The organism is Microbacterium sp. S1037, assembly GCF_048381605.1.
Lineage (GTDB): Bacteria > Actinomycetota > Actinomycetes > Actinomycetales > Microbacteriaceae > Microbacterium > Microbacterium testaceum_B.
On sequence record NZ_JBLWIG010000003.1, the window covers coordinates 500,466 to 557,750 of the forward strand.

Genomic DNA, 57,285 nt, shown 5'->3' on the forward strand with positions numbered 1-57,285 from the left:
GTCTCGCGGGTCGCGATCGGAACGCTCGACGAGGTCGGCGTCTTCGGGGACGACTACGACACCCCCGACGGCACCGGTCTGCGCGACTATATCCACGTCGTCGACCTGGCCGAGGGACACGTCGCCGCGCTCGAGCAGGCGCAGCCGGGGCACCAGGTCTTCAACCTCGGCACGGGGCGACCGGTGAGCGTGCTCGAGCTCGTCGCCTCGTTCGAGAAGGCCGTCGGGCATGAGCTCCCGAAGCGGATCCTCGCCCGTCGACCCGGCGACGTCGCCGCCACGTACTGCGACCCCACCAAGGCGGCCGAGGTGCTCGGGTGGCGCACGCGCCTCACCATCGACGACGCCTGCCGCGACTACTGGAACTGGCAGACGACGAATCCGGCCGGTTACGCCACGCCCGCCGAGGCCTGACCACCGCGCGTAGGCTGATGTGGTCCGGCCACATCGGCCCGGCCGGACGGGACAGGGGATGCCATGCCGGACACCGCACCGCGCGCGTGGCAGGTCGTTCTCGAGCGCATCGAGGCGGACCTGCGCGAGGGGCGCCTGTCTCCCGGTGATCGGCTGACGCCCGAGAGAGAACTGGCGTCGGTACTCGGAGTAGGTCGTTCGAGCGTGCGCGAGGCCATTCGTGTTCTCGAGGTCCTCGGGGTCGTGCGGACCGCGACCGGATCGGGCCCGAGCGCGGGAGCGATGATCGTCACCACCCCGCGCGGCGGACTCGCCGCTTTCCTGCGGTTGCAGGTCGCCGCGAACGGGTTCCCGATCGCCGACGTCGTGCGCACCCGCGTCGTGCTCGAGGGCGATGTCGTGGAGCGCCTCGCGTCGGATGCCGCGGCCGACCTCGGCGAGGTCCACGAGATCCTGGATGCCATGGACGCGGGCGAGCTCTCTCCCGAGGAGTTCCTCGCGCTCGACGCGCGGCTGCACCAAGCGCTCGCCGAGGCCTCCGGCAACGCGGTCATCGCGGCGATGATGGCGGGACTGCGCAGCTCGATCGAGTCCTACACCCAGCTCGGAGCGGCCCGCATGAGCGACTGGACGACGACCGCGCAGCGATTGCGGAGCGAGCACCGCGACATCGTCGCAGCCGTGGGTCGCGGGGACGGCAGCGCCGCACGAGACGCCGTCCGTGGGCACATCGCCGGATACTTCCGGCAGGTCGCCGAGGAGCTCGGGGCGCCCGTCGACGACGAGAGCGTCCGCGCGGCGATCATCGACACAGCGCCCGTGGGCGCCCGCCCGGAGAGAGGACTCCCATGACCGACCGCCCCGTTCGACCGCCCCGCCCGCAGCACGTGCTCGAGGTCGTCGCCACCGAGCGACTCACACCGCATCTGGTCCGCATCCGGGCGCGGGGAGCCGACCTCTCGGTGTTCCGCGAGAATCCCTACACCGACCGATACGTCAAGATCACCTTCGTGAAACCGGAGCTCGGTCTGGAGCCGCCCTACGATCTCGCGGCACTGCGGGACAGCCTGGCCCCGGAGGACCTTCCCGTCACGCGGACCTACACGGTGCGAGAGGTCGTCGGCGACGAGCTCGCGATCGACTTCGTCGTGCACGGCGACGAGGGTCTGGCGGGTCCCTGGGCGGCTCGGGCGCAGCCGGGGGAGCGTCTGGTCGTCTCGTCGCCGGGAGGCGGTTACGCGCCCGATCCTGAGGCGGACTGGCACCTTCTGGCCGGAGACGAGTCCGCCATCCCGGCGATCGCCGCCGCTCTCGAGGCTCTCTCCGCGGACGCCGTGGGAGTCGCCTTCCTCGAGGTGCAGGGGCCCGACGAACACGTGCCGCTCGCAGCCCCGGAAGGGGTCCGCGTCGAGTGGGTCCTCCGGGGTACCGCGCCGGCGGGCACGACCCGCGCGCTCGTCGACGCGGTTGCCGGATGGACCCCTCCGGCGGGACGCGGTCACGTGTTCGCGCACGGTGAGCGTGAGGCCATGAAGGGCTTGCGGGACGTGGTCTTCGGGCGATGGGGTCTGCCTCGCGCGCAGGTCTCGTTGTCGGGCTACTGGGCGTACGGGCGCACGGAGGATCGGTTCCAGGCGGAGAAGCGCGAACCGATCGGCCAGATCCTCTAGCCCCACCGCGGGTCCCGACGACGAAGAACGCCGCCTCGTGATCGAGGCGGCGTTCGTCGAATGATGCGGGCGTCAGACCTGGGCGCGGACCGGCAGCGTCGGAATGAGCTCGTCGAGGTAGTCGGCCGTGTCTTCCCAGCCGTGGACCGCGTGGCACGCGACGCCCATGGCGAGCACGGGGTAGTCGTTGCCGTCCGGGTCGAGGCGGTCGCCGACGAAGAGCATGTCGTCGAGGGGGATGCCGGTGGCATCGGCCAACTGGCGCATGCCGTAGGCCTTGTCGATGCCCCGGTGGGTGATGTCGACCGAGGTCGAGCCGCCGGAGCGGACCTCGAGGTCGGGGATGCGGGCTGCGACGGCCTCGCGAAGGCTGTTCTTCTTCTCCCCGGTCGGGTCCCACGCCATCTTCGCGTCGAGCGGCGCGCTTTGACCGAGCGCCGAGAAGGTGATCTGAGAGCCGCGGTCCTCGAGGATCTCGCCCCACGGTTCGGCTTCCCAGAGGCCGAGACGCTCGGCCTCCTCGCGGACGGCGGACAGCGCCCGCGTCTTCTCATCTTCGGTGAGGGAGTGGGCGTAGACGGTCAGGATGCCGTCGGCGCCGAGACGGTAGTACTGCGTGCCGCACGTCGGCATGAGGTGCAGATGGTCGAGGAGCGCCGGATCGGTCTGCGGCAGTCTCTCGACCACCTGCGACCGGAACTGCTGCAGCTGGCCGCCGGAGATGATCGCGACCTCTACGCGCTCCGCGAGAGCGAGCAGGAGGTCGCCGATACGAGGATCGATCGCGGTCTTGGACGGGGCGAGCGTGTCGTCGAGATCGAAGGCGACGAGACGGGGCGTGGTGTCGGGCACGGTGCTCCTGAGCGGTAGTGGCCGCATCGCGGGTGGCGGCACGGTCTGCGTTCGCCGGACGCGGGTGACCGCGCGGCTTCAGCCGATTCTAGGCGTGTCGGCACATCGACGACGGTGGGCGGGCCGAGCTTCAGGCCTGCGCGGTCAGGCCTTGCGCGTGAGGGTACCGATCGTGGCTCCGTCGCCGTCGAGGACGGTCATGGTGTCGCCATCGATGATGGCGCTCGACAAGCTGCGCAGCCACGTGTCGACGTCCGGGCACGCGCGGAGGGTCGACGCGCCGCGCGTGACCTCCACTCTGCCGTCCGTGACCGTGTACGAACCCAGGATGCCGTTGCATCCGTCGCTTCCTCGCAGGTCGCCGTTCTCGAGGATGAGGAATGCAGGCCCCTCGGCCTCCCAGCGGCCGTCTTCCGACGCGCTCTCCGTCGCCCCCGCTGCCGCGGCGCAGCCTGCCAGGCCGATACCGACGGCGGAGAAGGCGGCTGCGGTGAGAAGACTTCTGAACATGAGATTCTCCTCATTTTCGACCGAATACGAAAATACTTTCATAACAAACGTTCAGCTTGTCGTAGGGTAGGCGTCGACGCTGTGAGGTGGGTGGGGGCCCGAACGCGATCCCCGACCGTTTCGCGCGTCGTTCCACCGACACACACGAGATGAGACGATGACAAGAAACATGAAGCGCACGGGGTGGGTCGCTGCGTCCGCCGCTCTCGCGCTCACTGCGACCGGCCTTCTGGCCCCCGCGGTGGCCTTCGCCGGTGACAATCAGTCGATCGCACCCACGGCAGGTCCTGAGTTCGACTCGACCGCTCGCGAGCTGCTCAGCAGCGGCGACCAGGTCCAGGCGGTCGCCAAGGACGGCGAAGGCAACGTGGTCGTGTTCACCACCGCCGAGGAGTCGAACCTGGAGGGCGAGGCCAAGTCCTTCGTCCAGACCAAGTCGAACGTCAAGGTCCAGCACATCGACAGCGAGTTCTCGGCTCTGGCCGAGAACGACGTCGTGGGTGGCGCCGGGTACCTGGGCTACGAGTCGGCCGACCCGTCCAACGGCGGATACTGCTCGGTCGGATTCAGCGGCTGGACCCCGAAGGGCGACCCCGCGGTCATCTCCGCCGGTCACTGCGCCGTCGACGGCGTCATCGACCGCAGCATCCTGACCGTCCCCAGCAGCGACCCCGCCGGCGGCGGAAGCCAGTCGGAGCCGATGGCGGCGCTCGGCTCGCTGTCGTTCTGGCAGTTCGGTGGCCCCGACAACTCGCAGGGTTCGGAAGGCGACGTCAACTCGGTCGACATCTCGACCATCGACGTGACCAACGAAGACCTCGACCTTCTTCCGAAGGTCACCGACTGGAAGACGGCTTCGTCGGAAGACCTCGCCGCGTCGACCATCGACGTGCGCGCCGTGGGCTCGGCCCAGGTCGGCCAGGCCGCCTCGAAGTCGGGTCGCACCACCGGCTTCACCACCGGAACCGTCGACGCCGTCGAGGGCTGGTCCCGCATCGGCAAGCCCGACGGGACGTTCCGCTGGGTCTACGGCTTCGCCGTCGTCAGTGACCAGCGCGTCGGTGCCCCCGGCGACTCGGGTGGCGCTGTCATCCAGGGCAACACCGCCGTCGGTCTCGTCTCCGGTGGTACGGAGTCGGGCACCTGGATGTGGGCCGCTGACCTGCAGCAGGGTCTCGCCCAGACGGGTGGCTACACCGTCGCCATCAAGATCGACGACCCCGCACTGACCTCGCCCGCCAACGGCGGCACGGTCGGCGTCGGCGCTCCCATCACGGGTACCGCCCCGGCCGGCACCACGCTGAAGGTCACGCCCGCTTCGGGTGACACGTTCGACGTGCCCGTCGACGGCAACGGCAACTGGACGTTCAACGCGCCCGACAAGCTCGGCACGTTCGCCTTCTCGATGACCGCGGTCAACGGCTACAACAAGTCGTCGAAGGTCGACGCTTCCGTCGAGGTCAAGGCTGAGGCGCCGGTCATCACGACGCCCGCCAACGGCTCCACCGTCGAGACCGAGGTCACGGCGATCTCGGGCACCGGCCTCGCCGGCGCCACGGTCACGGTCGAGGGCGATGTCGACGGCACCGCCAAGGTCGCCGCTGACGGCACCTGGTCGGTCAAGGCCGACCTCGGCTACGGCAACTACACCGTTACCGCCTCGCAGGCGCGTGACGGCGAGACCTCGGCTGAGGCGACCTCGTCGTTCACCGTTGCTCCCACGGCTCCCACGATCACGGGTATCCAGGACGGTGCCACCTACAGCGGTGACGCCATCCCGACCTCGGTCTCGGGTACCGGTGTGAACGGCGCCGTCGTGTCGGTCACCGTGAACGACGCCAAGGTGGGTCAGGCCACGGTCAAGGACGGCAAGTGGTCCGTCGCGCTGAAGGACGCGCTCGGTGAGGGCGCCTACACGGTCGTCGCCACGCAGACGATCGACAGCGTTTCGAGCTCCGCCTCGGTGAGCTTCGCGGTCGCGGCCGCCCCGGCGCCGAGCCCGTCGCCCACCGCGACCCCCGGCCCCGCCGGTGGTGGTAACGGTGGCGGCAAGCTGCCCGTCACCGGTATGGGTGACCCGGCCCCGCTGGCCTGGGGTGCCGTTGCGCTCCTGCTCGGTGGAGTCGGTGCTCTCGGCTACCGTCGCCTGCGTCGCGTCGAGCGCTAAGCACGACTGACTGAAAGCACCCCGGTGCTCCTTTGCGGAGCACCGGGGTGCTTTTCTATGTGCAGGGGTTCGCTCGACCCACGCGAAGATTTGGGCACGCGTCCCCCCGCCCGCCGTCCGCGGTCGCGTGCAACCGAGATGAAGGGCGCCGACGTGGCCGTTCGCCGGCGGCCGGGGGGAGCGATGTGTCCGGGGCGAGGCAGCCGGACCTCACGCGGGATGCCCGCTGCTCTCGTCGGTCCCGGGCAGCGATCGCTCGTGGGGCGCATGCGGGCGAGGGGGGCGCGTGTGCGCCAGGGTGGGGCGTGCGCGCCTCGCTGTGGCTGCGTCTCGTGCTGGGAGCCGAGCGGGGCCGGGGTGGAAAGAGAGAAGCGCTCGGACCCGTGAAGGGTTCGAGCGCTTCTCTCGTCCGGATGAGGACAGTGGTCGGGGTGACAGGATTTGAACCTGCGGCCTCGTCGTCCCGAACGACGCGCGCTACCAAGCTGCGCCACACCCCGTGGCCAACCCTGAAAGTCTACCCCGTCCGCGGACGTGCGCCCAATCGGCGTGCACAACGGGAGTGTCGGTTGCGGGGCGTGTCCTCGCGGAAGCTCCGCCCGCGGCGTACGGACGGGCTCCCGCGAGGACATCGGCCCCGGACATCGGCCGCGGATATTGGCCCCGCACATCGGGCGGGACGTTGCCCGCCGGATGTCAGCGACGCGCGTCAGGGGTGACGTGTCGGGCGGCGCCTCGCGACGATGGCTGCCCCGGTGCCGAGCACGATCGCGATGATTCCTCCGACGGCGGCTCCGCCCGCGGAGGCGCTCGAGACGCCCGTGGCGGCGAGGGCCGTGGGAGCGGGTGACGCCGACGGAGCCGGCGATGTCGTCGGAGCGACCGTCGGCGTCGGCGTGTGCGACGGTGGCGTGGGGGCGAGCTGCTCCGTCTGCGACGGGGAGGCGAAGCGTTCGGCCCAGGCGTATCCCCGAGGCAGGTGCGGCGCGACAGCCGGGTCCTGCTCATCGCGGGAGATCCGCCAGACGGCGGTGTACACGCCCGGACCCGGAAGACGGTCGGCGAGCTCAACCCGGTAGGTGCCCGGTCCTCGGGCGGGATCCGTCGCCAGCGTGAGTCGGGCCACGGGGGAGAGGTTCGAGGGCACCTCGTCCGACTCCGCGGGGAATGCCCCGGTCCGGTAGAGATCGGCCGTCGCGCTGAGCGGGACGAAGGAGCCGTCCGCGAGGCGCGGCCACACGCCGTCGTCGACGGAGACGGTCACGTCATCGATGAACCGATCATTCTCGATGCGAGCCGAGGTCTCGATCCGAGGGCGGAACTGCACGGGGCGCGCGGAGGTGTCCTCCGTGGCGAGGACGAAGGTCTGCGGATCCGCGGGACCCGCGGACTCCTGCTGACCGGGCGTGCTGTACAGGCGCACCGCAGCCGCGCGCACGGTGAACGTCCCGGACGCGCGAACGGTGTACGGACGCCCGTCGCTGCCCTCCGGGCGGGGAGCAGAGATCGAGTAGACGACGCCGGCTCGGACGTCGTTCCGTTCCGCGGAGCCGGTGTCGGCGAATACGGCGTTCTCGAGGCGCAGGACGCCACTCGCGTCGGGGTCGACGTCGGCGACGATTGTGCCCTCGGTCGGCTCGTCGGCGGCAGTCGTCAGGGTGAGGGAGCCGCCGACGCGCGGCACGCGAACCGCGGCGGCCTCGGTGAGGTACTGCTCGACCCGTGTCTGGATCGCCGCGCTGTTCTCCGGGCTGGCGCGGCGCATGATGTAGTCGATCGCTTCGCTGAGCGAGTCTCCGCTGTACCCCCAGGAGTGAAGCGTGGTGTCGCGGTCGACGATCGCCTTGACGGCCCACCCCACGCTCGCGGCCTGGACGGGATCGTCGGTCTGGCCGTACGTGGAAACGAGATGGTTGATCGAGACGAGCTGCTGGGCGCTGAGCCCCCGTACGTCGGAGCTGACGCCGAGGTCGGTCGTCGTTCCCGTCGCGACGGGCAGTCCGGGATGGATGCAGTACGTGTGAACGGCGCCGACGCGCATGGACCCGTGCCATCCCGTGGAGGACAGGGGTGCCCACGTGCCGAATCCCGTTCCGCGATCAGCAGCCGTCGCCGGCGCGGCGAAGAGGGCTGTGGCGGTAGCGACCAGAGCGAGCACGGCGAGCAGCGCGCGTCGACGTCGGGGAGGTCGGGAGGAGCGGGGGTGATGCATGGAGAGTCCCTTCGATTGAGAGACTCGATCTTCGCTTCGTGACGAGTCCGCGAAACGGGCGAAGGGGCCGTTCCGTGGACGGAACGGCCCCTTCGGACGGTGTGCAGAAGCGGTCAGCGGGGCAGCAGCGTGAGCAGCGTCGCCTCCGGTCGACACCCGAAACGAACGGGTGCGTAGATGGAGTGGCCGAGGCCCGCGCTCACGTTCAAGGGCACCGAGCGGCCGCTGTGGGACCACTCGCTGAGGCCGCGCGCCTGGTCGAGCGGGAGGTCGCAGTTGGACACGAGTGCTTTGCGGCTGAAGGGCACTCGCACCTGACCGCCGTGGGTGTGTCCCGCGAGAAGGATGTCCGCCCCCAGGTCGGTGAACGTGTCGAGCGTTCGACGGTACGGGGCGTGCATCACTCCGAGCGTGAGGTCGGCGGCATCCAGAGTCGCCAGGACCGGCGGAATCTGGTCGGGGCGGTCCCACTTGCGGTGGGCGTCGTTCACTCCGAACGCCGTGATGCGCACACCCTTCACCTCGAGCGATACGGCGGTGTCGTCGAGGATGTTCCAGCCGAGGTCGTCGGAGAAGAATCGGTCGAGAGCTTCGACGTCGAGGTGCTTGTGGGCGGGGACGTTCCCGGAGGGGCCGAGGAAGTACCGCAGGGGATTGCGCGGCGACGGCTCTTGGAAGTCGTTCGATCCGTGCACCACGAGCCCGGGGATGCCGCGCAGGGGTGCGAAAGCGGTACGGATGCCGGTGAGCCCGTCGCGGTGGCCGAGATTGTCGCCCGTGTTCACGACGAGGTCGGGCGACAGGTCAGCGAGCCGGGCCATCCATTCCTGCTTACGGTGTTGCCACGGAGCCATGTGCGCGTCCGACACGTGGAGGACGCGAATCGGTTCCGCGCCCTTCGGAAGGACACGGAGGGCGTGGTAGCGGACCGTGAAGAGGTAGCGCTCGATGCCGACGCCCCAGACCGCGGCGCCTACAGCGGCCGCCCCCGCAACCCCGAGGGGTGCGAGGGCGGCCGTTACTGCGGGACGGGTCACGGGCAGTCCTTCGCGGCGATGCTCAGCGACACCGGGGTGTTCTTGTTCGTCGCGGTCCCTGCGGCGGGGTTCGTCCCCGTCACGCGGCCCTCGGCGGGTGCGCTCGCGTCCTTCTCGCAGCTGCCGATCGAAACGGTCCCGAAGCCTGCGGCGAGCAGAGCGGCCCGGGCGGAGCTGACGGGGTTCCCGGACACGTCCGGCACCGTGGCGCCCTGGCCGTTGCCGGGGCTGATCGTGATCGTCGATCCCGCGGGCGCCGTTCCCCCACCGGGGTTCTGTGCCGCGACGCGATCGCCGCCCATGTCGGAATCGACGGGGGAGCCCACGGTCACGCTGAAGCCTGCGGACTCGAGCGTCGATCGGGCGTCGTCGATGCTCTTGCCCACCACGTTCGGCAGGTCGCGCTGGATCGTGCGCGTCAGGTTCGACGGCGGCTGGGGGAAGGCGTCCCCTCCGTAGAACTCGTCCGCGGCGCTCTGAGCGCCCTCGGCGATCGTGTACCTCATGTTCGAGAGCTGTTGCCCGTTCCAATACTTGCCGAACAGGGTCTCGGTGCCCTCCCAGTTGCCGACCCACACCGCGGTGGTGACGTTGGTCGAAGACTCGATCATCCACGTGTTCCAGCCCTCGTGGGTACCGGTCTTGCCGATCAGGGCGGTTCCGTCGAACGGGTTGGCCGACTGTCCGGTTCCGCCGCCGGTCATGACCCCCTGCAGAGCGTAAGCGGCCGCGGCGGACACCTCGGGCGTCAGGGTACCGGGCGTGCACTGGCGGTCGGGGATCGGACGCTCGGCACCGTCGCTGTCCGTCACCTTGTCGATGACCTTCGGCTGGCAGTGGGTGCCGCCGTTGGCGACCGTCGCGTAGGCGCCGGCCATCGCGATCGGAGAGACGTTGTCATCGCCGATGACGTTGTTGGCGACCCGCATCTCGATGTCGGTGCCGTCGCCACGGGTGACGCCGAGCTTCTTGGCGACCTTGGCGATGTCGCAGAGGTCGAGCTGTGCGGCCATCGCGAGGTACCCGGTATTGAGCGAGTTCTTGGTGAAGGTCATCGGGGTGCCGTAGTAACCCGGGTCGGACGCGAAGTTGTTGATGATGGTGCCGCCCCCGTTGATCCAGTCGCCGTAACAGGAGTTCTTCATGTTCGGCACCGGACGCAGGCGACCGTTGAGGTTCTCGTTGAGCGAGTGGCCCTTCTCCAGCCAGTCCACGAGTGTGAAGAGCTTGAAGGTCGACCCTGCGTTGAAGCCGATGGAACCGCCGGTGTCCTTGTCTCCCGCGAAGACGATGGAGTTGTAGGCGGGGTCCGACTCGGCCTGCGTGGGATCCTGCGTGAACTTCGTGTTCTGCGCGATGCCGAGGATGCGGCCGGTCTTGGCCTCCATGCTGACCGCGGTGGAACCGAACTTCATCCCCTCGAAGCTCTGCGGCGCGTTCTCGTTCATCGCGGTCTGCGCGGCATCCTGAATACGCCAGTCGAGCGTGGTCTGGATCGTGAGACCGTCCTGGCGGAGCGCGTCGACGCGGTCGTCGACGGTGGCGCCGAAGGCGGGGTCGTTCAGGATCGTCGCGACGACGTACTGGCAGAAGTACGGGGCGCCCGAGTTCGCGCAGCCCTGGTCGGTCGCGGTGATCTGCGGGGTGATCGGCTCGATGGCCGCCGCGACGTACTGCTCGTGCGTGATCTTGCCGTCCGCTTCCATGCGGCTGAGGACATACAGCTGGCGACCCTTGGTCTCGCTGTAGCCGTCGGCGGCGTTCACGAGCTGCTCCTGCGTGATCTCACCGTTGTCGCGCAGTGTGTAGAGCGCCTGGATGGTGCTCTGGTCGACGTCGTCGATCGACCCGTCGGGTGCCTTGTTCCACGACGTCTCGCCGTCGCTGATGGACCCTTCCGGGCGGTCGATGCGGAAGCGGTTCGGGTTCTGCACCATGCCCGCGAGGACGGCGGCCTGGCCCACGTTCAGCTGCGCGGCCGGGACGTTGAAGTAGTACTTGGCGGCTGCGTCGATGCCGTAGGTCACGCCGCCGAAGTTCGCGATGTTGAGGTACCCGAGGAGGATCTGATCCTTCGTGTACTGCTTCTCGAGCTGGATGGCGTACCGCATCTCCTGCAGCTTGCGCTGGTAGCCCGCGACGCCGTCGGACTGGATCGCCTCGAGGGCGCACGCCTGCAGGGCCTCGTCGCGCGTCTGCGCGGGCTGGCCGTCGGAGCCGTCCGTCGCTTTGGCGTCGCGCTCGCAGCGCTGCACGAGCACGTTCTTGACGTACTGCTGGCTGATCGACGAGCCACCCTGGGTCTCGCCGCCGGAGGCGTTGCTGAGCAGCGCACGGGTGGTACCGATGAGGTCGACGCCGCCGTGCTGGTAGTACCGCGGGTCCTCGGAGGAGAGGATCGCGTCGTACATGACGGGGTTCACCTGGTCGAACGTGACGGGTGAGCGGTTCTGGTCGTAGAACTTCGCGAGGACCCGGTCGCCGGCCATGAGCGTCGTGGGCAGCATGAGCGCGTCAGGCTGCAGGTAGCTCGGCATGTTGTCGAAGATCGTGATGGCGCTGCTGGCGGCGGCACCCGACACGGCGATCGCCGGGGTGACAGCGGCGGTCAGCAGAACACCGGCGGCCGTGCTCAGACCGACGAGGCCGAGGATGCCGCCGAGCGCACCGCTAGCCGTTCGTTTGTTCTCAGGCATAGGGTTGATGCTAAGCGACGTTGCTGGGCGATGCCTCGATGGCGTGCGCTCGCGCGCGTACGCGTCCTGGCCGCGCACATCTCGTGCGCGGCATCCGAGTCACCTCCGGGAGCTGCGAATGACCACGTGGGAGTACCTCACCACGCCGCTGTTGATCCACAACACCGCGGCGATCCTCAACAACTGGGGAAAGCAGGGGTGGGAGCTCGTGCAGGTCGTCACCGGCCCCGAAGGCGGCCTCGTGGCCTACTTCAAGCGCCCGACCGGCGGCGGCACCGCCAACGCGGGCCTCGGGGCAGCCGAGGCCGCTGCACGTCAGTTCGAGGGCCAGCAGTGAGCGTCGCGGAGCGTCTCGCCGAGCTCGGTGTCGAGGTCCCCTCGGTCGTCCCGCCGGTGGCGGCCTACATTCCCGCGAAGCAGCACGGCGATCTCATCTACACCTCCGGTCAGCTGCCGATGGTGCAGGGCGCCCTGCCTGCCACGGGCAAGGTCGGCGAGTCCGAGGGTCTCGTGAGTCCCGCGGATGCCAAGACCTACGCGCGTCAGTGCGCGCTCAACGCCCTCGCGGCGGCTGCGGCCGTCGCCGGCGGTGTCGACAAGCTGACGGGCGTGCTCAAGCTCACCGGGTTCGTGGCATCCGTCCCTGAATTCACCGGGCAGCCCGGCGTCATCAACGGCGCGAGCGAGTTCCTGGGCGAGGTCTTCGGCGACGCCGGGGTCCACGCACGCTCCGCCGTCGGTGTTCCCGTTCTGCCGCTGGACAGCCCGGTCGAGGTCGAGGTCGTCTTCACCGTCGCCTGAGCCAAGAGAACGTCAGAGGGGGCGGGACCGCACAGGTCCCGCCCCCTCTGACGTTCCTACGCCTCTTCTGGCCGTGCGGCGGCAGCTCGGTCCGCTTCGGACGCGACGTAACCCTCGACATGCCGTTCGTCGGGGCCGTTGTACGCCGACAACGGGCGGATGAGGGCGTTGGATGCCGTCTGCTCCATGATGTGCGCCGTCCAGCCCGTGACGCGGGCCGCGACGAACAGCGGGGTGAAGGTCAGGGTGTCGAAGCCGATGAGGTGGTACGCCGGTCCGGACGGATAGTCGAGGTTCGGGTAGATGCCCTTCCGTGCGACGAACGCGGTCTCGAGCTCGTCGTACAGGGCGGCGAGTTCGTCAGCGCCGTAGTGGGCGACGAGCGTGTCGAGGGCCGCCTTCATCGTGGGAACGCGAGAGTCGCCCTTCTTGTAGACCCGGTGCCCGAAGCCCATGATCTTCCGCTTGTTCGCGAGGGCGTCGTCGAGCCAGCCCGCGACCCGCTCGGCCGAACCGATCTCGTCGAAAATGTGCATGACCGCCTCGTTCGCGCCTCCGTGCAGAGCGCCCTTGAGGGCACCGATGGCGCCGACGACGGCTGAATACAGGTCGGCGGTCGTCGAGGTGATGACGCGCGCCGTGAAGGTGGAGGCGTTGAACGAGTGCTCGGCGTACAGGATCATCGACACGTTGAACGCCTCGGCGACGATGTCCACCGGCTCTTCGCCGAACGTCATCCAGAGGAAGTTGCGCGAGTAATCCAGGTCCTCTCGCGGCGGAACCAGCCCCTGCCCCCGTCGGCGGCGCTGGTCGTACGCGACCATCGCAGGGATCTTGGCGAACAGCAGCTTCGCCTTGGCGAGATCGGCCGACGGAGAGTTGTCGGCCACGTCGGCCACGTCGGCCGCCGAGGCGCCGAGCGCCGAGACGGCGGTCCGCACGACGTCCATGGGGTGAGCGTCGAGCGGGAGCAGGTCGATCACGGTCTTGATGTCGTCGTCGAGGTCGCGGTTCGCGCGCTCGAACGTCTCGAACTCCGCGCGCTCCGACTCGGTCGGCAGGTCGCCGTTCCACAGCAGCAGGGCGACGGCCTCGAACGACTGCGTCGCGGCGAGCTCTTGCACGGGATACCCGCGGTACAGGAGCGAATTCGTCTCGGGATTGACCTTGCTGATGGCGGTGTAGTCCACCGTGACGCCGGCGAGGCCTTTCTTGATGTCGTCCTGGGTGTCAGCCATGCTCACTCCTTCGTGATGGTGAAGTCGAAGATGTTCGTGTCGAAGTGGTTGTACTGCTCGTAGTCGATCAGGTCGTAGAGATCGGCGCGATGCTGCATCTGCGCGAGCTGGCTCTTCAGGTGGCCTTCGACCTGCAAAGCGTCGAGCGCGCGGTCGGCCGCCCCCATCGCGAGGCGCAGGAGCGAGACCGGCCAGATGACGATGTTCACGCCGACGCTCCGCAGGTCGTCGACGCTGAAGAGGTCGCTCTTGCCGAACTCGGTCATGTTCGCCAGGATCGGCACGTCGACCGCCGCGCGCACCGCCTCGAACTCCGCGAGGGTGCGCATCGCCTCGGGGAAGATCGCGTCCGCTCCGGCGTCGACGAGCTGTCGCGCGCGGTCGATCGCGGCGTCCAGACCGTCGACGGCCCGGATGTCGGTGCGGGCCATGACGAGGAAGTTGTCGTCACGCCGCGCATCGACCGCCGCGCGGACGCGCTTGATCGCGGTGTCGGTGTCGACCACCGCCTTCCCGTCGAGGTGGCCGCACCGCTTCGGGTTGATTTGGTCTTCGATGTGGCATCCGGCCAGTCCCGCGTCTTCGAGCGTCTGGATGGTCCGCGCGACGTTCATGGGTTCGCCGAAACCGGTGTCGGCGTCGATGATCGCGGGGAGGTCGGTCATCCGGGCGATCTGCTGCCCGCGACCGGCGACTTCGGTGAGGGTGGTCAGACCGATGTCGGGAAGCCCGAGATCGGCGCTCAGCACCGCTCCCGAGATGTACACGCCCTCGAACCCCTTGCGTTCGATGAGGCGGGCCGAGAGCGGGTTGAACGCCCCGGGGAAGCGGAGGAGTTCGCCGGATGCCAACCGCTCGCGGAACGCCCGCCGCTTCTCGGCTGCCGAGACCGACGAGTACAGCATCAGAAGAGTCCCTTGGGCGCGGGAGCGGATGCCAGGACGCCGGGCTTCGCGACGATGGTGAGCTGCATGACCTCGGCGGGGGTGAGCTCGGGCAGGCGCTCGGCGAGGGCGAGGAAACGATCGATCTCCTCGGGAAGCAGGACGGGCTCGGCGAGGATCCGGAACTTGCGGATGTAGTCCTCGCGGGCGAACGGCCGGGCGCCGAGGGGGTGGGCGTCGGCGACGGCGATCTCGTCCTCCAGGGTCGACCCGTCGGTGAGGGTGATGACGACGCGACCGCCGAACGCCTTCTCGTTCGGGTCCTCGGAGTGGTACCGGCGGGTCCACTCTGCATCCTCCGCCGTCGTCACCTTGTGCCAGAGTTCCACGGTGTCCGGGCGGCCCGCGCGTGCGGGGGCGTAGGAGTCGACGTGGTGCCAGGCGCCGTCCTGCAACGCCACGGCGAAGATGTACGGGATGGAGTGATCCAGCGTTTCGCGCGAGGCCGTGGGGTCGTACTTCTGCGGGTCGTTCGCGCCGGAGCCGATCACGTAGTGCGTGTGGTGGCTGGTGTGCAGCACGATCGAGGCGATGTTCGCCGGGTCGGTGAGGTCGGGGCGCTCGTGGTGGAGCTTGCGGGCGAGATCGATCCACGCCTGCGCCTGGTATTCGGCGGAGTGCTCCTTCGTGTACGAGTCGAGGATCGCCCGCTTGGACTCCCCGTCACCCGGCAGCGGGACGTCGTAGGTGGCGGTCGGGCCGTCGAGCAGCCAGGCGATGACACCGTCTTCGCCTTCGTAGATCGGGGAAGGCGACGTCTCGCCCCGCATGGCACGGTCGACGGCTTCGATCGCCATCTTCCCCGCGAAGGCGGGGGCGTGCGCCTTCCACGTGGAGATCTCGCCCTTGCGGGACTGGCGGGTCGCGGTGGTGGTGTGGAGGGCTTGGCCGATCGCCTGGTAGATCGTGGCCTGATCGAGGCCGAGGAGGGTGCCGATGCCGGCGGCGGCCGAGGGGCCGAGGTGGGCGACGTGATCGATCTTGTGCTTGTGCAGGCTGATCGCGCGGACCAGGTCGATCTGCACCTCGTACGCCGTCGCCAGCGCCCGCACCACGGCGGCGCCGTCACGGCCGGTGTGCTGGGCGACGGCGAGGATCGGGGGGATGTTGTCGCCGGGGTGGGAGTAATCCGCCGCGAGGAACGTGTCGTGGTAGTCGAGTTCTCGCACGGCGACGCCGTTCGCCCACGCCGCCCACTCCGGGCTCGAACGTCGCTCCAGCGCGCACCCGAACACCGTCGCCCCGGCCCCGCCGATCGACACCGCGTGATCCAGCGCCTGCTGACGCGCCGCGCTGACCGGCTCGCGCGATAGCGACGCCGCCGCGACGGCGGCGTTGTCGATCACCCGGTTGATGATCATGTCCGCCACATCGGCGTCGACCGCCACCGGGTCGACCGCGACTCGCGCGAGAGACCATGCGAGTTGTCCCTCACGGGCCAGGTTCTCTTCGCTGCGGTGGACACGAACGTGGTGCGTGATCGTCATGATCTTCTCTTTCGGCCGGTGGATTGCGTGCTGGACGCGAGGGTCGGGGAGGTCTCGAGCGAGTCGAGGATGCTGGTGAGGGCGTTGTGCAGGTGGACGTGGACGGCGTGCGCGGCGAGGTCGCCGTCGCCGGCCGCGATAGCCGAGGCGATCAGGCGGTGCTCGGCGACCGAGGCGGCGAGTCGTTCCGGGCGGTACCGGGCGAGACGTCGGACGCGCACGAGGTGAGCGCGGACGGTGCGCAGCGCGCCGACCAGATAGTCGTTGTCGGCGGCGGCATCCATCTCCTCGTCGAACTCGGCGATGAGCGCGTAATACGCGTCGCGGGCGGTATCGCCGTCAAGATCGGCGGCGGCGAAAGCGTCCGCCAGACGGGCGAACGCTTTCGCCGAGGGCGATGCCGCGGCCAGGCGGGCCGCCGTCTCCTCGAGGGCGCGGCGGACGGTGAAGAGCGCCCGGATGTCGTCGCTCTGCACGTCGGTGACGACGGTGACCCGGGGGGACGATTGGGCGACGAGTCCGTCGGATGCCAGGCGAGCGAGAGCCGTGCGCAGGGGAGTCCGGCTCACGCCCAGGCGGGCGGACTGCTCGACTTCGCCGAGGACGGTGCCCGGCGCGAGGACGCCTGTCTGGATCTCTTCGAGGAGGGTTGCGTAGGCCCGATCGCTCGCGCGCATGCTGGCCTCCTCGACATCGCCGTTCACCGCTGAGTGTATACGCAAGGCGCCCTGCGGGGTGGCGATCGTGTCGTCGAGGGGTCCAATGTATCCAGAACACGAAAGATCCCGGATGCGGGGGTGTGGCATCCGGGATCTTCCGTGTCGCGTCGTCTACTTCACCTGTGCGCTGATGACGCTCATGACGGCGGTGTCCGCGAGGGTCGTGGTGTCGCCGACCTCCCGGCCTTCGGCGACGTCGCGGAGGAGACGTCGCATGATCTTGCCGGAGCGCGTCTTGGGGAGCTCGCCGACGATGTAGACGTCGCGCGGGCGGGCGATCGGGCCGATCTGCTCGCCGACCCATTTGCGCAGCTCGTCGCCGAGCCCCTCGACCGGGTGCTGTTTCAGGTAGCTGCTCTTGATGATGACGAAGGCCACGACCGCCTGACCCGTGGTCTCATCCGACGCGCCGACGACGGCCGACTCGGCGACGCCCTCGTGCCCCACCAGGGCCGATTCGATCTCGGCCGTCGAGAGGCGGTGACCCGAGACGTTCATGACGTCGTCGACCCGCCCGAGGAGCCAGACGTCTCCGTCGTCGTCGAGACGAGCTCCGTCGCCCGCGAAGTAGTAGCCCTTGTCGGAGAACTTGTCCCAGTACGTCTCGCGGAAGCGATCGGGGTCGCCCCAGATCCCCCGCAGCATGCTCGGCCACGGCTCGGTGATCACGAGCAGACCGCCGCTGCCGTTGCCGACCGGCTCGCCCTGATCGTCGACGACGGCGATGGAGATCCCGGGGATCGGAACCTGCGCCGATCCGGGCTTCGTCTCGGTGACACCGGGGAGGGCGGAGATCATGATCGCTCCCGTCTCGGTCTGCCACCAGGTGTCGACGATCGGCGTCGTGTCGGCGCCGATGATGTCGCGGTACCAGACCCACGCCTCGGGGTTGATCGGTTCGCCGACTGACCCGAGCAGGCGCAGCGAGCTCAGATCGAACTTCTGCGGCACGTCGCGACCGATCTTCATGAACGAGCGGATCGCGGTCGGCGCGGTGTAGAAGATCGTGACGCCGTGCTTCTCGATGAGCTCCCACCACCGGCCCGGGTGCGGGGTGTCGGGGGTGCCCTCGTAGAGCAACTGCGTCGCGCCGTTGGCGAGCGGACCGTAGGCGACGTAGGTGTGGCCCGTGATCCAGCCGATGTCGGCGGTGCACCAGTAGACGTCGGTCTCGGGGTGCACGTCGTGGACGACGCGGTTGGTGAAGGCCGCCTGCGTGAGGTACCCGCCGGAAGTGTGGAGGATGCCCTTGGGCTTCCCGGTGGTGCCGGAGGTGTAGAGGATGAAGAGCGGCGTCTCGGCGGGGAACGCCTCAGCCTCGTGCTCGCCCGAGGCCTGCGGGACGACGTCGTGCCACCAGATGTCGCGGTCGTCGATCCACTCGACGTCGTTCTCGCCGCGCTTGACCACGAGCACGTGCTCCACGGTCTCTTGGATGCCGGACCCGTTGCGGTCGGCGAGCGCCTGGTCGACCGCGGGCTTGAGGGGAGACACCTTTCCCTTGCGCCAGCCGCCGTCGGCGGTGATGACGAGTTTGGCGCCGGCGTCGTCGATGCGGGAGCGGAGACTGTCGGCCGAGAAGCCGCCGAACACGACCGAGTGCACTGCCCCGATGCGGGCGACGGCGAGCATGGAGGCGATGGCCTCGGGGATCATCGGCAAATAGATCGCCACGCGGTCGCCGCGCTCGATCCCCAGGCCGATCAGGACGTTGGAAAGGCGCTTCACCTCGTCGGTGAGCTCGGCGTAGGTGACGTTCCGCTGATCGCCGGGCTCACCCTCCCATCGCAGCGCGATGCGGTCGCCGTGGCCGGCTTCGACGTGACGGTCGAGGCAGTTGTACGCGACGTTCAGCTCGCCGTCGCCGAACCACTCGGCGAAGGGCGGGTTCGACCAGTCGAGCACTCGCGTGAACGGCGTGTGCCAGTGCAGTTCTCTCGCCTGGTCGGCCCAGAATCCCTCGCGGTCGGCCGCGGCGCGCTTGTAGAGACTCGCGTCGGCGACGGCGTTCGCGGCGAACTCCGCCGAGGGGGCGAAACGGCGGGTTTCATTGAGGAGATGGTCGATCTGGCTGCTCATCGCGGCGCTCCTTCGCGGTCGAGGGGATGCCGCGTCCTCGCAGGCATCGTCACCGTGATGACGCTAGCGAGAGCCTCCGACACCCGGCCACCTCCGATAGTTGGCATCCCCGCCGGAAGAAACAGGTGATATATCAGGGCGCGGTGGCGCGTGGTGAGTTGGCGCGGCCGTCCGAGGCGCGTAATCTAGCAACGCCCGAACATCGCTTCCGGCATCCGCGTCGGTGGGAGCCCCCCAATTTCCGCCGGCGCGTGGCGGCATCCCTCGCCCCCCACTGACGGGATGCCGCCCCCTTTTTTTTTCTGCCCCGGATCCACTGTCGGACCGTGTGAGGCGGCACTTCTTCTCCCCGAGCCGCGAGCTCGAAGATCTCTCCACGAATCCGACATTCGGCTCGGTGCAAGGCGGGCTCGCCCTCGTACCGTCGTCGGCATGTCTCCCGTCCTTTCCCTCCGGCCTCCTTCGGAGGTGTGGCGCGACCCGGCGCTGTCCTTCCTCCGGCCGTTCCTCGACGACCCCGCAGTCACCGACCTGTTCCTCAACGGCGAAGAAGGTCTCTTCATCGATCGCGGACGCGGGGCGGAGCGGGTTCCGTCCTGGCGAGCGGGGGAGGGCGATATCCGACGGCTCGCCGTGCGTCTCATCGCGCTCGGAGGGCGACATCTCGACGACGCGTCGCCGTGCGTGGACGTGCGCCTGGACCGCGGCATCCGGGTGCACGCGGTGCTGTTCCCCGTCGCGACGAGAGGAACGGCGGTCTCGATCCGTGTGCCCCGGTGGGATGCGCCCGACCTCGATCGACTGGAATCCGCGGGCATGTTCACGGCGCGCGGTCGGTCGCACCTCGATGCGCTCATCGATGAGCGGGCCAACGTCCTCATCACCGGTGCCACAGGGGCGGGGAAGACCACCCTGCTCAGCGCTCTGCTCTCCCGGGTTCCCCATGGGGAGCGCCTCGTCACGATCGAAGAGGTCGCGGAGCTCCGGCCCGACCACCCGCATCACGTGGCGCTCGAAGCGCGGCAGCCCAACCTCGAGGGCGCCGGCGGAATCGGACTGGCCCGTCTGGTCCGCGAGGCACTGCGGATGCGACCCGATCGCCTCGTCCTCGGGGAGTGCCGCGGAGAGGAGATCCGCGAGCTTCTCCTGGCGCTGAACACGGGGCACGACGGGGGAGCCGGAACCCTCCACGCGCGCAGCCTCTCCGACGTTCCGTCGCGCCTCGAGGCGTTGGGGGCGCTCGCGGGCATGGATGCGACGGCGACGGCGCGGCAGGTGCACAGCGCCATCGACGTCGTCGTCCATGTCGAACGAACTCCCGTGGGTCGACGCATCGTGGGGGTCGGTCGACCCGTGGTCCACGATGAGCGTCTGTTGATCGAACCGGAGCCGTGGACATGATCGCTCCCGGTCGCCGGTCGCGCACAGCTGCACCGGACCCCCTCGACACCGTCCTGCGTCTCGCCGTTCTGCTGGCGGCGGGGCTGAGTACGGCTACCGCGTGGCGGCATCTCGCCGAAGACGCGGGTCCGGTGGGACACGACGCGGCGGAAGCCGCCGCGATCGGCGATGACGTCGCCCGAGTTCTTCGCGAGGCGGGCGAGGGGTGGCTCGACATCGCGGCGGTGTGGGCCGTTGCGACCGCGGTCGGGGCTCCTCTCGCCGACACATTGCGCGACGTGGGGACGTCGCTGCGCGAGGCGCGTGACATCGTCGACGATGTCCGCGTCGCTCTCGCCGAGCCGCTCGCGACCGCGCGCCTGCTCGCCGGACTTCCGCTCGTGGGCGTTCCCCTCGGCATGGTCCTCGGATTCGACACCGTCCGGGTGCTCGTCGCCGATCCGATCGGTCAGGTCTGTCTCGGGGTGGGGCTCGCGCTGACCGTCGCCGCGCGGGTGTGGTCGGGGCGCCTGGCGCGGAGCGCGACGCCTCCGCCCGCCGTCCCGGGTCTGACCGCGGAGCTCTTCGCGGTCGCCCTCTCCGCTGGTGCCTCGATCGAACGCGCGCGTGCCCTCATCTCCGGAGAGCGACACCGCGCCGATGCTGCCGCGGTCGACGACGACGTGCGGCGTGCTGAGGCGACACTCGACCTGTCGCTGCGCGCCGGTGTTCCCGCGGGTGAACTCCTCCGCGGCGACGCGTGGCTCGCCCGACGGGCGGCCCGGACCGCGGGCCGAGAGGCCGCAGCACGGCTCTCCACGCGACTTCTCCTCCCGCTCGGGGTGTGCACCCTCCCAGCCTTCCTCCTGCTCGCCGTCGCGCCGCTGATGGTCGGCATCCTCCGATCCGGCGTCTCGCCGTTCTGATGCGTCCGTCCGATCCGTCCACATCCATGAAAGAGGTCTCCATGTCCGCCCCGTTCTTCTCACCCGCTGCATCCGCTTGCGCCGTGCCCGCCCTTCCCCCTCTGACGACCCGCCGTGCCGGAGCACTCTTCCTGGACGACCGCGGCGCCGCCACGGCGGAGTACGCCATCGCGACGATGGCGGCCGTGGCCTTCGCCGGCTTGCTTGTCGTCATCATGAGGAGCGATGAAGTGCGCGGCATTCTGACCGATCTCGTCCGCCGTGCACTCACGGTTCAGTGAGCAGCCTCTCGTGAGGGGGATGTGGCGCGATGAACGCGGATCGGTGACCGCCGAGTTCGCGGTCGCGGTCCCGGCGGTGATCATCGTCCTCGCGCTCTGCGTGGGCGTGCTGGCGTCGGCGGCGACGGCCGTTCGGCTCCAACACGTGTCGGCGGAGTCCGCGCGAATGCTCGGGCGCGGTGACGAGGCGCGAGCCTTCACCGCGGTCAGCGAGGTCGGCGGATCCATGTCGGTGTCGCGGGCCGGCGGACTCGTCTGCGTCGACTCGTCGGCACCGTTACCGCTCTCCGTCCCGCTCCCGCCCGTGACGGCGAGAGCGTGCGCTCTGGACGGGGGCGAGTGATGCCCGGGGTCGTCACCGTCGTCGGGATCACGGCGGTGACCGTCGGTCTGACCGTGGCGCTCGCCGCGGCGTGCGGCGCGGCCGTCCAGGCTCAGAAGCTCGCCGGGACGGCGGATGCGGCAGCCCTCGCCGCCGCCGACACGGTGAGCGGCGCCGTCGACGGCGTACCCTGCGACGCCGCCGCCGCGGTCGCTGCGGCGGACGGAGCGACCCTCGAGGAGTGCGTGCTCGACGGTCTCGTCGCCACGGTGACCGTCGGCACGGCGTACGGTGGAATTCCGTTCGATGCACACTCGCGGGCCGGTCCTCCCGATACGACCGCCCGAGCGGTCTCCGGGAACCCCACCAGGAATGCGTGTGTATGGTGTGCAGCGAAGAAAGGACCCCAGTGGCAAACGGCAAGAAGCTCGTGATCGTCGAGTCCCCGACCAAGATGAAGTCGATTCAGGGATACCTCGGTGACGACTATGAGGTCCTCAGCTCGGTCGGGCACATCCGCGACCTTGCGTCGAAGAAAGAAATCCCGGCCGACAAGAAGGCGGCATACGGGAAGTACTCGATCGACGTCGAGAACGACTTCGACCCCTACTACGTCGTCAACGACCGCAAGACGAAGACGGTCGCCGAGCTGAAGCGGGCGTTGAAGACGGCCGACGAAGTCCTGCTCGCCACTGATGGTGACCGCGAGGGCGAAGCCATCGCGTGGCACCTCCTCGAGGTCCTGAAGCCGAAGGTCCCCGTGCGACGCATGATCTTCCACGAGATCACGAAGGACGCCATCCGCGACGCCGCGGAGCACACGCGCGACCTCGACGTCTCGCTCGTCGACGCGCAGGAGACCCGTCGCGTCCTCGACCGCCTCTACGGGTGGGACGTCTCGCCGGTCCTCTGGCGCAAGGTCGGCTCCGGCCGCGAGGGCACCGCGCTCAGCGCGGGCCGCGTGCAGTCCGCGGCGACCCGCATGGTGGTCGAGCGCGAGCGAGAGCGCATGGCCTTCGTGTCGGCGTCGTACTGGGATGTCGAGGCTCGCGCGTCGCAGGCGGGTTCGTCGTTCACCACGCGGCTGAACCGGCTCGACGGAGCCCCGATCGCACGCGGTGGCGACTACGACGACAACGGTCAGCTGAAGAAGGCCGTCGTCGTCCTCGACGAGGCACAGGCTCGCGCGCTCGCCGACGCCGTGACCGCCGCCGGACGCGCGACGGTCGCCAAGGTCGAGGCCAAGCCTGGAACCCGCAGCCCCCGTGCCCCCTTCACGACCTCCACGATGCAGCAGGAGGCCGGTCGCAAGCTCTCGATGAGCGCCAAGCACGCCATGGGCGTCGCACAGCGGCTCTACGAGAAGGGGTTCATCACCTATATGCGAACCGACTCCGTCGCGCTCTCCGCCCAGGCGATCTCGGCGGCTCGCGCCCAGGCGGTGTCGCTCTACGGCGACAAGGCCGTGCCCGCCAACCCCCGCGTCTACAAGAGCAAGTCGAAGAACGCGCAGGAAGCGCACGAAGCCATCCGCCCCTCGGGCGAGACCTTCCGGACCCCGGCGTCCGTGGCCTCCTCACTCGACCGCGACGAGCAGAAGCTCTACGACCTCATCTGGAAGCGCACCGTCGCCAGCCAGATGGCGGATGCCAAGTACGAGACGACCACCGTCACCCTCACGGTCCAGGCGGAAGAGAAGGTCGCGGAGTTCACGGCATCCGGAACCGTCTACACCTTCAAGGGCTTCCTCGAGGCCTACGAGGAAGGCGCTGACGAGAAGCGCAACGGCCGTGACGACGACGAAGACCAGTCGCTGCCCGCGGTCGCCGTGGGCGACGAGCTCGCCGTCAGCGACGTCGAGCCCAAGGGGCACAGCACCTCACCGAAGCCGCGCTACACCGAGGCGAGCCTCGTCAAGGCGCTCGAAGAGAAGGGGATCGGTCGTCCCTCGACCTTCGCCAGCATCATCGGCGTGATCCTCGACCGCGGGTACGTCACGAAGCGCGGCCAGGCGCTCGTTCCGAGCTGGCTCGCGTTCAGCGTCGTCCGTCTGCTCGAGGAGCACTTCGCCGACCTGGTCGACTACGACTTCACCGCGGCCCTCGAAGACGACCTCGACGCGATCGCCCGCGGCGAGCAGCGTCGCACCGAGTGGCTCAAGGAGTTCTACTTCGGCTCCGACAAGCAGATCGGTCTGCGTCACATCGTCGACAACCTCGGCGAGATCGACGCGCGTGAGCTCAACTCCACGCGGATCACCGACACCGCGACGCTCCGTTTCGGCAAGTACGGCCCGTACCTCGAGGTCACCGAGCCCGGCGCCGATCCCGAGGCGAAGCCGCGCATCGTCAACATCCCCGAGGATCTCGCGCCTGACGAGCTCACCCCCGAGAAGGCGCAGGAGCTCATCGACGCCCCCGTGGCCGGTGACCGTGTGCTCGGGGAGAACCCTGAGAACGGCAAGCTCGTCGTCGTGAAGGACGGCCGCTTCGGTCCGTACGTGCAAGAGGTCGAGCCCGAGGACCCCGAAGAGGTCGACCCCGCCACGGGCGAGGTCGTCGAGCAGCCGAAGAAGAAGACGACGAAGAAGGACGCTGCTCCCAAGCCGCGCACCGCGTCGCTGTTCCGCTCGATGTCGGTCGACACCGTCGACCTCGACACCGCGCTGCAGCTGCTGTCGCTCCCGCGTGTCGTGGGTGTCGACCCCGAGTCGGGTGCCGAGATCACGGCGCAGAACGGGCGCTTCGGCCCGTACCTGAAGAAGGGCACCGACTCGCGTTCGCTCGACAACGAGCAGCAGATCTTCGACATCACGCTCGAAGAGGCCCTCGCGAAGTACGCCGAGCCCAAGTACGGTGCACGTCGCGCGTCGAGCGCCTTGAAGGAGTTCGACGCCGACCCCGTGAGCGGCAAGCCGATCAAGCTCAAGGACGGCCGCTTCGGTCCGTACGTCACCGATGGCGAGACGAACGCCACGGTCCCGCGCGGTGAGGATGCCATGGCCATCACCTTCGAGCGCGCCGTCGAGCTCATCGCCGACAAGCGTGCCAAGGGCCCTGCGCCGAAGAAGACCGCCGCGCGGAAGACGACGACCACCCGCAAGGCCCCGGCGAAGAAGTCGTGACCCCGGATTCGACCCGGCCGCCGCGCGCTCCCCGAGCCGTGACGGCCGGGGGACCCGGGCTGTTCGTCACGTTCGAGGGCGGCGACGGCGCGGGTAAGACCACGCAGGCGGCGCTCCTCGAAGAATGGCTTCGCGAGAGCGGCCGCGAGGTCGTCCGCACGCGTGAACCCGGCGGGACCGAGGTGGGCGTCCTCGTGCGCGACATCGTGCTGCACCACCGCGGACACATCGCGCCGCGCGCCGAGGCTCTGCTCTACGCCGCGGATCGCGCGCACCACGTCGAGACCGTCGTCCGGCCGGCGATCGCGCGCGGCGAGGTCGTCATCCAGGACCGTTACCTCGACTCCTCCGTCGCGTACCAGGGGGCCGGGCGGGTGCTCGACTCGGACGACATCCGCGAGTTGTCGCTGTGGGCTACCGGCGGGCTGCTGCCCGACCTGACCGTGCTCCTCGACCTCGACCCCGCTGCGGCCCGGACGCGCCTCGACGCAGACGCCAAGCCGTTCGACCGGCTCGAGGCCGAGAGGGAAGATTTCCACGCTCGGGTGCGCGCGGGATTCCTGACCCTCGCGGCGGCCGAGCCCGAACGCTTCCTCGTGCTGGACGCACGCCAGCCCGTGCCCCTCCTCGCCGCCCGCGTGCGCGAGGCCGTGGCGTCGCTCATCGGGTGACGCCGCTTCACGAGGCGAGCGCACAGCGGATCGCCAGCGGCGTCGTCGGAACCCCCGTCTAGGGTGGAACGCATGCCCGCCGTGCTCGACTCCTCACCCGACGTGGCCGTTCCCGCACCGTTCCCCTGGGACGCCGTGTGGGGGCAGCCCGAGGCCGTACAGACGCTGCAGGCGGCAGCCTCCGACCCCTCGGCTCTCGCGCACGCCTGGCTCATCACCGGGCCTCCGGGGTCGGGCCGTTCCACCCTCGCGTACGCCTTCGCGGCCGCGCTCATCGCCGACCCGGGTGACGTACCCGCGCAGCGTCAGGTGATCGCCCGTACCCATCCCGACCTCACGGCGCTCCGGACCGAGCAGGTCGTCATCCGCATCGACGAGGCACGCCGGCTCGTCGAACGCGCCTCGTTCGCCCCCTCGCTCGGGCGGTACCGCGTCATCGTGGTCGAAGACGCCGACCGCATGGCCGAGCGCACCTCCAACGTCCTCCTCAAGGCGCTCGAAGAGCCGCCCGAGCAGACGGTGTGGGTGCTCTGCGCGCCCAGCGACGCCGACCTGCTGCCCACGATCCGCTCGCGGGTTCGCGTCCTGCGCCTGCGCGAGCCCTCGGTGTCCGACGTCGCGGCACTCATCGTCGAGCGCACGGGGGCCGCCCCCGACGTCGCCGAAGAGTCGGCCCGGCACGCGCAGCGCCACATCGGAATGGCCCAGCGGCTCGCGACCGACGACGACGCGCGCGCCCGTCGGGCAGAGACGCTCGCCGCGGTCCTCGGCGTCCGCGGCATCGGCGACGCCGTCGAGGTCGCCGGCCGGATCGTGCGGCTCGCGACCGACGACGCCAAGGCGCTGACCGCGACCCGAGACGAAGAAGAGCGACGCAACCTGCTGCGCATGCTCGGTGTCGCCGAGGGCGCCGCGGTACCCCCGTCGGTGCGCGGCCAGGTCAACGCCCTCGAAGACGACCAGAAGCGGCGGGCGACACGGAGCCTCCGCGACGGAATCGATCGCGTGCTGACCGACCTGCAGTCGCTCTTCCGCGACGTCGTCATGCTGCAGTTCGGCCGCGACACCGATCTGGTCAACAGCGAGCGCGTCGACGACCTCCGCGTGCTCGCGGGGGAGTGGTCTCCGGCGCGCACGCTCGGCGTGCTCGATCGGATCTCCGAGACACGGCGCAATCTCGAGCAGAACGCGGCCCCCCTGCTCGCGCTCGAGAGTCTGTTGATCACCGTGGCCGACGGGTCGGCGCCGTGAACGCGCGTCGTCGTGTCGTCGCCCTGGTCGCGGGGCTCGCGACCGCGATCCTCGCCCTCTCGGGCTGTCTCTACGCCCAGATCCCGCCCGCCGCGCCGGCCCCGGGGCCCTCTCTCGCGCCGCAGACCGACGGCGTGGCCCCCGAGCTACTGCCCTACTACTCGCAGGCGTTGACCTGGGAGGAGTGCGGCACCGGCCTCGACTGCACCACGGTCACGGCCCCGCGCGACTACAGCGATCCCTCCAAGGGCGATCTGCAGCTCGCTGTCGTCCGACACCGCGCGACCTCCGGCAAGCCGCTCGGCTCGCTCCTGACCAATCCCGGCGGCCCCGGCGCCAGTGGCGTCGACCTCGTGAAGTCGTCGCTGTCGATCCTCGTCGACCAGAAGCTGGCCGACGCGTACGACGTGATCGGCTTCGATCCCCGCGGCGTGGGTGCCTCGACGGCGGTCAGCTGCTACGACGCGAAGGGTCTCGACAGCTACTTCTACGACATCCCGCCCGGCGCGCGCGGCAGCGACGAACGCGAGCAGGCCCTGAAGGAGCGCGCCGCCGCCTTCGCCCAGGCGTGCGACGCGAACAGCGACGGCATCCTGCCCTACATCAGCACTGAGAACTCCGCGCGCGACATGGACCTGCTGCGCGCGGTCCTGGGCGACCCGAAGCTCAACTACCTGGGTTTCTCGTACGGGTCGTTCCTCGGCACCACCTACGCGGGACTCTTCCCCGAACGGGTCGGCCGTATGGTGCTCGACGGGGGCATCGACCCGACCCAGTCGCAGTCCGAAGCCTCGATCGGTCAGGCCGAGGGCTTCGAGCAGTCGCTGCGCGCCTTCATGGCCGACTGTCTCACCATGTCGGAGTGTCCGTACGCGGGCTCCGTCGACGACGCGATGGCCGACCTGGCCGCGACGCTCGCCCGGGTCGACGCGCGCCCGATCACGGCGAGCGACGGGCGTCAGCTCGGCGGAGACACGCTCATGACGGCGATCGTCGCCGCGCTCTACAGCCAAGACAGCTGGCCGTACCTGCGTGCAGCCCTGACGGACGTCGGCAACGGTCGCGCCGACGTCGCGTTCCAGCTCGCCGACTTCTACAACGATCGCCAGGGCGGCAGCTACGCCAGCAACACCATGGAAGCCTTCATCGCGTACAACTGCATGGACTACCCCGACGAGGGGTCGGATGCCGATGACGAGGCGTTCCGTCAACGTCTGGCCCAAGCGGCTCCGACGACGGCCCCGTACTGGGAGGGCGTCGATGTCTGCGCCTCATGGCCGGCTCCGCCGACCGGGACGCGCGGAGCGATCACGGCGGAGGGCTCGCCGCCCATCGTCGTCATCGGAACCACGGGCGACCCCGCTACGCCCTACGTGGGTGCGCAGCGGCTCGCCGAGCAGCTCTCGCAGGGCGTCCTCATCACGAACGTCGGCGAGGGCCACCTCGGTTACAACAAGGGCAAGGCGTGCGTGACCGACGCCGTCGACGCCTATCTCGTCGACGGAACCGTGCCCGAAGACGGCCTGCGCTGCGAGTGAGGGCGGTCCGCTCCGTCTCGCCGCCGCGCAGGTCGGAACACCTAGGCTGGTTCACGTCCCACCCGAAGGAGTCCCCATGACCGCGCCCGTCACCGACCTGGCCCGCTACATCGACCACACGCTGCTCAAGCCCGAGGCGACGCGCGCCGACGTCGAGCGCATCATCGCCGAGGGCGCCGAGCTCGGCACGTACAGCGTCTGCCTGTCGCCGTCGTTCCTGCCCGTCGAGGTGCCCGCCGGGCTCAAGGTCGCGGTCGTGTGCGGTTTCCCGAGCGGAAAGCACCACGCCGAGGTCAAGGCCGCCGAGGCGGCGCTCTCCGTCGCCCAGGGTGCTGACGAGATCGACATGGTCATCGACGTGGGCGCGGCGATCGAGGGACGCTACGACATCGTCGAGACCGAGATCCGCGCCGTGCGTGCCGCCGCTCCCGCGCCCACGGTCCTCAAGGTCATCATCGAGTCGGCTGCACTCTCCGACGACGCCATCGTCGCCGTCTGCGAGGCGGCGGTCGCCGCGGGCGCCGACTTCGTGAAGACCTCGACGGGCTTCCACCCCGCCGGCGGCGCGAGCGTGCACGCGGTCGAGCTCATGAAGCGCACCGTGGGCGATCGCGCCGAGGTCAAGGCATCCGGGGGCATCCGCACCCGCGCCGCGGCCGAAGAGATGATCGCCGCGGGCGCCACGCGGCTGGGTCTGTCGTCGAGCCGCGAGATCCTCGCCGACCTCTCGGCGTCCGGCGACTACTGACGCGTGCGTCGACACGCGCTGGAGCATGTAAGATCGATGATCGTGCACGCGACAGCGCGCACACGCCGCCTTAGCTCAGACGGCAGAGCGATTCACTCGTAATGAATAGGTCAAGGGTTCGATTCCCTTAGGCGGCTCCACCACAGAAGGCCCGGGACAACCCCGGGCCTTCTGCCGTTCGCGGCGGCTGTGGCGCGGCGGTGCCGAGGCTCGCGATCTCGACATGTCCCCGCGGCGGCGGTCTCCCTCGGCGCGGTCGCTCGTCATCGAGGCATCTCGCGGCGGCACGGCGGCCGCGGTCGTACTCTCGGGAGCACAGCCCGGGAGGCCGCATGACCCTCGCACCCGCACTACTGCGCCGCGTCCGTTTCTGTCTGACGGTGGTCGTCGTCGGTCTCGTCGTGAGCGGAGCGACCGCGTTCCCTCTCCGTGAGGAGCTCGCTCTGGCGCGGGACGTGCTGGCGCAGCTGAACGTGGGCTCGATCCTGCCGGGCGCCGTGTGGTGGGTGAACCGGGTCGCCGAGGGCCTGGATGCCACGGCCGCGGCGTATCCGTTCATCGCGTACGGCACCGACTGGCTCGCGTTCGCCCATCTGCTCATCGCGGTGGCCTTCCTCGGGCCGCTCGTCGATCCCGTGCGCAATGTCTGGGTCATCGTCTGGGGCCTCATCGCGTGCGCCGGCATCGTGCCGCTCGCGGCCATCGCGGGCGCGCTCCGTGGACTGCCGCTCGGGTGGCAGCTGATCGACATGTCGTTCGGCGTGGTCGCGGCGGTCCCGCTCGTTCTCGCGCTGGTGTGGACGCGTCGCCTCGCGAGCCCTATCGAGGCGGCCCGCTAGGCTGACGTCACCCGTTCTGCCCTGGCCCGACGGAGGCCGTCCCGTCCGCGACCCGCAGGAGACCCCCGTGTCGAACGCCCTCGACGCCGTCATCGAGATCTTCACGTGGGTGGGGCTGGGCGGCGGGACGTTGCTCGCCCTCCTCGCCGTCGTGCTGCTGCTCGCCGACGGGACCTGGCTCCCGGCCCGTGCCGTGGTCGAGGAGGTCGACGGGGGTCGCGTGGTCCGGTGGTTCGACGATCGCGGTGGGGTCAACGAAGCCCCGCTCTCCTCCCACGACGACGCGAAGATCGGGTCTGCCGACATGGCCGACATCTTCTATCGCCGAGGAAGCGCGCACCGCATGCGTCTCACGCGTGCCTCTCCCGTGGTGCGGTTCGTCTCGCTGCTCGCGGCCGGGATCCTCGGGCTCGGACTCGTCGCTTTCGTGCTGTCGATCGTGGTGCTCTTCGCGCGGGGGTGAGAACTGGCGCGAAAGTCATGTAGCTAGATAAGCTAGCGATATGGCTCGCTCCACCTCGACCCCTGCTCTTCGCCGCGACCGCGTCGCGCCGCGCGTCTCACGCTGGCTGCGCATCGGCATCCCGAGCCTGCTCGTGCTGATCTGGGTGGTCGGCGGATCGATCGGCGGCCCGTTCTTCGGCAAGGTCGACGAGGTCGCGACGAACGACCAGTCGTCGTTCCTTCCGCAGTCGGCGGATGCCACGCGCGTCAGCGAGCGTCTCACCGACTTCACCGGCGGCGACACGATCCCGGCACTCATCGTCGCCGAGACGACGGACGGCACGGCGCTCTCGGACGCGCAGCTGACGGCGTTGAAGACTCTCGCCACCGCGGCCGCCGAACTCGAGGGAGTCGAGGGGGAGGCATCCCCACCCGTCGTCTCCGAGGACGGGCAGGCCGCGCAGATCTTCCTGCCCCTCGACAGCTCCGGAGAGGTGCGCGAGGTCGTGGAGGCCGTGCGGACCCTCGTCGCCTCAGACGTCCCCGCCGGGGTACAGGCGTGGGTGACGGGTCCCGCGGGGTTCACGGCCGACCTGGTGAAGGGTTTCCTCGGCATCGACGGTCTGCTGCTGATCGTCGCCCTCGGCGCCGTGTTCGTCATCCTCGTGGTCGTCTACCGGTCGCCCCTCCTGCCGATCCTCGTGCTGCTCACCTCGGTGTTCGCCCTGTGCGTGGCGCTGCTGACGGTGTGGTGGCTCGCGTTCGCGGGCATCGTCGTGCTCAACGGTCAGGTGCAAGGCATCCTGTTCATCCTCGTCATCGGGGCGGCGACCGACTACGCACTGCTGTACGTGGCGCGGTTCCGCGAGGCGATCGGAGCGGGAGACAAGCGGTGGGATGCCACGATCCGGGCGTGGAAGGGAGCGGTCGAGCCGATCCTGGCCTCGGGTGGCACCGTGATCGCGGGGCTCCTCTGCCTGCTGTTGTCCGACCTCGCCACCAACCGCGCCCTCGGTCCGATCGCCTCGATCGGCATCGCCTTCGCCGTGCTGTCGGCGTTGACGTTCCTGCCGGCTCTTCTCGCCCTGTTCGGGCGCGCGGCCTTCTGGCCCTTCCTCCCCAAGGCCGGGGCGACCGATCTCCCCGACGACCTCACCGCCCCGGTGAGAGGGTTGTGGCCCCGCCAGGCGCGCTTCGTCGCCCGACGAGCGCGACCGGTGTGGGTCGTTTGCACCGTCGTCCTCCTCGCGGCGTGCGCGGGTCTGACGCAGCTCCGCGCGGACGGCGTCCCCTCGAGCGACCTCGTGCTGGGCGCATCCGAAGCCCGCGACGGCCAGGCGGCACTCGCCGAGCACTTCCCGGGCGGCTCGGGCAGCCCCGCGTACGTCCTGGTGGCCGAGGACCGTGCCGTGACAGCGGTCGAGGTGCTCGATCGCGCAAGCGGCATCGACTCGGTCGCCGTCCTCTCCACCGAGGCGACCGGGGGACAGGCGCCCGTCCAGGCGGTGGATGGAAGCCTCGTGACGACCGCGTTCGGCCCTCCGGGGACACCGGCACCCGCGCCCACCGTGTCGGACGGGCAGGTCCTCCTCGCCGCGACGCTCGCCGACACGGCTGACTCGGCCGCGGCCGACGACACGGTCCGTCAGCTCCGCGTCGATCTCGCCGACGCTCTGGGGGAGGGGACGGCCCTGGTGGGAGGGGTGACCGCGACCGACATCGACTCGATCGACACGTCGATCCGCGACCGTACGCTCATCATCCCAATCGTCCTCGCGGTGATCCTGCTGATCCTGATGGCGCTGCTGCGCGCGATCGTCGCGCCGGTGCTCCTCATCGGCACGGTCATCCTGTCGTTCGGGGCGGCGCTGGGCGTGAGCGCCCTCGTCTTCAACGGGCCCCTGGACTTCCCCGGCGCGGACCCTTCCGTTCCGCTATACGGCTTCGTGTTCCTCGTCGCCCTCGGGGTCGACTACAACATCTTCCTGATGTCGCGGGTGCGCGAGGAATCCCTCGCTCACGGCACGCGCTCCGGCATCCTGCGCGGGCTCGTCGCGACGGGTGGGGTCATCACGTCGGCGGGCCTCGTGCTCGCGGCCACTTTCGCGGCGCTGGGCGTGATCCCCATCCTCTTCCTCGCCCAGCTCGCGTTCATCGTGGCCTTCGGCGTCCTGCTCGACACCTTCGTCGTGCGCTCGCTCCTCGTCCCGGCGCTCGCGTACGACCTCGGCTCGGCGATCTGGTGGCCGTCGAAGCTGTGGCGTCGCGACCGCGCGCAGCCCGCCACCGGCGCGAGCGCGGGCCGCGGCGCGAGCAACGGATAGCCCGCCACCCGCGGGAGCGCGCGTAGGCTCGACACATGACCAGGGCACTGTTCATCGTCGATGTCCAGAACGATTTCACCGAGCACGGGGCGCTCGGAGTCGAGGGAGGCGACGCGGTCGCCGAGCGCATCTCGCGCTTCCTCGCCTCGCACGCCGACGAGTACGCCGTCATCGTCGCCTCGCGCGACTGGCATCACGGCGACGACGACAACGGCGGCCACTTCTCGACCGCGCCCGACTTCATCGACTCGTGGCCCGTGCACTGCGTGGCGGGGACAGAGGGTGCCGAGTATGACGCCGTCTTCGACGCGAGCCGGGTGACCCATCACCTCAAGAAGGGGCAGGGGCGACCGGCGTACTCGCTGTTCGAGGGCGTCTCGGACGACGACCAGACGGCGGCGGACATCCTCGACGCCCACGGCATCCGGGACATCGACATCGTGGGCATTGCGACCGACTACTGCGTCCGCGCGTCGGCTCTCGACGCGGTCGCTGCCGGTCGCGCGGTGCGCGTCTTCACCGACCTCGTCGCCGGCGTCCACCCGGCCTCCAGCGCGGCCGCGCTGGCCGAGATCGAACGCGCGGGGGCGACGCTGGCGACCTCAGAAATCTAACTCGTCGGCCCGCGGGATCGAGATGGTGACCCGGGTTCCCATTCCCGGCTCGCTGGTGATCCGCAGGACGCCGTGGTGTTCGGTCACCACGCGCTGGACACTGGCGAGACCGATACCGCTGCCGCCGTCCTGGGCGTCCGCGAAACGTCCGCGCTCACCCTCTTCGACGATGCGGTGCAGATCGTCGGAATGGATGCCGCGGCCTCGGTCGCTCACCGACACCACCGCCCCCTCGTCGGTCTCGTACGCCTCGATCGTGATCTCGTCGTCGGAGTACTTCGCCGCATTCTCGACGACGTTCGCCACGGCGCGGCGTAGGCCGAGCACGTCCCCCGCGACCGTGATGGCATCCATTCGACCGAAGACGACGCGCCCCGGGCTCCCACCCGGCAGGACGAGTGCGACGGCCCCCCGTGCGATGAGATCGAGCGTCGCCCGCCTCTGCCCGCGCTCGGGCCGTGTCGTGGCGTCCGTCATGAGGGCCTGCGCCATCGCCACCAGGTGTTCGCTCGCCTCGGACGCCAGGCGCAACAGCCGGTGGTCCGCGGGGAGTTCGTCGGCGAGAAGGTCGAGGTAGCCGCGCAGGGCGGTCACCGGGGAGAGCAGGTCGTGGGCGAACGTGCGCTGAAGAGCTGCCTGTTCGTCGGCAGCCTGCTTCTCGCTCGTCAGGTCGCGCACGATCTTCACGAATCCGAGGACCTGCCCCTGGTCGCTGCGGATCGCCGAGATGGTGACGCGCGCCCAGAACTCGGTCCCGTCTTTGCGGACTCGCCATCCCGTGTCTTCGACGTGACCGTCGCGCTGGGCGGCCGCCAGGAGGGTATCCGGAACGCCGCGCCGTCGATCCTCCTCGCGGTAGAAGCGCGAGAAGTGCGAGCCGACGATCTCTTCCTCGGTGTAGCCCTTGATGAGCTCCGCGCCGAGGTTCCACCCGCGCACGAAACCCCCGCCGTCGAGCTTGACGATGGCGAACTGATCGACCTGATCGTCCCAGTCGGTCGGGAGCACACGGCGGAAACTGGCGAGCGGACGCTCGCCGCCGTCGCGGCCGTCGGGCTCGGCGTCGCCGGGCGGAGACTGCACGGGCGCGCTCACCGGCGCAGGGTCGAACGCTCGGGAATGCTTGCTGAGGGCATTTTCCGATCTTCTCGTTCGGGGGAGGCGGACACCAGCACTTGACAGGGCGTATTCGTCAGCTGACGGTCACGAGGGTGCGCTGCCACCCGCTCGATCCGTTCGGTGCGATGGCGGCCTGCTCCTGGACCTGCAGATTGCCCTGCTTGTCCCGCGCGCGCACGACGATGTAGTGCGTGCCCGCATCGGCGTTCCAGTCGAGCTTCCACTGGACCCACGACTGATCGTTGATCGGGGTCGACAGGGTGGCCTGCTGCCAGTCGCCGTCGTCGATACTCACCTCGACGGCCTGCACGCCGACAGGCTGCGCCCACGCCATACCGGCGATGACCACGTTGCCCGCCGGGACAGGATTGCCGATCTTCGGGGTGTCCACGCGCGACGACATCTTGATCGGCGCTTCGGCCGCGTAGCCGCGGGGCGTCCAGTACGCCTCCGCCTGATCGAAGCGCGTCACGGTCAGCTTGGTGACCCACTTCGTCGCCGACACGTATCCGTACAGTCCCGGAACGACCATGCGCACCGGGAAGCCGTGCTCGAACGGCAGCGGCTCGCCGTTCATGGCCACCGCGAAGATGGCGTCGAGGTTGTCGTCGACGAGAGACGAGAGGGGAGTGGATGCCGTGTACCCGTCGACGCTCTCGGACAGCACCATGTCCGCTCCGCTCTGCGGACCCGCTTTGCGCAGCACGTCGCGGATGGGGACTCCGGTCCAGATCGCGTTTCCGACGAGGTTGCCACCGACCTCGTTCGACACACAGGTCAGGGTCACGCCGTACTCGTCGAGACCCATGCCGACGAGGTCGTCGAAGCTCAGCTCGATCGGCGTGTCGACCATTCCCTCGATCGAGAGCCTCCAGGTCGTGGGGTCGACATTCGGGACGGTGAGGGCCGTGTCCACGCGGTAGAAGTCCGCGTTGGGCGTGATGATCGGCGTCACACCGGGCACGCCGAGGTCGGCGCCCGCGGGGACGGTCACGGTGCTGCGCGCCGCGGGGAGGCGGAGGGCGTCGCGGGCGGCCGCGACCGACGCCGTCGCGACATTCACGACACGGGCGCCGACGCCCACGACGATCGCGGTCGCAGCGGCGATCCCCGAGACGATGAAGAATCCGCGACGATCCACCCCGGCAGCGGGAGCATCCGCGGCCGCGGCATCGGCCGCCCAGCGGCGCAGCCGCGCGGTCAGGACGAGCAGGATCGCGACGCCGGCGATGGTGCCCACGACGGGCGGCAGCCACGCCAGGGCGCCGGCCCCGGCGCGGGTCACGATCGCTGCGGTGGCCAGCGCCCCACCGATCGCGAGGAGGACTGCCCCGACGAAGCGGAACCGGTACTCGAGCGCGCCTGCGACCGCGGCGGCGACGACCGCGCCCAGACCCACTCCGACCAGGAGCGCGATCTTGTCGGACTCGCCGAACAACGTGATCGCCAGCTCCTTCAGCGGACGCGGCACGATGTCGACGATGAACGAGCCGACGGCGAGGACCGGGCTGGCGGACCGTGCGAAGATCGCCGCCAGCACCTCGGCGCCGCCCAGCAGAACGAGAGCCGAGACGATCCCGGTGAGGGGGGCCCAGATCCAGGAGCGCGGTCGGCGAACGGCACGTGCGTCCGTGGTGGTTTCGGTGTCCATGGCATCCCTCATTCCCGACGGGCGCACGCGGCATGCCCGTCACCCCGTATTCGGAACCACGCGGAGAACGGATGCCGCGGGCTCAGCGCCGCGGCGCCAGGTGGAACACCGCGACGCCCGACACGATCAGCGCGAGAGCGATCGCGAGGCCCGCGGTGAGCGGTTCGTTCAGCAGCGGGACGGCCACGACCGCGGTGAGGACGGGACTGAGAGCCCCGGCGCTCGAGGCCAGGCTGCTCCCGAGGTGCTTCACGGCGAGCACGTAGCACGCGGTCGAGAGCAGGCCCGTGCCGACGCCCTGGACCAGCGCGTACGTCGCGATCTGCGGAGCCGGGAGCGTCCCCGCGAGCAGGTGCGAGGGGAGCACGCCGGTCACCGCCAGGGCGAGCGCGACGATCGCGGAGGTGACGCTGATGACGACGATGACGCTCACCAGATCCAGTCGAAGGGATGCCAGCCCCACCGTGTAGAGCGCCCAGACGAGGCCCGCGGCCAGGAGCACGGCGACCCCGCCGAGATCGGCCGTGCCGCCTCGGAGCATCGCGCTCGCCGCGACACCGACGACGATGGCGGCGAGAGCGCCGAGACGTCGCCGCGAGACGGGTGTGCGGTGACGGAGGAAGAGCAGGAGCGTGACGAAGAGCGGAACCGTGCCGGGGACGAGGAGACCGGTCAGCCCGGCCGAGGTGAGCTCTGCGCCCCACGCGAAGAGGAGGAAGTGCGGGAGTCCGGCGAGGAGCACGAGACCGAGTGCGCCGGCGCCGGCGCCGCGCACGGCGCGCAGTGTGCGGGGGATCCACGGGGTGAGAAGGAGCGCGGGCACCGCGAAGCGCAGGATCGCGGCATCGCCGGTCGTGAGGCCTGCTCCCTCGATCGCGCGCGTCGACAGTGCGAACGCCGACCACAGCGCGACGACGCCGGAAAGAGCGGCGACACCGATGAGCGTGCCGCGCGACAGGGCGAGACGCGGCGAGAGGGCGAACGAGGTCACTTGGTCAGCGTAGGAACGCGGCGTGCGCAGTCGATTGCGAATATTGCTCTGTGGAGTCGAATATTGGCAGAATCTGCTCCATGCACGTCCTTGACGAGATCGACCGCCGCATTCTGGGCGAACTCCAGCGCGATGGCCGGCTGTCCAATCAAGACCTCGCCGACCGTGTAGGCCTGTCGCCGTCGCCGTGTCTTCGCCGCGTTCGCCAGCTCGAGCAGGCCGGCATCATCGAGGGATACCGTGCGGTCGTCTCTCCGAAGGCCGTCGACCTCACGATCACCGCGTTCGTCCGCCTGCGTCTCGCCTCTCACGAGGGGGCGACGGTCGACGCCGTCGAGGAGCGTCTGCGGGCTCTCCCGAACATCGTGGAGGCGCACCTCCTCGCGGGCGACTGGGACTACCTCGTGCGCATCGTCACCCCGAGCTTCGAAGAATACGAGCGCCTGCTCCGGGAGCACCTCCGGGCCATCCCGTCGCTCGCGTCCATCGACACGACGTTCGCCTTCGGGGTGACCAAACCGCTGTCGCCCCTGCCTTTCGGATGACGGTGCCCGCCGATACGATGGCACGACCCGTGGCATCCGGGATCCGCCCCTGCCCGAGAGGAGTCCGCACGTGGATGACCTCACCCGGTGGACAGCGGCGCTGACGACACTCGTCGGGCTCGGGTTGACGCTCGGCCTGAACCCCGCGCTCTACGGCGCCACGGCCGACATGCTGGCGCAGAACGTCCGCGTCATCCCGCGCATGGCGTTCATGGTCGCGGGCCTTGCGACCGGAGCCACCATCCTCTACCTCGCGCTGCAGAGTTTCGACCCGACCGAGTTCGTGTCGGCGGCCGAGCGCCAGGCCACCGAAGCGGTGCTGGACCGCCGCGTCGATCTGGCCGCGGGTGCGCTGTTCCTCGCGGGCGCGGTCGCCATGGTCGTCTGGCGCCTCCGGGTACCGATCCGCGCGCCGCGGACCAAGCCGGTGAAGAGCCGCGCGCACTCGTGGAGCTACTACGTGCTCGGGGTGAGCTGCTCGATCATCGGTTTCACGACGCTGCCGATCATGTACATGACCGGTCGGATCGCCGACGGCGTCAGCGATCATCCCGCGCTCAGGTGGACCGCGTACGCCGTCTTCCTCGTGGCGCTCGCCGCGCCCTTCGTGCTCCTCGCCACCGCGTGGCTGCATTTTCCGGCGACCGCGGCTCGCGTGAACGGCTACTACACCCGCGCGATCGACATGGATCACCGGTGGCTGTACGCGGGCGTCCTGGCTGCCGCGGGAATCGCGTGCGTCGTGCTGGGCGTGGTGCCCGGCCGTTGAGCTCAGCGCTTCACGCGCTGCTTCCGCATCTTCGCCACGACCCGGCGGCGCACCTTCTGCACCTTCGGGTCGGTCCACACGCGGTAGGCCACCGTTCCCGCGGCGACCGCGCGACCGATCGCCGTTCGTGCGAGCACGGCTCCCGCCAGCCCCACGGCTCCGGTACCGACCCAGCGTGCAACTCCCATGGCATCCCTCGTTCTCTCTGTGGAGAGACCAGCAGACACGAGGAGGGCGCGGATGCCAGGCGGCTTGCGTCGCGGGAGGGGATGTGCGTGTCACGGGCGAGCCGTCGTCCCATCGGGAATGCGTCTGCCGTGGCGCAGTGCGGTGACGATCAGGGCGACGCCGATGACGGATTGCACCGACCCGATGGCGAGCCAGGATGTGGCAGGAGTCACCGGCGGGAGGAGCGTGCCGGCGATCACGGTGCCGACATGGAATCCGCCGTGCACCCCCACCGCAGCCCAGAGCGAGCCCGTCCACAAGAGCAGGCCGACCGCGAGCAGGGCGAATCCGAAGGGCAGTGCGAGATACAGCACGTGCTCCCACGGTGACTGCTGCCCGCCGTTGGACACGAGATGGATCAGCGTGAACGCGAGAGTGGTGACAGCCACGGCGAGAATCGGGCGCTCCCGCAGTCGCCAGAGCAGCATCCCGCGGAAGAGCAGCTCCTCCGGGATCCCCTGCTGCAGGAAGGCGAGGCCGAGTGAGTACGCGATCAGCAACGAGATCATGACCGGACCCGTCTGCCCGGAGAAGTGTGTCGAATCGCTCCGGACGGGACCGTCGGCGGGGATCAGCGCTGTCACCGCGACGACCGTTCCGGCGGAGAGCCCGATGCCGAGCAGGAGCCACACGGCCGAGAGCCTGTTCGCGCTCCATCCGGCCGCGCGGAGCGGCGCGCGCTCGACTCCGTTCATCCACCCCCACACACCGAGCACGACGGTGCCGAGGACGAGCGACTGGAGGACGACCGCGAGCCCGAAGCCCCACGGCGACGATCCGCCGAAGACCTCGGACGCCCCGGGCACCAGGACCAGGAGGCCCGTCGCGAGCGCGGGAACGAGGTTGGCGATGATCAGGATGCCGATGGCCACGACGACTCGGACGGTGATGCCGAGCGGTCCCAGCGCCAGTCGCGGAGCGACCGACCTCGTGCCGGGGGCGGGCGGGACTTGTGTGACGTTCATGCCGAGGACGCTACGGAGCGTCGGGGCGGCGATCCCGTCCCGGGAGTCACGATCGCGAACGACCCCGGTCACGCGCGAGAGGGCCGAAGTCGTGACCGCAGTCACGTGTGAGGGACGAGAGCGCGTGCTTAGCTGAAGCGTATGTCCGGGACCCCGAACCGTCGCGCGCTGTTGCTCGATCTTGCCGCCGTCATCGGGTGGGCGGGACCGGCTCTCATGGTTGTCGCATCGCTGGACCGGAGGCCGGGGTGGGCTTCGGCCGCGGTGTCCTCGCTGCTGATCGGCTCCATGGTCGTGTGGGTGCTGTGGCGTCGCTCGGGGCAGCGGTCTCGCGCTGCCGCGATCGCCTTCGCGACCATCGCGACGGTGACGATGTCGTTCGGAAACGGATCGTTGTACTACGGCATCGTCTGGGCGGCATGTCTCGTCCTCGGTGTGACATTCACGGCGGCCGCCGTGGTCTGGGGCTACGCTGCCGCTCTCGTGGGACTCGTCGTCGCCCTCCATCTGTCCACCGGGAGCGCACCCGAGCTCATGATCGGTGAAGCCGCCGTCGCCGCGGTCTTCGCCGGCGTGGCGGCGGCCGTGGCGGCGATCCTGCGCGACAGCTTCCGGGTCGGGGAGGAACTGCGTGCGGCGCTCGTACAACTGGATGCCGTCAACGCCGAACTCCGCAGCCGTCTCGACACCGACCGTGACCTCGCACTCGCTCGCGAACGCGAGCGCACCGCGCGGGAACTCCACGACGGCCTGGGGCACCGGCTGACAGCCGTCGGGATGTCGCTCGATTATGCCGACCGCGTGGGTGACTCGCCCGAGGCGCGCGAAGAGACGCGACGTGCGCGACAGCTGGTGGGGGAGTCCCTCGATGCGATGCGCCGACTCGTCCGTGCCATGCACCCCGTCGAGCTCTCCACCCTCCGCAACGCCGAGGCGTTCCACGCTGTCGCCGAGGCGTTCCGGGGCACGGGGATCGATATCCGGGTGTCGATCGAGGGCGACGACTCCGCGCTGAGTCATGACCACGCGCTCCTACTGCTGAGTTTCGTTCAGGAAGGGTTGACGAACGTCGTGCGTCACTCCGATGCGACATCCGTCGACCTGCGAATGGTGGTGGGGGATGCCCACCTCTCCGCGGTGATCGAGGACGATGGGGCCGGAGCGTCGACCGACCCGTTGATCGAGGGCTTCGGCCTGCGATCGCTTCGCGCGCGCGCCGAGCGGATGGGCGGGGCATTCACTGCGGAGCCGACTCCCACGGGCTTCCGTGTGGCGCTCGAACTCCGTCCCGCGCTGATTCGCGGGCTCGCGTGAGTACCGTGCGGGTCTTCGTCGTCGACGACCAGGAGCTTCTCCGGCGAGGCCTGCGCATGATCCTCGAAACGGACTCCGCGGTCGAGGTGGTCGGTGAGGCTGAGAACGGGCAGCGGGCACTCGCTCTCATACCGGGGCTTGCGCCCGACCTCGTGCTGGCCGATGCCCGCATGCCGGTGCTCGACGGTCTCGGACTCGTCCAGCGGTGCGCGGTGTCCCATCCCGACCTTCCGGTCCTGGTCCTCACGACGTTCGACGACGCGCGTCTCGTGCGTCAGCTGCTGGACGCGGGGGCCGCCGGATTCCTGCTGAAAGATATCTCAGCGGACGCGTTGATCGGCGCCATACGCCATGTCCTGGCGGGTGGGCTCGTGCTGGATCCGCGCGTCGCCCGTGCTGTGCTGTCGTCGACGCCGGTGCAGATGGAGCAACCCGTCCTCACCGAGGCGGAGCGAGCGGTCGCGGACCTCGTCGCCCGGGGGCTCCCCAACGCGGAGATCGCCGCACGCCTTCATCTCGCACACGGGACGGTGAAGAACACGGTCTCCGCCCTGTTGCGCAAGTTCGCTGAGCCCGACCGCACGGCCCTTGCTCTGCGGCTCGCGCGAGAGTCGACGGCCGGGGCCTGAGGGCAGCCTCGGAGCGGAGTCCCCGCCCCTGCGGATGGACCCGTTCCGTGTCGGTGGCCGGCGGCAGCCCCGCTAAGGTGAGCCGGGTGAGCGACGCGGGAGAAGGGCAGGCGGGGTCGGGCGACTTCGTCCAGTCTCTCGCGCGCGGGCTCGAGGTCATCCGCACCTTCGATGCCGAGCACCCGGCGCTGACGCTCAGCGATGTGGCTCGTCGCGCGGATCTCACCCGCGCCGCCGCGCGGCGCTTCTTGCGCACCCTCGAGACGCTCGGTTACGTGCGCGCCGACGGCCGGGTCTTCTCGCTCACGCCGCGGGTGCTGGAGCTCGGCTTCAGCTACCTGTCGGCGCTGTCTCTCCCGGCTCTCGCCCAGCCCCACCTCGAGCGCCTGTCGCGCGAGGTCGACGAGAGCGTGTCGTCCGCCGTCCTCGACGGCGCCGACATCGTCTACGTCGCGCGCGTCCCCACGCGGCGCATCATGAGCGTCGGGATCACGATCGGCACGCGATTCCCCGCCTACGCGACCAGCATGGGGCGCGTCCTGTTGGCCGCGCAGCCCGAGGGTCGCGCTCGCGAGATCATCGCGGCATCCCATCCCGAACCGCTCACGTCCCGCACGCGCACCGACGTCGAGGCGATCCTCGCGGAGCTCGCCTCCGTGCGTGCGCAGGGGTGGGCGCTCGTCGACGGCGAGCTCGAGGAGGGGCTGCGATCGCTCGCCGCGCCCATCCGTGACCGCGAGGGGACCGTCGTCGCGGCGCTCAACATCTCGGCCACCGCCCGGGGCGACGGCGACGCCTGGCGCGAGCAGTGCCTCCCGGCGCTCCTCGCGGCCGCCGCCGATATCGACGCGGATCTTCGTCTGATCTGACGGGCTCACGCGCCGACCGCGTGGCGAGTGGACGTTTTTCGCGGCGGTCCGGGTGCCTTGGACACTCGAGCCCGCTTTCCGGGATGCGGATGCCACCGGCCCGCCGGGCGCGCCGGGTTGATGCCGACCCTTGTCGCCGTCGCGCGCGCGTCGTAGAATGTTCGCAAGACGTACGTATGTGCGCAGAGCGAACACATGGGAGCCCGAGTGATCGACAAGACCGTCCCCGACGTCGCGGCGGCCGTCGCCGGTATTCCGGACGGAGCCACCGTGATGATCGGCGGTTTCGGACGAGCCGGACAGCCCGTCGAACTCATCGACGCGCTCATCGCGCAGGGCGCCCGCGACCTCACCGTCGTCAACAACAACGCCGGCAACGGCGACACGGGACTCGCCGCCCTGTTGGCCGCCGGACAGGTGCGCAAGATGATCTGCTCGTTCCCCCGGCAGAGCGACTCGTGGGTGTTCGACCGCCTCTACCGCGCGGGCGAGCTCGAGCTCGAGCTCGTGCCGCAGGGCAACCTCGCCGAGCGCATCCGCGCGGCCGGCGCGGGTATCGGCGCGTTCTTCACACCGACCGGCTTCGGCACGCAGCTCGCCGAGCGCAAAGAGACGCGCCGCATCGACGGGCGCGACTACGTGCTCGAGTACCCCATCCGCGCCGACGTGGCTCTCATCAGTGCACGCGCCGCAGACCGCTGGGGCAACCTCGTCTATCGCGAGACAGCGCGAAACTTCGGACCGATCATGGCCGCCGCGGCGGCGACCACGGTCGTGCAGGTCGACGAGATCGTGCCGCTCGGTTCGCTCGACCCCGAGGGCGTCGTGACGCCGGGACTGTACGTGGACCGCGTCGTCGCGGTCGGGGAGCGCGCGTGGCTGCGAGACGGCGAATTCGTCGGTGGCGTCGACATCGAGGGCCGCGTCCTCTCCGAAGAAGGTGCCTGATGGACGCATCCACCAGTTCCGCACCGGCACGTCGTCGAGCTTGCGCGCACCGCGCGGGAAAGAGAGCAGCACAGTGACCACCCGCATCTCCCGCGCGCAGCTCGCCGCGCGCGTGGCATCCGACATTCCCGAGGGCGCGGTCGTGAACCTCGGCATCGGGGCCCCGACGCTCGTCGCCGATTACCTCCCCGAGGGGCTCGAGATCGTTCTGCACACGGAGAACGGCATGCTCGGCATGGGGCCCGCTCCCGAGCGTGGGCGCATCGACCCCGACCTCATCAACGCGGGCAAGCAGCCCGTCACCGCCCTCGCGGGGGCGGCCTTCTTCCACCACGCCGACTCTTTCGCGATGATGCGCGGCGGGCACCTCGACGTGTGCGTGCTGGGCGCGTTCCAAGTCTCGGCCGGGGGTGACCTCGCGAACTGGTCGACGGGTGAGCCCGGCGCGATTCCGGCGGTCGGCGGGGCGATGGACCTCGCGATCGGCGCGAAGGACGTCTACGTGATGACCGACCTGCTCACGAAGGGCGGCGAGCCCAAGCTCGTGGAGGCGTGCACGTATCCGCTCACGGGCGTCGGCTGCGTCTCGCGCGTCTACACCGACCACGGCGTCTTCGACGTCACGCCCGACGGCTTCCGCGTGCGCGAGCTGTTCGGCGACAACACGCACGCCGAGATCGAGTCGCTGCTCGGCCTGAAACTGGAGGCCTGACTCATGCCCGCATCTTTCGTCTACGACGCCGTCCGCACGCCCTTCGCGCGGCACGGCAAGGCCTTCGCCGACGTGCGCCCCGACGACCTCGCGGCGACGGTCATGGCATCCGTCGTCGAGCGCACGGGTATCAACCCCGCCCGCATCGAAGACGTGATCTTCGGCGACGCCAACCAGGCCGGCGAAGACAACCGCAACGTCGCGCGCTTCGGCGCGCTGCTCGCGGGCTTCCCGTCGTCGGTTCCCGGGACGACGATCAACCGCCTGTGCGGATCGTCCCTGGATGCCGTTATCCAGGGTTCGAGGGCGATCGAGGCCGGCGACGCCGATGTGATCCTCGCCGGCGGTGTCGAGTCGATGACCCGCGCGCCATTCGTGGTCGAGAAGAGCCCGCGGCCCTTCCCGGCGGCGAACCAGACGATGTGGAACACCTCGATCGGCTGGCGCATGACCAACCCGCGCCTGCGCAAGGACTGGACGATCTCGAACGGCGAGAGCGCCGAGAAGCTCGCGGAGATCTACGGCATCTCGCGCGAGGAGCAGGATGCCTTCGCCGCCCGCAGCCACCGCCTGGCGGCTGCCGCGTGGGCCGCCGGGACCTTCGACGACGAGATCGTGCAGGTCGAGGGCCACGCGCTCGCCCGCGACGAAGGGATCCGCGACGACTCGACCGCCGAGGTGCTCGCGGGTCTCCGCCCCGCGTTCCAGAAGGACGGCACGGTCACCGCCGGCAACTCGTCGCCCATCAACGACGGCGCCTCTGCGGTGCTCCTCAGTTCCGAGGGAGCCCTGGATGCCGAACCTCTCGCGCGCATCGCCGGCCGCGCCGCGTTCGGCAACGACCCCGATGTCTTCGGTGTCGCCCCCGTCGAGGCCGCGAACCGCGCGCTCGCCCGCGCGGGCCGTTCGTGGAGCGACGTGTCGTTCGTGGAGCTCAACGAGGCCTTCGCCTCGCAGACCCTCGCGTGCGCGCAGCTGTGGACCGAGCTCGACCCGTCGAAGCTGAATGAGAACGGCGGCGCGATCGCCATCGGTCACCCGCTCGGCGCCTCCGGCGGTCGCATCATCGCCCGCGCCGCCCACGAGCTGAAACGTCGCGGTGGGGGAGTGGCCGTGACCGCGATCTGCATCGGAGTGGGTCAGGGCCTCGCGGTGGTTCTGGAGCGCTGAGCGTCAGAGCTTCCTGCGATGAGCTGCTCCGAGCCCCCTCGTAGACTCCGGGCATGGCCTTTCCCTCGTTCCAGGATGACGCGGCGATCCTGTTGGCGGCGATCGGTAGCAGTCAGCGGTCGACGTCGGTCCGCTCGGTGCTCGGGACCTGGGACATGATCAACGTCGACGTCCCGTCGCGGCAGATGATCGAGTCCGCGGCCGGGGCGCTCCAGCGTGCGGGCCTCGTGGTCATCGACGACGAATGGGGCCTCCGGCCCACTGCCGAGGGAGTGCGTCTTCGGCGCACGCCACGCGGCGTCTCGATGCGAGGGCTCCCAACGGCGATAGGGAAGTTGCTGCCACCTCTGACGCCCGACCCATCCGTCGTGATGCCGCAAGAGATCTATGACTCTGCTCTCGACGACTATCTGCACCCCAAACCTTTGCTTCCGCGGTGGCTGACGGGGCTGTTCCGGTGATGGACTATGCGGATGCCGATGACGGTCACGTCATCGTCAGCTTCGATGTCTCGACGGCGGTTCGCGTCGGTGAGCTCGATCAGTTCAGAACACAGCCAGGGTCCGCGCCTGCGTTCTCGTACCGTCTGGGAACCGTCACCTTCGATGAGTCGAATGCGAAGGCGCGGGCTGACAAGCTGAATGCCGTGATCATGGAGTTCGTGGACCGCCTGCACGGCGTCCCGCCGGCCGTTCTCGACGCTCCCGAGACGTTCGTTCGCCTCTTCATGACCCTTCCCGCCGGAGCCGAGACCCTCCACGCCGAGACGGTGAAACGGCTCGCCGACGTCGGCGCCACGATCTGGATCGACGCGTGACGGATTTTCCCTTGCATCGAGATGTCGCCGCCCCGGAGAGAGAACGACTGAGCTGGGTGCGTCTGGCCATCGCGTGTGCAATCGCGTCCGCGGTCGCGACGGTGCTCATCACCGTGGGGACGATCTTCCTCTATGAAGGTCGCGGGTTCGTCTTCGGGGACGAAGACTGGTCGCCATTGGCATGGTCATACGCTCGGCTGGATACCTACCTCTACGGGATTTGCGTCAATTCTCTGTTCGTGGGTCTTCCCGTGGCCCTCTGCACCTTCCTGATAGCGGTGAGGCTTCGGTCGGCCGGCAGGAGAATTCGCGTCGTGGCCGTCGTGGCGCCGTCCCTTGCGACGCTGATCCCTGCGTGGTGGGCGGCCGCATGGGACGGGCCACCCCTGCTCGCTCTTCTCGTCGGGAGCCTCAGCGCTCTTTTCGGTGCCGGCGTGTTTCTTCTCGCAGCGCACATCGCGGGATACACGCGGACAGAGGGGCGTTCTGATGTCAGGCGGTCGAGAGGAACTGCGCGAAAGAGCATCGACCACGCGCGGCTCTCACGACCCCGGGGGCGTGCAAGGTCGCGGGGGACTGGCCTACGCTGAGCAACCGACCTATCCGAACAACCGTTGGTCTTGGGGTTAGGACAGCACTCATTAGTACTCGAAATTTGTACGGAGCGGCAGCCGCTTTGTTCATTGCTGGACTGTCGGTAGCAGGTCTATCCCAGTACATTCTGCTGCACGATGGAGGTTCGGCCGGAAGGTGCGCACAGTTCGCGATCTTTGCTCTTCCGGCCGGTGCGGACTACATCGACAGCAGCCTCAAGGGATCATTTGAGATCTTCCCTTTGCAGGTGAGGTGTGTAATCGAGTTCACCGATGGCTCGACCGGGGTCGATCTGATCACCGATTGGCTAGGGACCTGGCTCGCTTATGGCCTGATCGCCGCCGGTATGGCTGTGGTTGTGGCCGGAAGCTTGCGCGATCGTCCAAGCAGGTCGGGCGGCACACGGACGTAACCCTGGCACACCTCGACTTGCTCGAGTGCCCGCACAGCTTCTCCGGCTCCGCGCCCGAATCGATCGAGCAGCGTATTTTCGAGGAACCGTTCGCGGAACCGCGGGGCGAGGATGAGTCGGATCGAGCGACGAGCCCGCCTGGCCTCAGCCGCGGACGCCGTCGTGAGAACATGAGGGATGCCTTCACGCCGTGTGTCGATGGACGACATCGCCCGACGCCTGGGGCTCAGTCGAAGCACCGTGTCGTTCGTGATCAACGACCGCAGCGACATCCGCATCGCGGAGGAGACGAAGCGGCGGGTGTGGGAGGCGGTTGCCGAGTTGGGGTACCGACCGCACGCGGCTGCGCGCGCCCTCGCGTCGCAGCGGACCCATCTGCTGGGTCTCGTCACCGACATCGCCAGCAGCCCGTTCGGCGGCGGAATCATCACCGGGGCTCAGCGAGCGGCCTGGGCGCGGGGGCAGGTGCTGCTGATCGTGAGTGTGAGCCCAGACGACTCGGCCGACACGGCGCTCGAGATGCTGCTGGAGCGACGGGTCGAGGGTTTGATCTACGCGACCGCCGGTCACATCGGGGTGAAGCTCCCGACCGCCGCGGCGGAGGTGCCCGTCGTGCTCGTGCACTGCGAGGATCTCGACGGTCACTACCCCTCGATCCTCCCCGACGAGGAGCACGGTGGGTACACGGCGACTCGGCGCCTGCTCGACACCGGGCACCGGCGCATCGGCCTGCTGAACATTGATGCGCCCTACCCCGCTGCTGGTCGCCGCGCGGGCTACGAACGTGCACTGCGCGAAGCGGGTATCGAGGTCGACCCCGCGCTCGTCTCGTCGGGTCCCGCTCACGCCGGGGCCGGGTACGAACTCGCCCGCGCCATGCTGGAGCTCCCGGACCGTCCGACCGCGCTCTTCTGTGGAACGGATCGCATGGCCATGGGCGCATTCGATGCGATTCGTGAGGCGTCTTTGCGTATCCCCGAAGATGTCGCGGTCGTCGGTTTCGACGATCAGGAGATCGTCGCCGCCTACCTGCGACCGGCGTTGACGACCATCGCGCTCCCGTTCGAGGAGATGGGCGCGGCGGCCGTGGAGATCCTCAACGGCGACGTCGCGGAGTTCAGCGGCGCGACGATGCCCGGGTGGCTCGTCGAACGCGATTCGGCGTGATCGCCCGGATCTCTTGTCCGAGGGGGCGGGGAGCGCTACGTTAACTCGCGTTAGTAACGCGCGTTAGCGAATGGAGCCTCGTGAACACAACAATGAAGTTGCGCGCCCTCGCGGCGGGAGCGGCGACGCTGATCACCGCACCCGTCCTCACGGGTATCGGAGTGACGGCGGCGCACGCCGACAACCCCGACGCAGAGCAGTATCGTCCGCAGTATCATTTCTCGGTCCCCGACCACTGGAAGAACGACCCCATCCGACCGGTCTATCTCGACGGCGAGTACAACTACTACTACCTGTACGACGTCGACTACAACGGCGTCTCGACGCAGACGGCGTGGCGGCATGCGACGACGACCGACCAGATCGTCTACCACGACGAGGGGATCGCCATCCCGGAGGACACCACCTTCGGCTCGCCGATGGCCGGTTCGATCGTCGTCGACACCGACAACACGGCGGGTTTCGGGGCAGGGGCCCTCGTGGCGCTCGTCTCCGTCGACGAAGGACCGACGAACGCGACCGATCAATGGGTGTACTACTCCACGGACGGCGGCGACACCTTCGTGCCGTACTCGACGACCACGCCCGCGATCGCGAACCCCGGACCCGGACTCCATGAGTTCCGCGACCCCAAGATCGAGTGGGACGAAGCCAACGACCAGTGGGTCGCCCTCGTCGCGGAGCCGCTGAGCGGCATCGGCTTCTACACCTCGTCCGATCTGAAGAATTGGACCTTCGAGTCGTTCTTCCCGGCCCCGAGCGGGATCACGTTCACCGAGTGCCCGGACTTCTTTCAGATGAGAGCCGACGACGGCACGTTGCAATGGGTCGTCGGAGCGAGCACCGGCGGCGACATGCACACCTTCGCGTATTGGCCGGGAGAGTGGGATGGCAGCACCTTCACCCCCGACACGACGGTGCCGAAGTGGTTGGACTATGGTGACGACTTCTACGCCGCTGTCACCTACCCCGACGAGGCCTCCGCAGACCGGAGCACGCGGTTCCTCAAGGGGTGGGTCAACTACTGGAGCCACCCGAACACGGCGAGCAGCTGGACCGTGGACGGCTTCACCGGCACCGATGCCATCACCCGGGAACTCCGGCTGAAGGCGACGGGCGACACCTATCGCCTCGTCTCGAATCCCGTCGCCGCTCTCGACGACTACGCCACGCGCACCTGGGAGCTGGGCGACATCGCCGTCGACGGGGAGCGCGATCTCGGTTACCACGGCACCTCGTACCGACTCGACACGACGGTGTCGTGGGCCGATCTCGACAACGTCGCGATCAAGCTGCGACGCTCACCCGACGGGACGCGCGACTTCACCGTCGGCAAGTTCGACGACTTCATCTACGTCGACGCGAATGATCCGACGATGTACCGGGAATCGCACGCGCCGTTCGACCCGCAAGCCACGACCGTCCAGTTGAGCATCCTGGTCGACACCACCACCGTGGAGGTGTTCGTCAACGGCGGAGAGCAGGCGCTGACCATGAAGTCGAACCTCGATCCGACCGACACCGGTCTGCAGTTCTTCACCCAGGGCGGTGCCGCGACGTTCGGCGACGTCACGATCACCGAGTTCGCGAACGTGAACGGGCAGGCGGAAGGAGGAACGGTGTTCCAAGACTTCGACAGCGGCTACGACGGATGGGCCACCAGCGGTAGCGCCTTCGGTTCGGCGCCGGCGGCGGGGACCCTTGCGGCGCAGCAGCCGGTGACCGGGTGGCGGGGGACGGGTCTCGTCAACAGCTACCTCGGTGGAGATGCGTCCACGGGAACACTGACATCGCCGACGTTCACCGTCTCGAGCCCGTACGTGAGCTTCCTCGTCGGCGGGGGCGATCATCCGACGCCGTCCGAGGTCTTCGCCGACTTCGAGGGGAGTGGCTGGGGGCCGGGGTGGACGGCCACGGGCAGCTTCGCCGGTCAGGGGCCGACGGTCTCGAGCCTGACGAACCAGGCGGGGGCGAAGGTAGCTGACACCTTCGTCAACGGCGGCGACGCGGCCACGGGGACCATCACCTCGCCCGAGTTCACAATCACCCGTGACTACCTCACCTTCCGGATCGCCGGGGGAGACTTCCCCTGGCCGGCCGTGGGGAACGCCTCCGTCCGATTGGTCATCGACGGTCAGGTGTACTTCAGCGCCACCGGCGACGGCACCCCGACACTGCGCGACGTCGCTTGGGATGTGCACTCGCTGAGGGGCAAGACGGCGCATCTCGAGATCGTCGACGAGTCGACTTCGACAGCGTTCGGCCACATCATGGTCGATCAGGTGATGTGGGGGAACACCCCCGATGCCGTCGTGGGGGAGGCGGACACCCCGACCGCGGTGAATCTGAAGGTCGGTGGGGCCACCGTCCGCACCGTGACCGGTACCGATGCGGAGCGGCTGCACTGGGAGTCGTGGGACGTCGCCGACTTCATCGGCCAGACCGCCCAGATCGAGGTGGTCGATCAGAGCACCGCGGGGTGGGGGCACGTGAACGTGGACGAGATCACGTTCTCGGATCGGCCGCTCGGCTGAGCGTTCGCGCAGGAGTCACCCGTCCCGTCGGCTGACGGCGCGCACCGGACCCGCCGGAGATCCTCCGGCGGGTCCGTCGTGTGAGGCGTCGCGGAACATCGGTGTTGACGACGGCTACTTACGCGCGTTAGCATCATCGAAACATCGCACTAACGCGGGTTAGTAACCTCGAAGAACGAAGACATCATGTCGAAGAAGACACCGCAGACACGCGCTGTGACGATGCAGGACGTGGCCCGCCACGCGGGCGTATCCCGCACCGCCGTATCGCTCGTGCTCAACGATCGCTTCGACGTGACGTTGGCGTCCGACACCCGCGAGCGGGTCATGAGCTCGGCGACGGAACTCGGCTACCGCCCCAACGCCGGCGCCCGGGCCCTCGCCCAGCAGCGCAGCGACTGGTACGGCCTCGTCACCGAGATCGTCACGGCACCGTTCGCGGTCGATGTGATCAAGGGTGCTCAAGATCGGGCGATGACCGACGACAAGTACCTGCTCATCGCCTCGACGGAGTCTGATCCGGCCGCCGAGACGACCGCGATCGAACGGCTCCTGGAGCAGCGCGTGGAGGGCCTGATCTACGCGGCGACGTGGCATCGCGGCGTCTCGGTTCCCGATATCGCGAGCGAGGTCCCCACCGTGCTGGTGAACTGCTTCGACCGCGACGGACGGTTCCCCTCGGTCGTGCCCGACGAGCGCGCCGGCGGATATCGGGCGACTGCCCGCTTGCTCCGCGCCGGTCACCGACGCATCGGGTTCATCAACCTCGACCCCGGGATCCCGGCGGCCATCGGCCGCCGCCAGGGGTATCTCGCGGCTCTGGCCGACGCGGGGATCCCGGCTGACGAGCAGTGGCAGGTCACCGGCCACGCCACGGCCGACAGCGGGTTCGCGGCGGCCGAGGTGCTCCTCGATCTCGCCGATCCGCCGAGCGCGATCTTCTGCGCGAACGACCGGATGGCCATGGGAGCGTACGACGCCATCAAAGAACGGGGACTCCGCATCCCCGACGACATCGCCGTCATCGGCTTCGACAACCAGGAACTCATCGCGGGGTACCTGAGGCCGGCGCTGACGACGGTTGCGTTGCCCTTCGAACAGATGGGCGCACGGGGCGTGGACATCCTCGCCGCCATCACCGCGGGAGAGCCGACCGTCACGAAAAGAGTGACGGTCGACTGCCCGCTCCTCGAACGCTCGTCGGTGTGACGGGACATCCCCGACGAGCAGGATTCTTCGGCTTCAACGCGGAAGAGAAGAAAGGAACAGCACCAATCATGGCACTACACCGGAGAAAGACGGCCCTCTTCGCCGCCGTCGCGGCAGCGGGAGCTCTTCTGCTGTCGGGCTGCACCGCGGGTGGCGGCCAGTCGGCCGCCGACCTCGACGGCACGCAGCTGCTGACGATCCCTCGCGAGGACATGGGCACGTTCGATCAGAACTTCAACCCGTTCTCGAACCCCGACTTCCCGATGACGCAGGTCGCGATCTACGAGTCGATGCTCGTGTTCAACCCCGCCGACGGCACGACGACGCCGTGGCTCGCGACCGACTGGGAGGCGGCCGACGACGGCAGTGGCCTCACCTTCCACCTGCGCGAGGGCGTGCAGTGGTCGGACGGTGAACCCCTCGTCGCTCAGGACGTGGTGACGAGCTTCGCGCTGCAGAAGGAGATTCGCGGAGGATTCGACTACGTCGAGACGGTGACCGCCATCGACGACCTCACCGTCGAGTTCGACTTCAACACGCCCTTCTCGCCCGCCCTGCTCGATGTCGGGCAGCAGATCATCGCACCCGCGCACATCTGGGCCGAACAGAGCGACGCCGCGAAGTTCACGAACCCCGACCCGGTCGGAACGGGGCCGTACACCGAGGTGACGAACTTCCAGGCGCAGTCGTTCGACCTGCTGAAGAACCCCCATTACTGGCAGCCCGACAAGCAGAAGATCGAAGGTGTACGGATGCTGGCGTTCGCCGGCAACGACGGTGCCAATCTGGCCGCCGCGAACGGCGACGTCGACTGGGCACCGCAGTTCATCCCCAATATCGAGCAGGCGTACGTCGCGAAGGACCCGGAGCACCGCTTCTTCTGGTTTCCCACGACCGGCTCGATGATCAGCTGGCAGTTCAACACGACGAAGGCGCCCTTCGACAACCCCGATGTGCGCAAGGCCCTGTCGATGGCCGTGGACCGCGACCAGGTCACCTCGATCGGCATGCAGGGGTACACCATTCCCGCCGACTGCACCGGATTGTCGGGGGCGTACGACGCCTGGCGCGACAGCGACGTCGTGGACTCGTGCACCTGGACGAAGCGCGACCTGGACGCGGCGGGCGAGCTTCTGGATGCCGCCGGCATCACCCGCGGCGCGGATGGCACGCGCGTGCTTCCCGACGGCTCGCCGTTCGCCTTCGACTTCTCGGTCGGGTCGACCTCGAGCGACTGGGTGTCGGTCGGCAACGTCATCTCGCAGAACCTCGCCGAGCTGGGCGTGACGGTGACCGTCGCGGCTCGGGACTGGGCCGAGGTCAGCGCGAGCTACGAGAACGGCACGTTCGACTCCGGCATCGTGTGGAGCAACAACGCGCCGACGCCGTACCAGTTCTACCGGGGTGTCATGTCCACCGAGACGGTCAAGCCGGTGGGCGAGCAGACGTTCGAGAACTACCACCGGTACGGCAGCGCCGAGGCGGACGCTCTTCTCGCGCAGTTCGCGGCGACCTCTGACGAGGAGCAGCAGCGCTCGATCATGAATGAACTTCAGGCGCTGTTCGCCGAGGACATCCCGGTCGTCACGCTTTTCCCCGGTCCGGAGTTCGGCGCGGCCACCACGGCGCGCTTCACCGGCTGGCCGAATGCCGACAATCCGTACGCCAGCCTCGGGGCGGTGCGCGCCCGCAGCGCGGTGCTGATCCTCACCACTCTCGAGCCCGTCACGGGCTGATGACCGGACCGCTGCGCCGCCCGCACGGGCGGGCGGTGCAGCGGCACCTCACGAGGAGAAACGATCATGGGCTACATCCTTCGGCGCCTGGGCTTCTACCTGGTCGCCTTCTGGGTCTCTCTCACCCTGAACTTCCTGCTGCCGCGGCTCATGCCCGGCGACCCCGTGACCCGCATGGTCGCGCGACTGCAGGGCGCCATCCGTCCCGACCAGATCGAGGCGCTGCGGAGCTCGTTCGGTCTGGACGATGCGCCGCTCTGGGAGCAGTACTTCCGCTACATCGGACAGATCCTGTCCGGCGACTTCGGTTTTTCGATCTCGCGCTTCCCGACCCCGGTCACCGATGTGATCTCCGCGCAGATCGGATGGACGCTCCTGCTGGGTCTGACGTCGCTGCTGATCGCGGTCGTGATCGGCAACCTGCTCGGCATCGTCGCGGCGTGGCGCCGAGGCGGGGCCGTGGACTCCGTCCTTCCGCCGGTCCTCATCTTCATCGGCTCCTTCCCGTACTTCTGGCTCGCGATGGGTTTGCTCTACCTGTTCGGAGTCACCCTGGGGTGGTTGCCGCTGCGCCACGCCTTCTCGGTCGGCGCGACGCCGGAGTTCTCGTTCGCCTTCCTCGGTGATGTCGCGGTCCACCTGTTCCTGCCGGCCGCCTCGATCGTGCTCGTCTCGATCGGCGGCTGGATGCTCGGGATGCGAAACACGATGATCTCGACCAACGCCGAGGACTACATCACGATGGCGGAGGCCAAGGGGCTGCGTCGCAACCGGATCATGTTCGCCTACGCGGCCCGCAACGCGATGCTGCCGTCGGTGACCGCGTTCGGGATGTCGCTCGGGTTCATCGTCGGCGGGGCGCTGCTGACCGAGGTCGTCTTCGCCTATCCGGGCGTCGGCTACCAGTTGCTGTCGGCGGTGCAGAACCTCGACTACCCCCTCATGCAGGGCCTGTTCCTCACGATCACCACCGCCGTGCTGATCGCCAACTTCCTCGTGGACATCGTGTACGTGCGGCTCGACCCGCGCGTGCGCGTGAGCTGATCGGAGCGTGACGATGTCTCTCGCCCAAGACCCCCGTGCCATGGTCGAACTCGATCTCGGCGTCGCCGCCGACGCGGACACCCCGCCCGTCCGGCCACCCCGCGGGCGCGATGGCTTGCTGCGCGGGCTGCTGAGAAACGGCAAAGCCATCGCCGGCCTCGTGATCCTGGCGCTCTTCGTCGCCGTTGCCGTGCTCGCCCCGGCGCTGGCCCCGGGCGACCCCACGCTCATCCGGGGTCTGGGAGCGCAGCCCCCCTCGCTCGACCACCTGCTGGGGACGACCGCGAAGGGGCAGGACGTCCTGGCACTCAACGTCTGGGGAGCGCGGTCGTCTCTCTTCGTCGGTTTCACCGTCGGAGTCCTCGCCACTCTGGTGGGACTGCTGGTGGGTCTTGCCTCGGCCTACCTCGGCAAGAACGTCGACAATCTGCTCTCCCTCGTGACGAACGTGTTCCTCCTGCTGCCGGGCTTGCCGCTCCTGGTGATCCTGGCGGCCTTCCTCCCGCAGGGCATCGGCACCGTGATCATCGTCCTGGTGATCACGGGATGGGCCGGATCCGCTCGCGTCCTGCGCTCGCAGGCGATGTCCATCCGCGGGAAGGACTTCGTCGCCGCCGCGCAGGTCACCGGTGAGTCGTCCGTGCGCATCATGTTCCGCGAGATGCTGCCCAACATGGCGTCGATCGTGATGAGCACGCTGCTCTCCTGCGTGATCTTCGGAATCGGCGCCCAGGCCGGTCTCGAGTTCCTGGGCCTCGGCGACATCTCGACCACGAGCTGGGGCACCAATCTGTACTGGGCGAGCAACGACGGAGCTCTGCTCACCGGCTCGTGGTGGGTGTTCGTGCCGCCCGGCGTCGCGATCGCGCTGGTCGCCTTCGCCCTCTCCCTGGTCAACTACGGCGTCGACGAGACGACCAACCCTCGTCTTCGCACTCCGCGTCGCCGCGTGTCGGCGACCGCTCCGACGCCGGTCGCCGACCTCCGCGTCGACCCCGCCATCGCGAAGGAGGACGCCCGATGAGCGCCGCACTGTTGGAGGTCGAGGACCTCTCCGTCGAGTACGTCACCGATTCCCGGACGGTCCGCGCGGTCGATCGCGTCTCCTTCACGGTGGGCGAGGGCGAGGTGTTCGGCCTCGCGGGTGAATCAGGTTGCGGAAAGTCCACGATCGCCAACGCGATCCTGCGTCTCCTCCGCGACCCGGCGATCATCGCGGGCGGATCGATCCGCTTCCGGGGGACCGACGTGCTGGCGTTGACCGCCGGGGAACTCCGCGCGTTCCGGTGGCGCCAAGTCGCCATGGTGTTCCAGAGCGCGATGAACTCGCTCAACCCGGTCATGACGATCGGCGATCAGATCGCCGACATCTACACGACGCACGAGCGTGTCTCCAAACGCGAGGCCCTCCGCCGGGCGGCCGGCCTGCTCGATCTCGTGGGCATTCCGCACGATCGGCTCCGGTCCTACCCGCATCAACTCTCCGGCGGCATGCGGCAGCGAGTCGTGATCGCCATGGCGACCGCCCTGCGTCCGCTGCTGCTGATCATGGACGAGCCCACGACGGCGCTCGACGTCGTCGTGCAGCAGGAGATCATGGCCCAGATCAAGGACCTGCAACGCGAGCTCGGGTTCGCGATCCTCTTCATCACCCACGACATGTCGCTCATGGTCGAACTGAGCGACCGCATGGCGGTGATGTATGCAGGACGATTCGTTGAAACGGCATCCGCTCTGTCGATTTTCGAGACGCCGCGCCATCCCTACACGAATGCGCTCATGAACGCGTTCCCTCCGATGACCGGTCCGCGCGTGCGCCTGCGCGGCCTGGGCGAAGGCATCCGCTTCACCGACATCCCCGACCTCGTTCCCGTCGGGCCCGACCACTGGGCGGCACCGACCTCGGTCGAGACGTCCCGAACGGAGGCGACCCGATGAGCCCCCAGACTCCCGTGCTGTCGGTGCGCGGACTGACGAAGACGTTCCCGATCGGCGGGATGTTCTCGCGTCGACACGTGCGCGCGCTCGGCGGCGTCGACCTCGACATCGCCCCCGGCGAGATCGTGGCGCTGGTCGGCGAATCCGGCAGCGGCAAGTCGACCCTCGCGCGGTGTCTCGCGCGTCTCGAGCAGCCCTCCGGCGGCAGCTTCGCGTTCGAGGGGCGCGACGTCCTGAAGGCCGAGCCGCGACGAGCCAGCCGCGCGTACCGATCGGCGGTGCAGATGATCTTCCAGGATCCGTTCGGCTCGCTGAATCCCGTCCACCGGGTCTCCCACTTCCTCGAGCGGCCGTTGCAGCTGCACGATGCCGTCTCCGGGAGGGACGAGCTCGAACGCGCGAAGCGCCGGTTGATGCAGAAGGTCGATCTGCCCGCCGAACTCCTCCACCGATACCCGCATGAGTTGTCCGGCGGTCAGCGACAGCGGATCGCGATCGCGCGTGCGCTCGCCGTGAATCCCCGCCTGATCCTGGCCGACGAGCCGACATCGATGCTGGACGTCTCGGTACGCATCGGCGTGCTGAACCTGATGCGATCGCTGTGCGAGCAGCAGGACATCTCGATGCTCTACATCA

General features: G+C 69.2%; 53 protein-coding genes and 2 tRNA genes (1 of these 55 cut by a window edge). 39 read left to right on the forward strand and 16 right to left on the reverse strand.

Going from position 1 to position 57,285, the window contains the following annotated elements; translation table 11 throughout:
- The 3 genes from ACMW4R_RS17415 to ACMW4R_RS17425 all read left to right on the forward strand — a co-directional run.
- A partial coding sequence (locus ACMW4R_RS17415) for a GDP-mannose 4,6-dehydratase (RefSeq protein WP_418300539.1) occupies positions 1-414 on the forward strand: 414 nt, incomplete at its 5' end.
- A gap of 63 nt (positions 415-477) precedes the next feature.
- Positions 478-1,266 (forward strand): FadR/GntR family transcriptional regulator, encoded by a 789-nt coding sequence (locus ACMW4R_RS17420; protein ID WP_058614600.1) that lies wholly within the window; start codon positions 478-480, stop codon positions 1,264-1,266.
- A complete protein-coding gene (locus ACMW4R_RS17425; protein WP_058614601.1) occupies positions 1,263-2,084 on the forward strand; it encodes a siderophore-interacting protein in 822 nt (273 codons plus the stop codon). The genes ACMW4R_RS17420 and ACMW4R_RS17425 overlap by 4 nt, the downstream gene beginning before the upstream one ends.
- 72 nt (positions 2,085-2,156) lie before the next feature.
- Here the strand turns inward: ACMW4R_RS17425 and ACMW4R_RS17430 are convergent, their stop codons facing one another.
- Together ACMW4R_RS17430 and ACMW4R_RS17435 are read right to left on the reverse strand one after the other, a co-directional pair.
- The gene (locus tag ACMW4R_RS17430; protein ID WP_058597218.1) at positions 2,157-2,963 is read right to left on the reverse strand and encodes an HAD-IIB family hydrolase; all 807 of its coding nucleotides are present in this window, start codon (positions 2,961-2,963) and stop codon (positions 2,157-2,159) included.
- A 117-nt stretch (positions 2,964-3,080) separates the two neighbouring features.
- Positions 3,081-3,446, reverse strand: a complete 366-nt coding sequence (locus ACMW4R_RS17435; protein WP_058614602.1) for an META domain-containing protein — start codon at positions 3,444-3,446, stop codon at positions 3,081-3,083.
- A gap of 157 nt (positions 3,447-3,603) precedes the next feature.
- Between ACMW4R_RS17435 and ACMW4R_RS17440 the strand changes: the two genes are divergently transcribed.
- Positions 3,604-5,613 (forward strand): hypothetical protein, encoded by a 2,010-nt coding sequence (locus ACMW4R_RS17440; RefSeq protein WP_153001282.1) that lies wholly within the window; start codon positions 3,604-3,606, stop codon positions 5,611-5,613.
- Positions 5,614-6,036: 423 nt separating this feature from the next.
- Here the strand turns inward: ACMW4R_RS17440 and ACMW4R_RS17445 are convergent.
- From ACMW4R_RS17445 to ACMW4R_RS17460, 4 genes are all read right to left on the reverse strand, one after another.
- Positions 6,037-6,113, reverse strand: a tRNA-Pro gene (locus ACMW4R_RS17445).
- Positions 6,114-6,322: 209 nt separating this feature from the next.
- On the reverse strand, positions 6,323-7,825 hold the full coding sequence (locus ACMW4R_RS17450; protein ID WP_153004751.1) for a hypothetical protein: 1,503 nt from the start codon (positions 7,823-7,825) through the stop codon (positions 6,323-6,325).
- A gap of 113 nt (positions 7,826-7,938) precedes the next feature.
- Positions 7,939-8,862: a metallophosphoesterase gene (locus tag ACMW4R_RS17455; RefSeq protein ID WP_058614604.1), complete on the reverse strand. Its 924-nt coding sequence runs from the start codon at positions 8,860-8,862 to the stop codon at positions 7,939-7,941.
- Entirely contained in the window at positions 8,859-11,558 is a 2,700-nt protein-coding gene (locus tag ACMW4R_RS17460; RefSeq protein WP_058614605.1) for a transglycosylase domain-containing protein, read from the reverse strand. The genes ACMW4R_RS17455 and ACMW4R_RS17460 overlap by 4 nt, the downstream gene beginning before the upstream one ends.
- A gap of 118 nt (positions 11,559-11,676) precedes the next feature.
- Here ACMW4R_RS17460 and ACMW4R_RS17465 point away from each other — a divergent pair, with 118 nt between their 5' ends.
- Both ACMW4R_RS17465 and ACMW4R_RS17470 read left to right on the forward strand, forming a co-directional pair.
- Positions 11,677-11,895 carry a hypothetical protein gene (locus ACMW4R_RS17465; protein ID WP_013585749.1) on the forward strand — a complete coding sequence of 73 codons (219 nt, stop codon included), beginning with the start codon at positions 11,677-11,679 and terminating at the stop codon, positions 11,893-11,895.
- Positions 11,892-12,359: a RidA family protein gene (locus ACMW4R_RS17470; protein ID WP_058627886.1), complete on the forward strand. Its 468-nt coding sequence runs from the start codon at positions 11,892-11,894 to the stop codon at positions 12,357-12,359. Before ACMW4R_RS17465 ends, ACMW4R_RS17470 begins: the two co-directional genes overlap by 4 nt.
- Before the next feature lie 56 nt (positions 12,360-12,415).
- Here the strand turns inward: ACMW4R_RS17470 and ACMW4R_RS17475 are convergent, their stop codons facing one another.
- The 5 genes from ACMW4R_RS17475 to acs all read right to left on the reverse strand — a co-directional run bounded on the left by ACMW4R_RS17475 (position 12,416) and on the right by acs (position 18,826).
- Complete coding sequence (locus ACMW4R_RS17475; RefSeq protein ID WP_418300540.1) at positions 12,416-13,597, reverse strand: bifunctional 2-methylcitrate synthase/citrate synthase; 1,182 nt, start codon at positions 13,595-13,597, stop codon at positions 12,416-12,418.
- A gap of 2 nt (positions 13,598-13,599) precedes the next feature.
- On the reverse strand, positions 13,600-14,502 hold the full coding sequence (gene prpB, locus ACMW4R_RS17480; RefSeq protein ID WP_058614321.1) for a methylisocitrate lyase: 903 nt from the start codon (positions 14,500-14,502) through the stop codon (positions 13,600-13,602).
- A complete protein-coding gene (locus ACMW4R_RS17485) occupies positions 14,502-16,028 on the reverse strand; it encodes an MmgE/PrpD family protein (protein ID WP_058614320.1) in 1,527 nt (508 codons plus the stop codon). The genes prpB and ACMW4R_RS17485 overlap by 1 nt, the downstream gene beginning before the upstream one ends.
- On the reverse strand, positions 16,025-16,705 hold the full coding sequence (locus ACMW4R_RS17490; RefSeq protein ID WP_418300648.1) for a GntR family transcriptional regulator: 681 nt from the start codon (positions 16,703-16,705) through the stop codon (positions 16,025-16,027). Before ACMW4R_RS17490 ends, ACMW4R_RS17485 begins: the two co-directional genes overlap by 4 nt.
- A gap of 153 nt (positions 16,706-16,858) precedes the next feature.
- Positions 16,859-18,826, reverse strand: a complete 1,968-nt coding sequence (gene acs / locus ACMW4R_RS17495; RefSeq protein ID WP_418300541.1) for an acetate--CoA ligase — start codon at positions 18,824-18,826, stop codon at positions 16,859-16,861.
- Positions 18,827-19,258: 432 nt separating this feature from the next.
- Between acs and ACMW4R_RS17500 the strand changes: the two genes are divergently transcribed.
- The 15 genes from ACMW4R_RS17500 to ACMW4R_RS17570 all read left to right on the forward strand — a co-directional run bounded on the left by ACMW4R_RS17500 (position 19,259) and on the right by ACMW4R_RS17570 (position 33,288).
- Positions 19,259-20,227 (forward strand): TadA family conjugal transfer-associated ATPase, encoded by a 969-nt coding sequence (locus tag ACMW4R_RS17500; protein WP_418300542.1) that lies wholly within the window; start codon positions 19,259-19,261, stop codon positions 20,225-20,227.
- Positions 20,224-21,132 carry a type II secretion system F family protein gene (locus ACMW4R_RS17505; RefSeq protein ID WP_058597444.1) on the forward strand — a complete coding sequence of 303 codons (909 nt, stop codon included), beginning with the start codon at positions 20,224-20,226 and terminating at the stop codon, positions 21,130-21,132. The genes ACMW4R_RS17500 and ACMW4R_RS17505 overlap by 4 nt, the downstream gene beginning before the upstream one ends.
- A gap of 41 nt (positions 21,133-21,173) precedes the next feature.
- On the forward strand, positions 21,174-21,413 hold the full coding sequence (locus tag ACMW4R_RS17510) for a DUF4244 domain-containing protein (RefSeq protein WP_058597373.1): 240 nt from the start codon (positions 21,174-21,176) through the stop codon (positions 21,411-21,413).
- Positions 21,414-21,456: 43 nt separating this feature from the next.
- On the forward strand, positions 21,457-21,756 hold the full coding sequence (locus tag ACMW4R_RS17515; protein WP_193751245.1) for a TadE family protein: 300 nt from the start codon (positions 21,457-21,459) through the stop codon (positions 21,754-21,756).
- On the forward strand, positions 21,756-22,169 hold the full coding sequence (locus tag ACMW4R_RS17520; protein WP_193751246.1) for a helicase: 414 nt from the start codon (positions 21,756-21,758) through the stop codon (positions 22,167-22,169). The genes ACMW4R_RS17515 and ACMW4R_RS17520 overlap by 1 nt, the downstream gene beginning before the upstream one ends.
- Positions 22,145-24,859: a type I DNA topoisomerase gene (topA, locus tag ACMW4R_RS17525; protein WP_058614316.1), complete on the forward strand. Its 2,715-nt coding sequence runs from the start codon at positions 22,145-22,147 to the stop codon at positions 24,857-24,859. The genes ACMW4R_RS17520 and topA overlap by 25 nt, the downstream gene beginning before the upstream one ends.
- Positions 24,856-25,530 (forward strand): dTMP kinase, encoded by a 675-nt coding sequence (gene tmk / locus ACMW4R_RS17530; RefSeq protein ID WP_418300543.1) that lies wholly within the window; start codon positions 24,856-24,858, stop codon positions 25,528-25,530. The genes topA and tmk overlap by 4 nt, the downstream gene beginning before the upstream one ends.
- 72 nt (positions 25,531-25,602) lie before the next feature.
- The gene (locus tag ACMW4R_RS17535) at positions 25,603-26,781 is read left to right on the forward strand and encodes a DNA polymerase III subunit delta' (protein ID WP_058614314.1); all 1,179 of its coding nucleotides are present in this window, start codon (positions 25,603-25,605) and stop codon (positions 26,779-26,781) included.
- The gene (locus tag ACMW4R_RS17540; RefSeq protein WP_418300544.1) at positions 26,778-28,319 is read left to right on the forward strand and encodes an alpha/beta hydrolase; all 1,542 of its coding nucleotides are present in this window, start codon (positions 26,778-26,780) and stop codon (positions 28,317-28,319) included. The genes ACMW4R_RS17535 and ACMW4R_RS17540 overlap by 4 nt, the downstream gene beginning before the upstream one ends.
- 76 nt (positions 28,320-28,395) lie before the next feature.
- Positions 28,396-29,067 (forward strand): deoxyribose-phosphate aldolase, encoded by a 672-nt coding sequence (deoC, locus tag ACMW4R_RS17545; protein ID WP_058614312.1) that lies wholly within the window; start codon positions 28,396-28,398, stop codon positions 29,065-29,067.
- Positions 29,068-29,131: 64 nt separating this feature from the next.
- Positions 29,132-29,207: transfer RNA gene (locus ACMW4R_RS17550), tRNA-Thr, on the forward strand.
- Between the two features lie 192 nt (positions 29,208-29,399).
- Positions 29,400-29,906 (forward strand): hypothetical protein, encoded by a 507-nt coding sequence (locus ACMW4R_RS17555; protein WP_058597380.1) that lies wholly within the window; start codon positions 29,400-29,402, stop codon positions 29,904-29,906.
- 67 nt (positions 29,907-29,973) lie between these two features.
- Positions 29,974-30,369, forward strand: a complete 396-nt coding sequence (locus tag ACMW4R_RS17560; protein ID WP_058597381.1) for a hypothetical protein — start codon at positions 29,974-29,976, stop codon at positions 30,367-30,369.
- A gap of 40 nt (positions 30,370-30,409) precedes the next feature.
- Positions 30,410-32,674 (forward strand): MMPL family transporter, encoded by a 2,265-nt coding sequence (locus tag ACMW4R_RS17565; RefSeq protein ID WP_418300545.1) that lies wholly within the window; start codon positions 30,410-30,412, stop codon positions 32,672-32,674.
- Positions 32,675-32,709: 35 nt separating this feature from the next.
- Positions 32,710-33,288 (forward strand): isochorismatase family protein, encoded by a 579-nt coding sequence (locus ACMW4R_RS17570; protein WP_058597383.1) that lies wholly within the window; start codon positions 32,710-32,712, stop codon positions 33,286-33,288.
- Here ACMW4R_RS17570 and ACMW4R_RS17575 read toward each other — a convergent pair.
- From ACMW4R_RS17575 to ACMW4R_RS17585, 3 genes are all read right to left on the reverse strand, one after another.
- Complete coding sequence (locus ACMW4R_RS17575) at positions 33,277-34,383, reverse strand: PAS domain-containing sensor histidine kinase (RefSeq protein ID WP_418300546.1); 1,107 nt, start codon at positions 34,381-34,383, stop codon at positions 33,277-33,279. The two genes, ACMW4R_RS17570 and ACMW4R_RS17575, sit on opposite strands and share 12 nt — an antisense overlap.
- Before the next feature lie 97 nt (positions 34,384-34,480).
- Entirely contained in the window at positions 34,481-36,058 is a 1,578-nt protein-coding gene (locus ACMW4R_RS17580; protein WP_418300547.1) for a molybdopterin-dependent oxidoreductase, read from the reverse strand.
- An 82-nt stretch (positions 36,059-36,140) separates the two neighbouring features.
- Positions 36,141-37,049, reverse strand: a complete 909-nt coding sequence (locus ACMW4R_RS17585) for a DMT family transporter (protein WP_058597385.1) — start codon at positions 37,047-37,049, stop codon at positions 36,141-36,143.
- Positions 37,050-37,129: 80 nt separating this feature from the next.
- Between ACMW4R_RS17585 and ACMW4R_RS17590 the strand changes: the two genes are divergently transcribed.
- A complete protein-coding gene (locus ACMW4R_RS17590; protein WP_418300548.1) occupies positions 37,130-37,594 on the forward strand; it encodes an Lrp/AsnC family transcriptional regulator in 465 nt (154 codons plus the stop codon).
- Positions 37,595-37,664: 70 nt separating this feature from the next.
- Complete coding sequence (locus tag ACMW4R_RS17595) at positions 37,665-38,363, forward strand: hypothetical protein (protein WP_058597387.1); 699 nt, start codon at positions 37,665-37,667, stop codon at positions 38,361-38,363.
- Between the two features lie 2 nt (positions 38,364-38,365).
- On the opposite strand, the gene ACMW4R_RS17600 is transcribed toward ACMW4R_RS17595, so the two are convergent.
- Complete coding sequence (locus tag ACMW4R_RS17600; protein ID WP_058597388.1) at positions 38,366-38,551, reverse strand: hypothetical protein; 186 nt, start codon at positions 38,549-38,551, stop codon at positions 38,366-38,368.
- A 90-nt stretch (positions 38,552-38,641) separates the two neighbouring features.
- Complete coding sequence (locus tag ACMW4R_RS17605) at positions 38,642-39,556, reverse strand: CPBP family intramembrane glutamic endopeptidase (protein WP_193751249.1); 915 nt, start codon at positions 39,554-39,556, stop codon at positions 38,642-38,644.
- 141 nt (positions 39,557-39,697) lie between these two features.
- Between ACMW4R_RS17605 and ACMW4R_RS17610 the strand changes: the two genes are divergently transcribed.
- From ACMW4R_RS17610 to ACMW4R_RS17685, 16 genes are all read left to right on the forward strand, one after another.
- Positions 39,698-40,870, forward strand: a complete 1,173-nt coding sequence (locus ACMW4R_RS17610) for a sensor histidine kinase (protein WP_058597390.1) — start codon at positions 39,698-39,700, stop codon at positions 40,868-40,870.
- Positions 40,867-41,499 carry a response regulator transcription factor gene (locus tag ACMW4R_RS17615; protein WP_058597391.1) on the forward strand — a complete coding sequence of 211 codons (633 nt, stop codon included), beginning with the start codon at positions 40,867-40,869 and terminating at the stop codon, positions 41,497-41,499. Before ACMW4R_RS17610 ends, ACMW4R_RS17615 begins: the two co-directional genes overlap by 4 nt.
- Positions 41,500-41,585: 86 nt before the next feature.
- Positions 41,586-42,368, forward strand: a complete 783-nt coding sequence (locus ACMW4R_RS17620; RefSeq protein ID WP_058628892.1) for an IclR family transcriptional regulator domain-containing protein — start codon at positions 41,586-41,588, stop codon at positions 42,366-42,368.
- A 207-nt stretch (positions 42,369-42,575) separates the two neighbouring features.
- Entirely contained in the window at positions 42,576-43,316 is a 741-nt protein-coding gene (locus tag ACMW4R_RS17625; RefSeq protein ID WP_058628935.1) for a 3-oxoacid CoA-transferase subunit A, read from the forward strand.
- A 73-nt stretch (positions 43,317-43,389) separates the two neighbouring features.
- A complete protein-coding gene (locus ACMW4R_RS17630; protein WP_058597446.1) occupies positions 43,390-44,028 on the forward strand; it encodes a 3-oxoacid CoA-transferase subunit B in 639 nt (212 codons plus the stop codon).
- Positions 44,029-44,031: 3 nt separating this feature from the next.
- Positions 44,032-45,198, forward strand: a complete 1,167-nt coding sequence (locus ACMW4R_RS17635) for a thiolase family protein (protein ID WP_418300549.1) — start codon at positions 44,032-44,034, stop codon at positions 45,196-45,198.
- A gap of 53 nt (positions 45,199-45,251) precedes the next feature.
- Entirely contained in the window at positions 45,252-45,659 is a 408-nt protein-coding gene (locus tag ACMW4R_RS17640) for a hypothetical protein (RefSeq protein ID WP_058628894.1), read from the forward strand.
- Positions 45,635-46,015, forward strand: coding sequence for a hypothetical protein (locus tag ACMW4R_RS17645; RefSeq protein ID WP_153001284.1), 381 nt, complete (start codon positions 45,635-45,637; stop codon positions 46,013-46,015). The genes ACMW4R_RS17640 and ACMW4R_RS17645 overlap by 25 nt, the downstream gene beginning before the upstream one ends.
- A gap of 1,183 nt (positions 46,016-47,198) precedes the next feature.
- Entirely contained in the window at positions 47,199-48,188 is a 990-nt protein-coding gene (locus ACMW4R_RS17650) for a LacI family DNA-binding transcriptional regulator (RefSeq protein ID WP_081317430.1), read from the forward strand.
- A gap of 92 nt (positions 48,189-48,280) precedes the next feature.
- Complete coding sequence (locus ACMW4R_RS17655) at positions 48,281-50,722, forward strand: glycoside hydrolase family 32 protein (RefSeq protein WP_418300550.1); 2,442 nt, start codon at positions 48,281-48,283, stop codon at positions 50,720-50,722.
- Between the two features lie 186 nt (positions 50,723-50,908).
- Positions 50,909-51,931, forward strand: a complete 1,023-nt coding sequence (locus tag ACMW4R_RS17660) for a LacI family DNA-binding transcriptional regulator (RefSeq protein ID WP_058597400.1) — start codon at positions 50,909-50,911, stop codon at positions 51,929-51,931.
- A gap of 68 nt (positions 51,932-51,999) precedes the next feature.
- Positions 52,000-53,667 carry an ABC transporter substrate-binding protein gene (locus ACMW4R_RS17665; RefSeq protein ID WP_058614300.1) on the forward strand — a complete coding sequence of 556 codons (1,668 nt, stop codon included), beginning with the start codon at positions 52,000-52,002 and terminating at the stop codon, positions 53,665-53,667.
- 66 nt (positions 53,668-53,733) lie between these two features.
- Positions 53,734-54,711: an ABC transporter permease gene (locus ACMW4R_RS17670; protein ID WP_058597402.1), complete on the forward strand. Its 978-nt coding sequence runs from the start codon at positions 53,734-53,736 to the stop codon at positions 54,709-54,711.
- Positions 54,712-54,751: 40 nt separating this feature from the next.
- Positions 54,752-55,735, forward strand: a complete 984-nt coding sequence (locus tag ACMW4R_RS17675) for an ABC transporter permease (RefSeq protein ID WP_058614299.1) — start codon at positions 54,752-54,754, stop codon at positions 55,733-55,735.
- Positions 55,732-56,649 carry an ABC transporter ATP-binding protein gene (locus ACMW4R_RS17680; RefSeq protein ID WP_058597404.1) on the forward strand — a complete coding sequence of 306 codons (918 nt, stop codon included), beginning with the start codon at positions 55,732-55,734 and terminating at the stop codon, positions 56,647-56,649. The genes ACMW4R_RS17675 and ACMW4R_RS17680 overlap by 4 nt, the downstream gene beginning before the upstream one ends.
- Positions 56,646-57,285, forward strand: the 5' portion of a protein-coding gene (locus ACMW4R_RS17685) for an ATP-binding cassette domain-containing protein (RefSeq protein WP_418300551.1). 392 nt of this gene lie beyond the right edge of the window; 640 of the gene's 1,032 nt are visible here — the first part of the coding sequence; it begins with the start codon at positions 56,646-56,648; its stop codon lies off the right edge, out of view. The genes ACMW4R_RS17680 and ACMW4R_RS17685 overlap by 4 nt, the downstream gene beginning before the upstream one ends.

Bases quoted from the DNA above. Each gene is read 5' to 3' on its own strand.
- deoC (WP_058614312.1), top strand. From the start codon at position 28,396: ATGACCGCGCCCGTCACCGACCTGGCCCGCTACATCGACCACACGCTG.
- ACMW4R_RS17580 (WP_418300547.1), bottom strand. From the start codon at position 36,058: ATGGACACCGAAACCACCACGGACGCACGTGCCGTTCGCCGACCGCGC.
- ACMW4R_RS17610 (WP_058597390.1), top strand. From the start codon at position 39,698: ATGTCCGGGACCCCGAACCGTCGCGCGCTGTTGCTCGATCTTGCCGCC.
- ACMW4R_RS17425 (WP_058614601.1), top strand. From the start codon at position 1,263: ATGACCGACCGCCCCGTTCGACCGCCCCGCCCGCAGCACGTGCTCGAG.
- ACMW4R_RS17590 (WP_418300548.1), top strand. From the start codon at position 37,130: ATGCACGTCCTTGACGAGATCGACCGCCGCATTCTGGGCGAACTCCAG.
- ACMW4R_RS17670 (WP_058597402.1), top strand. From the start codon at position 53,734: ATGGGCTACATCCTTCGGCGCCTGGGCTTCTACCTGGTCGCCTTCTGG.
- ACMW4R_RS17665 (WP_058614300.1), top strand. From the start codon at position 52,000: ATGGCACTACACCGGAGAAAGACGGCCCTCTTCGCCGCCGTCGCGGCA.
- ACMW4R_RS17640 (WP_058628894.1), top strand. From the start codon at position 45,252: ATGGCCTTTCCCTCGTTCCAGGATGACGCGGCGATCCTGTTGGCGGCG.
- ACMW4R_RS17430 (WP_058597218.1), bottom strand. From the start codon at position 2,963: ATGCGGCCACTACCGCTCAGGAGCACCGTGCCCGACACCACGCCCCGT.
- ACMW4R_RS17675 (WP_058614299.1), top strand. From the start codon at position 54,752: ATGGTCGAACTCGATCTCGGCGTCGCCGCCGACGCGGACACCCCGCCC.
- ACMW4R_RS17605 (WP_193751249.1), bottom strand. From the start codon at position 39,556: ATGAACGTCACACAAGTCCCGCCCGCCCCCGGCACGAGGTCGGTCGCT.
- ACMW4R_RS17570 (WP_058597383.1), top strand. From the start codon at position 32,710: ATGACCAGGGCACTGTTCATCGTCGATGTCCAGAACGATTTCACCGAG.
- prpB (WP_058614321.1), bottom strand. From the start codon at position 14,502: ATGCTGTACTCGTCGGTCTCGGCAGCCGAGAAGCGGCGGGCGTTCCGC.
- ACMW4R_RS17535 (WP_058614314.1), top strand. From the start codon at position 25,603: ATGCCCGCCGTGCTCGACTCCTCACCCGACGTGGCCGTTCCCGCACCG.
- ACMW4R_RS17440 (WP_153001282.1), top strand. From the start codon at position 3,604: ATGACAAGAAACATGAAGCGCACGGGGTGGGTCGCTGCGTCCGCCGCT.
- ACMW4R_RS17680 (WP_058597404.1), top strand. From the start codon at position 55,732: ATGAGCGCCGCACTGTTGGAGGTCGAGGACCTCTCCGTCGAGTACGTC.
- ACMW4R_RS17555 (WP_058597380.1), top strand. From the start codon at position 29,400: ATGACCCTCGCACCCGCACTACTGCGCCGCGTCCGTTTCTGTCTGACG.
- ACMW4R_RS17650 (WP_081317430.1), top strand. From the start codon at position 47,199: ATGCCTTCACGCCGTGTGTCGATGGACGACATCGCCCGACGCCTGGGG.
- ACMW4R_RS17600 (WP_058597388.1), bottom strand. From the start codon at position 38,551: ATGGGAGTTGCACGCTGGGTCGGTACCGGAGCCGTGGGGCTGGCGGGA.
- ACMW4R_RS17490 (WP_418300648.1), bottom strand. From the start codon at position 16,705: ATGCGCGCGAGCGATCGGGCCTACGCAACCCTCCTCGAAGAGATCCAG.
- ACMW4R_RS17655 (WP_418300550.1), top strand. From the start codon at position 48,281: ATGAAGTTGCGCGCCCTCGCGGCGGGAGCGGCGACGCTGATCACCGCA.
- ACMW4R_RS17505 (WP_058597444.1), top strand. From the start codon at position 20,224: ATGATCGCTCCCGGTCGCCGGTCGCGCACAGCTGCACCGGACCCCCTC.
- ACMW4R_RS17520 (WP_193751246.1), top strand. From the start codon at position 21,756: ATGCCCGGGGTCGTCACCGTCGTCGGGATCACGGCGGTGACCGTCGGT.
- ACMW4R_RS17450 (WP_153004751.1), bottom strand. From the start codon at position 7,825: ATGCATCACCCCCGCTCCTCCCGACCTCCCCGACGTCGACGCGCGCTG.
- ACMW4R_RS17500 (WP_418300542.1), top strand. From the start codon at position 19,259: ATGTCTCCCGTCCTTTCCCTCCGGCCTCCTTCGGAGGTGTGGCGCGAC.
- ACMW4R_RS17485 (WP_058614320.1), bottom strand. From the start codon at position 16,028: ATGACGATCACGCACCACGTTCGTGTCCACCGCAGCGAAGAGAACCTG.
- ACMW4R_RS17475 (WP_418300540.1), bottom strand. From the start codon at position 13,597: ATGGCTGACACCCAGGACGACATCAAGAAAGGCCTCGCCGGCGTCACG.
- ACMW4R_RS17435 (WP_058614602.1), bottom strand. From the start codon at position 3,446: ATGTTCAGAAGTCTTCTCACCGCAGCCGCCTTCTCCGCCGTCGGTATC.
- ACMW4R_RS17510 (WP_058597373.1), top strand. From the start codon at position 21,174: ATGTCCGCCCCGTTCTTCTCACCCGCTGCATCCGCTTGCGCCGTGCCC.
- ACMW4R_RS17635 (WP_418300549.1), top strand. From the start codon at position 44,032: ATGCCCGCATCTTTCGTCTACGACGCCGTCCGCACGCCCTTCGCGCGG.
- ACMW4R_RS17460 (WP_058614605.1), bottom strand. From the start codon at position 11,558: ATGCCTGAGAACAAACGAACGGCTAGCGGTGCGCTCGGCGGCATCCTC.
- acs (WP_418300541.1), bottom strand. From the start codon at position 18,826: ATGAGCAGCCAGATCGACCATCTCCTCAATGAAACCCGCCGTTTCGCC.
- ACMW4R_RS17660 (WP_058597400.1), top strand. From the start codon at position 50,909: ATGTCGAAGAAGACACCGCAGACACGCGCTGTGACGATGCAGGACGTG.
- ACMW4R_RS17465 (WP_013585749.1), top strand. From the start codon at position 11,677: ATGACCACGTGGGAGTACCTCACCACGCCGCTGTTGATCCACAACACC.
- ACMW4R_RS17420 (WP_058614600.1), top strand. From the start codon at position 478: ATGCCGGACACCGCACCGCGCGCGTGGCAGGTCGTTCTCGAGCGCATC.
- ACMW4R_RS17565 (WP_418300545.1), top strand. From the start codon at position 30,410: ATGGCTCGCTCCACCTCGACCCCTGCTCTTCGCCGCGACCGCGTCGCG.